This window comes from Streptomyces sp. NPDC047042, assembly GCF_040644035.1.
Taxonomy (GTDB): domain Bacteria; phylum Actinomycetota; class Actinomycetes; order Streptomycetales; family Streptomycetaceae; genus Streptomyces.
On sequence record NZ_JBEYVP010000045.1, the window covers coordinates 1 to 56,437 of the forward strand.

Sequence of the window (56,437 nt, forward strand, 5' to 3'; positions counted from 1 at the left end):
CGGCAGCGACAACCTCGCCCACATCGGGCCGGTGTGGTGGCAGACGGGCGCGGCGACGCTGGCCTGGACGACGGTGGTGCGTACGCACCCACCCCGCCGCCTTTTTCATGAGCTACGCCAGGCCGCCGCTGATCGCGTTCACCAGCTCCCCGTTGCTCGTGTCGCCGCTGAACTCCCAGAAGAACGCGCCGCCCAGGGACTGGTTCTTCGCCCAGGACATCTTCCCGGCGATCGTCGCGGGAGTGTCGTACGACCACCAGTTGTTGCCGCAGTAGGCGTACGCGGTGCCGGCGATCGTGCCGGTGGCCGGGCAGGACGACTTCAGGATCTTGTAGTCCTCGATGCCGGCCTCGTATGTGCCCGGTGCCGCGCCGGACGCCGCTCCGCCGGGGGCGGACTGGGTGACGCCGGTCCAGCCGCGGCCGTAGAAGCCGATGCCCAGCAGGAGCTTCGACGCCGGGACGCCCTTCGCCTTCAGCTTGGCGATGGCGTCGGCGGAGTTGAAGCCGGCGGCCGGGATACCGGCGTACGAGGTGAGCGGCGAGTGCGGGGCGGTCGGGCCGTCCGCGTCGAAGGCGCCGAAGTAGTCGTACGTCATCACGTTGTACCAGTCGGCGTACGCGGAGGCGCCGCCGTAGTCGGCCGCGTCGATCTTGCCGCCGGAGGAGCCGTCGGCGGTGATGGCCGCGGTGACCAGGTAGTTCGCCCCGAAGGTCGTACGCAGCGCCGACATCAGGTTCTTGAAGGCCGCCGCGCCCGACGCGTCACAGGTCAGGCCGCAGGCGTTCGGGTACTCCCAGTCGATGTCGATACCGTCGAAGACGTCCGCCCAGCGCGGGTCCTCGACGACCGACTTGCAGGAGGCGGCGAAGGCGGCCGGGTTGGCGGCGGCCTGGGTGAAGCCGCCCGAGTAGGTCCAGCCGCCGAAGGAGTACAGCACCTTGATGTTCGGATACTTGGCCTTCAGCTGGCGGAGCTGGTTGAAGTTGCCGCGCAGCGGCTGGTCCCAGGTGTCGGCCACGCCGGACACGGACTGGTCGGCGGTGTAGGCCTTGTCGTAGGCGGCGTAGGTGTCGTCGACGACGCACTTGCCGTCCTTGACGTTGCCGAACGCGTAGTTGATGTGGGTGATCTTCGACGCCGAGCCCGAGGTGACAAGGTTCTTCACGTGGTAGTTGCGGCCGTAGACGCCCCACTCGGTGAAGTAGCCGAGCTTGACCTTGTTCCCGGTGGGCGGGTTGGTCCCCCCGGTGGTGTGCACGGCGACCGCGCCGCTTGCCGGTCCGGTCTGGTCGGCGGTGTCCCGGGCCACGACGGTGTACGAGTAGTCCGTGCCGGCGGTCAGACCCGAGTCCGTGTACGAGGTGGCCGTGACCGTCGCGACCTTGGCGCCGTCGCGCAGGACGTCGTAGTTCTTGATGCCCTTGTCGTCAGTGGCGGCGCCCCAACTCAGCTTGACCGAGGTGTTGGTGATGCCGGACGCGGTCGGAGTGCCGGGCGCGGAGGGGGCGTTGTCGCCGGGCAGCGTTCCGCCGCTGCAACTGCCGCCGTTCAGCTTGCAGTTGGCGGGGGAGCCGGGGCCGGCGCCGTTGAAGCCGAAGGAGACGGCGGCGCCGGGGGCGAGGGTGCCGTTCCAGGACTTGTTCTTGGCGGTCCAGTGGGTGCCGCTGGAGGTGACGTCGGCGTCCCAGGCCGAGGTGACGGACGTACCGGAGGGGAAGTCCCACTCGACCGTCCATGAACTGATCGACGTGGTGCCGGTGTTGGTGACCGTCCACTTGCCCTCGAAGCCGGTGCCCCAGTCCTGGGTCTTCGCGTAGGTCGCGGTGGCCGAGGCGGCCGCTTCGGCCGGGCCCGCGAGGCCCACCAGGGCGGCGAGGGGGAGCAGCAGGGTCGTCAGGCCTGCCGTACATCTTTGTGCGAAGCGCATGCCGCGCCTCCTTGGAGGTGTGAGGGGGGCGCGACTGAGCCTTCGCACCCACAGTGCCGCGAGAATAGGAAGGTCTGGACCACGGGTCAATAGGTCTGGACCACTTCGCGTGCATACTCGCCTGATCCCGCTAAACCCCCAACTCCTGTGCCAGTACGGCCGCTTGGACGCGACTGCGCAGCTCCAGCTTGCCCAGCAACCGGCTGACGTGCGTCTTCACCGTCGCCTCGGCCATGTCGAGACGGACCGCGATGTCCGCGTTGGACAGCCCCTCGCCGAGGCACGACAGCACCTCGCGTTCCCGCCGGGTGAGCGCGTCCAGGACAGCGGGATCGGCCCCGGGTTCCCGTACCGGCCCGGACGCGAACTCGGCGATCAGGCGCCGGGTGACCGCCGGGGCGATCAGACCCTCGCCGCGCGCCACCGTCCGTACCGCCTCGATCAGTTCGCGCGCCTCCGTGTTCTTCAGGAGGAACCCGGAGGCTCCCGCGCGCAGCGCCCCGAAGACGTACTCGTCGAGGTCGAACGTGGTCAGGACGAGCACGTCGGCCAGCTGCTCCGCGACCACCTGCCGGGTCGCCGACACCCCGTCCAGGCGCGGCATCTGAATGTCCATCAGCACCAGATCCGGCCGCAGTTCACGGGCCAGGGCCACCGCCTGCTCACCGTCCGACGCCTCCCCGACCACCTCGATCCCGGGCGCGCTGCCCAGAATGAGGACCAGCCCGGCCCGGACGGCCGACTGGTCCTCGGCGACGAGAACCCGGACGGTCCCTGCCGGTTGCGTCATGCGTCTTCTCCTTCGGTGAGGGGCAGCGTGGCGCGCACGGTCCAGTGGGCGTCGACCGGTCCCGCCGAGAAGGTGCCGCCCAGCAGCGCGACCCGCTCCCGCATCCCGACCAGTCCGGCGCCGGACCCGGGTGCGCGCGGGCTGCCGTGATCGTCGTAGGGGCTGCGCACGGCGACGCTCAGCGAGCCGTCGAGCCGGGCGAGCGTCACCGTGACCCGGCCGGGGGAGGCGTGCTTGAGGGCGTTGGTCAGGGACTCCTGGACGATGCGGTACGCGGCCAGCTCGACCGGCGCGGGCAGGGCAGCCCGGACGGCGTCGGCGTCCGCACGGGAGCCGGTGTCCGTGTCGAGGGTGACGTCGAGGCCGTTGACGCGGGCACCGTCTACCAGCGCGCCGAGGCCGTCCAGGGTCGGGGCCGCCGCCGGTTCCAGGTCGCCGCCGCTGTCGCGCAGGATGCCGATCAGACGGCGCATCTCGGCCAGTCCCGCCACGCTGTTCTCGCGGATGACACCGAGGGCCCGCTGCGAGGTGCCCGGGTCGTCGATGGAGAGCGCGGCCGTGGAGTGGATCGCGATCGCGGAGAGGTGGTTGGCGACCATGTCGTGCAACTCCCGTGCCATCCGCGCCCGTTCCGAGGTCACCGCCTGGGTGCGGTCCAACTCGGCGAGCAGCGCGGTCTGTTCGGCACGCAGCCGGGCGGAGTCGGCGGCGTCACGGTGGTTGCGCACGATCAGACCGGTGGCGGCCGGGGTGAACGCCACGATCCCGACGACCACACCGACGAGCAGCGCCTGGGGGACCCGCCAGACGGCGAGCGGCACGATCGCGGCGGCCACCGAGAGCAGCCCGGTGATCCAGGGAACGCGGCGGGCGGTGGCGGGCGGACCGTACAGCACAGCCGCGTACACGAGGTCTGTGAACATCACGACGGTGGCCAGGTTGCCCTGCGTGACGACGTCCACGGTCAGCGCCGCCGTACCGATCAGCAGCCCCGTACGCGGACGGACCCGCCGGAGCAGTTCGCAGCAGGCGGTCACCACCAGCGGCAGCAGGATCGGCCAGCGCCCGTCCAGCAGCACGAGCGCGTCACCGGCCGTACGGGTGCCGAGACCGACGCCCCAGACCAGCAGTCCGCCGATCAGCCCCGCGAGCGCGATGCGCACGTCGTCGCGGTGCGGGCGGGGGAGTCGCGGGGCCATGACTCCATCCAACACGGCCGGGGCGACGCCCGCCTGATCCCGGAGAAGGGTCCCCAACTGCATCTTTCGATGTACCGGGACTTCCTCACCGCCGACGACGCGTCCGGCGCGCCCCGCCGGAAGCCTGGAAGGAGAACGGATTACCCGGACTCAGCTGTGAGGAGCGAGTCGTGATCGTCGCGTTGATCATCGCCTGCGAGGTCGGCTTCTGGGTGCTGCTGGCGCTCGGACTGACAGTCCGCTATCTGCTGAAGTGGCGCCGCACGAGCGTGGTGCTGCTGCTGTGCGAGCCCGTGCTGGAACTCGTGCTGTTCGTCGCCACCGCGATCGACCTGAGGAACGGCGCCGAACCGAGCTGGGAGCACGGCCTGGCCGCGCTCTACATCGGCTTCACCGTGGGATACGGCCACTACACGATCCGCTGGCTCGACGGCCATGCCGCCCACCGTCTGGCCGGCGCCCCGCCCCCGCCGAAGCCGCCGCGCCACGGCATGGCCCGCGCCCGCCACGAGGGCCGCCTCTGGCTGCGCACGGTCGTCATGGTGGCGGTCGCGTGCGCGCTGCTCCAGGCGGCCATCTGGTACGTGGGCGACGGGGACACATCGTCCCTGCGGTCCTTCCAGTGGACGGCGCTCAGGGTGGCCGGCATCCACGGCCTGATCGCACTGACGTACGCGATCTGGCCGAAGAAGGCACCGGCCGGGTACGAGGAGAGGTCAGCGCTCCCCGCCCGGGACCCAGAGCACGTCCCCGACCTCCTTGTTGGCCGTACGCGCAAGGATGAAGAGCAGGTCTGACAGCCGGTTGAGGTAGGTCGCCGTGAGCGGGTTCATCACCTCGGCGTGGACCTCCAGCGCCGCCCACGTAGAGCGCTCGGCCCGGCGTACGACCGTGCACGCCTGGTGCAGCAGGGCCGCGCCGGGGGTGCCGCCGGGCAGGATGAACGAGCGCAGCTTCTCCAGGTCTTCGAGGAACCGGTCGCAGTCCGCCTCCAACTTGTCGATGTACGACTGCTCGACCCGCAGCGGCGGGAACTCCGGGTTCTCGACCACCGGTGTCGCCAGGTCCGCGCCCACGTCGAACAAGTCGTTCTGCACCCGCGTCAGCACCTTGACGACCGCCGTCTCCAGGCCGCCCAGCGCGACGGCGGTCCCGATCACCGCGTTCGCCTCGTTGGCGTCGGCGTACGCCGAGATCCTGAGATCCGTCTTGGCGACCCTGCTCATGTCACCGAGGGCGGTGGTGCCCTGGTCGCCGGTCCTGGTGTAGATACGCGTCAGATTGACCATGGGGTCACAGTAGTGACGACCCGGGACCGTCGCTCAACTAGGCCGTACGAGGAGTCGAATGAGCCATGGCGGTGTGATGTCCGTCATTTGAGACGTGACGCGCATTACTTACCGGTCACACAGCACCCTGACGACCGCTAGGGTCCGCCGAAGAGGCCCAGTACACGAGGCATACGTAAACAGCGCGTCAGGGGAGTCGCACAGTGGCACGGAAGCTTGCCGTCATCGGAGCCGGCCTGATGGGTTCCGGCATCGCCCAGGTGTCCGCACAGGCGGGCTGGGACGTCGTACTGCGCGATGTCACCGACGAAGCGCTCACTCGTGGCACCGACGGCATCAAGTCCTCGTACGACAGGTTCGTGGGCAAGGGCAAACTGGCCGCGGCCGACGCCGAGGCCGCCCTCGCCCGCATCACCGCGACGACCGATCTCGACGCGGTCGGTGACGCGGACGTCGTCGTCGAGGCAGTCTTCGAGAAGCTGGAGGTCAAGCACGAGATCTTCCGCGCGCTCGACAAGATCGCGCGCGAGGACGCCGTGCTCGCCTCCAACACCTCCGCCATCCCGATCACCAAGATCGCCGCGGTGACCGACCGCCCGGACCGGGTCGTCGGTGTGCACTTCTTCTCGCCGGTGCCGATGATGCAGCTCTGCGAGCTGGTCCGCGGCTACAAGACGAGCGACGAAACCCTCGCCGCCGCACGGGAGTTCGCCGAGTCCGTCGGCAAGACCTGCATCGTCGTCAACCGGGACGTCGCCGGCTTCGTGACGACCCGGCTGATCTCGGCGCTCGTCGTCGAGGCGGCCAAGCTGTACGAGTCCGGTGTCGCCACCGCGGAGGACATCGACCTCGCCTGCAAGCTCGGCTTCGGGCACGCGATGGGCCCGCTGGCCACCGCCGACCTCACCGGGGTCGACATCCTGCTGCACGCGACCAGCAACATCTACACCGAGTCCCAGGACGAGAAGTTCGCTCCTCCGGAGCTGATGCGCCGGATGGTTGACGCCGGTGACATCGGCCGTAAGAGCGGGCAGGGCTTCTACAAGCACTGATACGCGCAGAGCAGTACCGCACGTAGTCAACAGGCACGGAAACCGCACGAACCCCTGGGGTATCACCCCGTGGGGTGAATTGAGTATCGGTTCGCTCACAGACGGCAACCTGACAGCCTCTCAGGCAGTCAGAGGATGCATCACCTACCGACGCGGAGCACGACACGCACTCACGGGAGCGCATATGTACATCAGGGGCGACCACGCCGAGCTGGTCGTCGGGGGCCGCCTCGACGTCCGCAGCGCGGCGGACGCCCGTACGGTCCTGCACACGGCCGTCGACACAGGCGTCGGCGACCTCGTGCTGGATCTGTCCGAGCTGGAGTCATGGGACGCCACCGGCCTCGGGGTGATCATGGGGGCCCACCGGCGATGCGGGCGCTGCGGCAGACGGCTTGTGCTGCGGGACGTCCCGCCGCAGATGCAACGCCTGCTGGTGGCCACCAAATTGCACCGGATTCTGGCGATCGAGGGCGGTATCGGGGTGGAATCACTGCCCAGAGTGTGAACCTGAGTCCGAAAGCGCGCTTCACGCACAATCCTCACGAGACTGTGACGTCTCGGACGGCGCGGTACCCCGGCCTGTCATAGATACTGTGCGAAGGTTTAGGGTTCGGTCGCCCGCTGCCATGACATCCCACAAGCGGGCCCGGACCAGAAGCGACAGCGCAGTGTGCAGCAAGGCCGGGAGGGCCCTGGGTCCCGTCGACCCGCACTTGACGCTTTTGGGGGGCTTGAACCTTATGGACCCGAACAACCAGGGCTCCGAGGAGTACGGCCACGACGCCGACGGCAACACGCCGCGTCAGCGCCCGCCTCGGGACGCCCTCACATCCGACTTCGGCCAGCACACGCCCGCGCTCGCCCGCACGGCGCAGCTCGTCTCGGGCGACTACCTGCTCACCGTCAACCCGGTCGACGGCAGCGAGATAGAGGTCTGCCCGCCCGGCGAACGGCCCGGCCGGCCCGTCAAGCTCACGGCGGCCGAACGCGCCGAGATCACCCGCGCCGCCAGGCCACCCGTACCGCCCGGGCCCGCGCGGCCCGAACTGCCGCTCGTCGAACGCGATGGCGAACGCGAACGGCTGGTGCGGCTGCTGGCCCGCGGCCGTTCCGTACGCCTCACCGGCCCGCCCGGATCCGGCCGCACCACACTCCTCGACGCCGTCGCCGCGGACTGCGCGGATCTCGCGCCCGACGGCGTGGTCCGCCTCACCGGCTTCCACCGCAACCAGACCGACCTCCTCTACGACCTCTTCTACGCCGTCTACAGCGCACCTCTGTACCGGCCGGAACCGGACGAACTGCACGCGCTCGTCCGCGAGGTCGGCGCGGTCGTCGTCCTGGACGACGTGGAGTTCGGCGGCGCCGCGCTCGACGAACTCCTCGACGCGACACCCGAGTGCGCCTTCCTGATCGGCGCCACCCCCGACGTACCCGCCCCGTCCGCCGACTCGATGATCGAGGAACTCTTCCTCGACGGCCTCGACCGGGCCGGCGGCCTGGAGCTTCTCGAGCGCGCGGTCGGCCGCGTCCTGACCGAGGACGAGGCCAACTGGGCCGGCGACCTCTGGTTCGAGTCCGAGGGCCTGCCCCTGCGGTTCGTGCAGGCCGGCGCCCTGCTCAGGCAGCGCGACAAACTGCGCGCCCGCGCCGACGCCTTCGACGACTTCGGCGTCTTCGAGGACATCCCGGACGACGCCCCGATCGACACGCCCATCGAGGCCGGCGTCGAGGACGACGTACCGCTGCCCTCGCTCGCCGAGGGTGCCGCGCCCGCGCCACTGCTCGCGTCCCGGCTCAGCGCGTCCGCCCGGGACACCCTGCGGTTCGCCGTCGCGCTCGGCGGTGAGGTGCCCCACCAGGCCCATCTGCCCGCACTGGTCGGCGACACCCACGCGGACGCCGCCCTCGGCGAGCTGCTCGGCTGCGCACTGGTCTCCCCGATCGGCTCCCACTACCGGCTCGCGGCCGGGGTCCAGACCCAGCTGGAGGCCGCCGGGTACGGCGACGGCGCCCTCGACCGGGCGTCCACCGCCGCTCAGCACTACGCCTGGTGGGCCGGACACCCGTCCGTGACCCCCGAGCGGGTCTGCGCCGAGGCCGACGCCCTGCTCGCCGCCCTCGCCGTCCTGGTCCCCGAGACGATTCCGCCGGAGGAGGACGAGGAGACCACGGCCGTACGGCTGGCCCGCACAGCGGCGCCCGCCTTCGCGTCCGGCCTGTACTGGAGCGCCTGGGAACAGGTCCTGCTCTTCGGCGCCGAGGCCGCCCAGCTGTCCGGCGAGGTCTCGGAACAGGCCTATTTCCACCACGAGTTGGGCATCCTCGCCCTCTGCGGCGAACAGCTCGACCTGGCCCGTACGGAGCTGGAGGCCGCCCTCGCCCTGCGCAATGCCGTCGCCGACAAGCGCGGCACGGTCGCGGGCCGGCGCGCCCTCACCCTGGTCGCCGACCGGGCGGGCGACACCCCCGGTCTCGGCTCCGGCCCGGTCTCCACGGCGGGCGAGGAGGTGCCGGACGCACGGTACGAGGAGTCCGCGTCGCCGGCCGGCGGGGTCCCGGCGGTCTTCGGCGCGGCGGGTTACTCGCCGCTGCAGGCGTCGCCCGCCGGTTCCGCTTCGGCTTCCGGTTCCGGCTCCGGGGCCGGTGACTTCGCGCCGACCGTGATCACGTCCCGGAGCGGGGGCGGCGGGGCGCACAAGGTCTCAGGCATCCAGCGGCTCGTGGGCGGCGCCCGGCGCAACCTCGTGGCGGTGGGCGCGGGCGCCCTGCTCGCGGCCGTACTCGGCACGGTGGTGACCCTGGGGGCGACCTCGAACCCGGGGGACGTGCCGTCCGACCAGGTCGGCGTAAACCCGTCCGCCAGTCCGGGCAACGACGACGACAGCCTGGGCGCCGACAAGGCGGACAACGGGGGCACCGGCGGCAGCGACAGCAACGGCGACACGGGCACGGCCACGAGCCGCCCGACCGACCCGGGCCCCGACGGCACCATGGGCACCTCGGACGACCCGACCCCGCCTCCGGCGTCGGGCGGCGAGACGCCTACGGACGAGCCCACGGGGACGCGGACGCCGGGTGGCGGCAGCAGCACGGGGACGGGCGGGAGCAGCGGCAGTTCGTCGCCCAAGCCCACGCCGACTCCGACTCCGTCAGGGACACCCACCTCGGGGACAACGCCCCCCGAGACGCCAGGCACTCCTACGAGCCCCGCGCCCGGCTCGCCGTCGCCGGGCCCGTCTCAGCCGACCGACTCGCCGACGGCGCCGACCACTCCGGACACCACCGTCACGGCCAGCGGCCCGGCCTCCAGCCCGGTCGAGACGGCGAGCGAACCGGCGAGCGCTCCGGCCGCCGACACCAGTGCACCCGCGACGACGACAACCAGTGACCCGCCGGTGATCTGACAGCACGACGAAGGGGCGGGCCCGTGACAACGGACCCGCCCCCTTCTCGTGCGAACCGGCGTCAGAACAGCCGGAGTTTGTCGTCCTCGATGCCGCGCAGCGCGTCGTAGTCGAGGACCGCGCAGCCGATGCCCCGGTCCGTGGCGAGGACGCGGGCCTGGGGCTTGATCTCCTGGGCGGCGAAGATGCCGCGCACCGGAGCGAGGTGCGGGTCGCGGTTCAACAGTTCCAGATAGCGCGTGAGTTGTTCCACGCCGTCGATCTCGCCCCGCCGCTTGATCTCCACCGCGACCGTCGCGCCGTCGGCGTCCCGGCACAGGATGTCGACGGGGCCGATGGCCGTCATGTACTCGCGGCGGATGAGGGTGTAGCCGTCGCCGAGGGTCTCGATGCGGTCGGCGAGGAGTTCCTGGAGGTGCGCTTCCACGCCGTCCTTGATCAGGCCCGGATCGACGCCCAGTTCGTGCGAGGAGTCGTGAAGAATCTCCTCCATCGTGATGATGAGCTTCTCGCCCGCCTTGTTGATGACGGTCCAGATTCCCTCGTCGTCCCCGGCCCCCTCTTTCAACGTGCAGGGCGGAGACATCCAGTTGAGAGGCTTGTAGGCGCGGTCGTCCGCGTGGATCGAGACGCTGCCGTCAGCCTTGACCAGGATGAGACGGGGGGCCGACGGGAGATGAGCGGTGAGCCGGCCCGCGTAGTCCACGGAACAGCGCGCAATGACGAGACGCATGGTCGGCAACGCTACTCGACGCGCGGTGGTCCACGCGATTCGCCCACCTCACAGTGGTGACATGTACTTGGTGGGCCGAAGGAACATGCCAGTGGCAACTGTTCGTTGTTGGCTGATTGTGTGCCTACGAGCACGCTTCTGACTGGTCCTGTATCCGCGTTTTCCTGGTGCCGTCACGGTCCGTTGCTTACGGTAGTAACCGGGAGGTCGCGATGCGTGTACGGAGCGTGCTCGGTGTCGTGGGCTCCCTTTCCCTGTCAGGCAACCCCTGTCATCCGGGGGTGCGAGAGGAGAACTCATGTCGCTCGACGTCTCACCGGCCCTACTCGAACAGGCCGAGCGAGGCGAGGTCGACGAAGCTGAATTCGTCGACTGCGTCCGGACCTCCCTGCCCTACGCATGGGAGATGATCAGCTCCCTGGTGGCCCAGCTGAAGGTGGACGGCGGAGACTTCGCCGACAACCAGACGCCGCCGCCGGACGAGCAGGCACGTGGCCAGTTGCTGCGTGCGCTGGCGAGTGACGCGATACGCGGCGCGCTGCAGCGGCACTTCGGTGTGCGGCTGGCCTTCCAGAACTGCCACCGGGTGGCGGTGTTCCCGCTGGACTCCTCTGTGGACGTCAAGCTGGCCCGCTTCACCTCGGTACGCAGTCAGTTGCTGAACCAGTCACCGGAATTCAGGGACTGCTGACGCGAGGGGCAACGGCTTGCCGCTCCGTACGCGGGAGGTGTTTCTGTACGGGGCGGCAAGCTCCCTGTGGCAGGCCGGTGTTCAGTGGTTCAGCGCAGCTGCGTGAGCACCTCGGTGCCCAGCCGCCGTACGTTCTCCTCCGTGGCCGCCAGGTCGCCGGAGCCCTCGACGAGCAGGGCGAAGCGCGAGATGCCCGTCCGTTCCGAGGTCGCCGCGAGACGGTCGGCGCACAGCCGGGGTGTGCCCACCGGGTGCAGTCCGCAGAGGAGTTCGGTGTAGGCCACCGGGTCCCGCATCGACCGCTGCCGGCCGTCCACCGTGACATGCGCCTCCAGTCCCTGTCGCAGCCAGCCCGGCATCGCCTTCGTCAGCGTCTCCACCGCGTCCGTACGCCGGTCCGCGATCTGGCAGACGCCGGCCGACACATGGGCGGCGCCCCGGATCTCGTCCCCGGAGCGGCCCGCCGCGCGCGCGAACTGCCGCCACAGGGCGACCATCTCGGCCTTCTCCTCGTCCCCGACGTGCATCCCGAGGAGCATCGGCAGCCCGCGCTCGGCGGCCAGCCGTACGCTCGAGGGGGAGGTGCATGCGACGACGACCTCCGGTCCCGAGGTGTCCGTCAGTGACTCCGACGGGCTGGGTACGACGGGCACTTCACGGAACCGGAACCGCTCGCCGTCGGCCGACACGGAGGGTTCGCGCAGCCAGCGCAGCAGCAGATCGAGTGATTCCGGGAACGCCTTCTCGTACGCCTCCAGGCCCGTCCCGAACACCTCCAGGTCGACCCACGGCCCGCCGCGCCCCACGCCCAGCGTGAACCGCCCGCCGGACGTCAGATGCAGCAGCGCGGCCTGTTCGCCGAGCGCCACGGGGTGGGTGGTGGGCAGCACGCTCACCGCCGTACCGACCCGGATGCGCCGGGTGCGGCCCAGCAGCAGCGCGGCCAGGGTCGTCGCGGACGGGCAGGCGCCGTACGGGACGAAGTGGTGCTCCGCCAGCCAGACCGTGTCGAGACCCGCCTCGTCGGCGACCTCGGCGGACCGGACCGCCCGGTGCAGCGCCTCCCCCTGGCCCTGGCCCGGGAACTGGGCCGCCAGCACAAAACTTCCTACGCGCATCGCTCTTTCCTGCTTCCTAGGCCCCGACAAGGAGCTCCCCCGCACGGCATAACCGCTCGACACGTGCCGAAGTCACGGCTTGGCGGAGAGATTGGCGGATTGTCTGCAGAATCAATCGGGCAGCCGGGTGGGGGGCTTCGTTTGCGAGAAGGGTGGGGGTGCGTGCGGAGGTGGTGATTTACCTCTACCCCGGATGCCGCCGCGTAGGCTGGAGTGGCCCCATGCTCCCTGAACCGCTCCGTGAGGTGTTCTGTGTCCCCGCGTCGTAACCGCCCCCAAGACTCCGGCGGCTCGTCCGGCCGGAGCGCCGACGGGGACGACTCCGGCCGTTACGGCGGCTTCCAGTCCTCGGAGAGCTGGCAGGGCGAGAACTGGAACGTCCGGCATGTCGCGGGGGCCAGTGCCCAGGGCAAGACGTACCGCTGCCCGGGCTGCGACCAGCTGATCCCCTCAGGCGTCCCGCACGTCGTCGCGTGGGCCGAGCACGCGGGTGTGGACGACCGCCGGCACTGGCACAAGGCCTGCTGGAACGCGAAGGACCGCCGCACCACGCGGGTGCAGCGGTCCCGTAACTCGCCGAAATTCTGACCGAATCACACGTCCCGGCGGTCGAGCAGGACGAAGGCGCCGGCGATCGCCGCGGCCGTCAGCCCGGCGAGTAGACCGAGCTGTGCGCCGCCGCCGCTGCCGTCGGCCTCGTCGATCCCGAAGATCTTGGCGAGGGAGTTGGGGGCGTTGTACTCCAGCATCTTCTCGCCGATCGTCTGCATGCTCTCGGACAGCAGCAGGAACGCGGGCAGGATCGCCGGTACGAGGACGAGCCCCAGCATCGCGGTGATCGCGCCCGCCGAGTGACGCAGCATCGAGCCGACCGCGAGGGCGAGCACACCGAGCAGCGAGACGTACAGCGCGCCCATGACGACCGTGCCGCCCCACGCCTTGCCCGCGACGCCGGTGTGCATCGACTCGGTCACCAGTCCGACGAAACCGATCGCGAACGCGGACACGACGAACGCGACCGCGAAGAAGATGATCAGCTTGGCGGCGAGCACCCGGTGGCGCTGCGGCGAGGCGGTGAACGTCGTACGGATCATGCCCGTGCCGTACTCCGACGAGATGACCAGCACGCCCAGCGTGATCAGGCAGATCTGCCCGAGGACCAGCCCGAAGAACGCGGGGATGGTGTAGGGCACGTCCCCGAAGTCCTCGCCGGTCGTCTGCGCGGCGACCAGCAGGCCGATGCCGATGACGAGGACCAGGAAGACCCCGAGCGTCCAGATCGTGGAGCGCACCGACTTGATCTTCGTCCACTCGGAGGCGAGGGCATGACCGAGGTGCGTGCGCGTGATCGGGATGGGCGAGGTGTAGGGAGCGTACGAAGTGCCGGGCGCCGCCTGCCAGTTGGGCGCGGTCTGCGGCGCCGGCTGCTGAGTCGGGGACTGGTGGGGCGTGCTCATCGGGCGTCCTCGGGCTTGGTCAGGGCGGGGGCTGCGGCGGCGGCGGAATCGGCGGGCGCCTGCTGAGGGGCGGCCACGGGCTGCGCGTACGGGTTCGGGGCGCCGCCGACGGGAGCGCCGGGGCCGCCAGGTACGCCGTACGGCCCGGCAGGCCCGCCGGCCTGCCCGGGCGCCGCGAACGGCGGTTGGCCGCCCTGCTGGGGCGGCGGAGGGGCGTACCAGCCCGGCTGGCCCTGTCCCGGCACCGGCATCTGCACGGGCGGCTGCGCGCCCGGCGGCAGCGGCTGCTGGAGACCGGCCTTCTGGTCGACGGTCGAGCGGTAGTCGACGGCGCCCTGCGTCATCCGCATGTACGCCTCCTCCAGCGACGCCTGGTGCGGCGACAGCTCCCACAGGCGTACGTCGGACGCGTGCGCGAGGTCGCTGATCCGGGGCAGCGCCAGCCCGGTGACCCTGAGCGCGCCGTCCGGTTCGGGCAGCACCTGGCCGCCCGCCTCGGTCAGCGCGGCGGTCAGCTTCTCGCGCTGCTGCGGCTCGGTCTCCGGTGTGCGCACGCGCGCGAAGTCGGCCGAGTTGGTGGAGATGAAGTCCTTCACGCTCATGTCGGACAGCAGCTGTCCGCGCCCGATCACGATCAGGTGGTCGGCGGTCAGCGCCATCTCGCTCATCAGGTGGGAGGAGACGAACACCGTCCGCCCCTCCGCCGCGAGCGCCTTCATCAGGTTGCGCACCCAGAGGATGCCCTCGGGGTCGAGGCCGTTGACCGGCTCGTCGAAGAGCAGCACCTGGGGGTCGCCGAGCAGCGCGGCGGCGATGCCGAGCCGCTGTCCCATACCGAGCGAGAACCCCTTGGAGCGCTTGCGCGCCACGTCCTGGAGTCCGACGACGCCCAGCACCTCGTCCACCCGCCGTGCCGGGATGCCCGACAGCTGGGCCAGGCACAGCAGGTGGCTGCGGGCGGACCGGCCGCCGTGCACGGCCTTGGCGTCGAGCAGCGCGCCCACCTGGCGGGGGGCGTTGGGCAGCTTGCGGTAGGGGAAGCCGCCGATCGTCACCCGGCCCGAGGTGGGCTGGTCCAGGCCGAGAATCATCCTCATCGTCGTCGACTTGCCCGACCCGTTGGGGCCCAGGAAGCCGGTGACGGCCCCCGGCCGCACCTGGAAGGAAAGGTCGTACACGGCCGTCTTGTCGCCATAGCGCTTCGTCAGGCCGACTGCCTCGATCATGCTCCGCACCCACCGAAAAATTCAGACAGCAGGGCACACGCCCCCGTAAGGGTTAGGAGCTTATCCGGACGCTGACGGTTCCCTTCAAAGAGCGGTAAAAATGTCGGGGCCATGACCGTGTGCCGCGGCTCAGGCATCCCGCTTCTTGAGCAGCACATACCCGCCGAGCAGGGCCACCGCGACCCACGCCACCATGATCGCGAGCCCGCCCCAGGGACCGTACGGGGTGTCGTTGTCGACCGGGGTGACCACCTGCATGATCTTGCTGCCGGCCTGGTCGGGCAGATAGCGGGCGATCTTCTTCGTCGCCGAGACGGCGCCCAGGATGTTCGAGATCAGGAAGAAGAACGGCATCAGGATGCCGAGCGACAGCATCGGACTGCGCAGCATCGCGGCCACGCCCATGGAGAACAGCGCGATGAGCGTCATGTAGAGCGCCCCGCCGAGCACCGCGCGCAGGACGCCCGGATCACCGATGGACGTCGAGTGACCGCCCAGCATCGCCTGCCCCAGGAAGAACGCCGTGAAGCTGGTGATCACCCCGACCACGAAGGCCAGCCCGGCGGCCACCGTGAGCTTGCCGGCGAGGAACGCGCCGCGCTGCGGTACGGCGGCCAGCGAGGTGCGGATCATGCCGGTGCTGTACTCGTTCGACACGACGAGCACCCCGAACACGATCATCGCGAGCTGACCGAGACTCATCCCCGCGAAGCTCGTGTACGTCGGGTCGAAGGAGAGCCGGTCCTTCTCGCTCAGGTCGCTCCACTGGTTCTTGAACAGCAGCGAGATCAGCGCGCCGAGCGCGATCGTCACCACGGCCGCGAGACCGAGCGTCCACACCGTGGACGCCACCGACCGGATCTTGGTCCACTCGGACCGGATGACCTGCGCGGCCGTCATGACCGGCCCTCCTTCCAGCCCTCGCCCCACCCCGCCGCCGTGGCGGACCCGGACGGGATCGGGGTGTCGCTGTGCGCGTGGTACTCGACCGACTCGGCGGTCAACTGCATGAACGCCTCCTCCAGGGAGGCCTGCTGGGGGCTCAGCTCGTGCAGCACCAGATTGTGCTGCGCGGCCAGTTCACCGATCAGCTCGGCCTTCCCGCCGTCCACTTCGAGCGTCTCGCCACCGGCCTCCACGACGGTGATCCCGGCCGCGTGCAGGACGTCGAGCAGGCGTTCGCGCTGGGGGGAGCGGATACGGACGTACGAACGCGAGTTCTGCTCGATGAAGTCCGCCATGGACGTGTCGGCGAGCAGCCGGCCCTGCCCGATGACCACGAGGTGGTCGGCGGTCAGCGCCATCTCGCTCATGAGGTGCGAGGAGACGAAGACCGTCCGGCCCTGGCCGGCCAGCGATTTCATCAGGTTGCGGATCCAGTGGATGCCCTCGGGGTCGAGGCCGTTGACCGGCTCGTCGAACATCAGGATCCGGGGATCGCCGAGCAGCGCGCCCGCGATCCCGAGCCGCTGGCCCATGCCGAGCGAGAACCCCTTCGCCTTCTTCCGGGCGACCGCGGTGAGCCCGACGGTGTCGAGGACCTCGTGCACGCGCGCGCGTGGGATGCCGTTGCTCTGGGCGAGACAGAGGAGGTGGTTGAAGGCGCTGCGGCCGCCGTGCATGGCCTTGGCGTCGAGCAGGGCGCCGATGTACTTGAGGGGGTCCTTGAGCCGGTCGTAGTGCTGACCGTCGATCCGGACGTCACCGGCGGTGGGGCGGTCTAGGCCGAGCATCATGCGCATCGTGGTGGACTTGCCGGCGCCGTTGGGGCCGAGGAAGCCGGTGACGATGCCGGGTCTGACGGTGAACGTCAGATGGTTGACCGCGACTTTGTCGCCGAAGCGTTTGGTCAGCCCCTCTAGCTCGATCATGCGGCCACGCTAGTTCGGGGGGGTTGGCGCTGCCAGTTGGCTTTGCCGGGCGGGGGGTCAAGGGTGCGGCAACTTTTGGTGAACGCGGGTTCGTTTTTCGGGTGGTGGTCGTTGGCGGGGCTGGTGCTGCGCCGTCGTGGCTTGTCGCGCAGTTCCCCGCGCCCCTGAGCGGAGATGCCCGCACCCCCTGTTGGGAGGTGCGGGCATCCGTCGTGCTGTTTAGCGGGACTGCTGGGCCGGAACCCCGCGGCTGATCGGCTCGTCGTCCGTGACGGGGGCGCCGGCGGCGGCGACCGCGGCTCCTGTCAGGGTGGCGAGCATCTCGCGGACGTTCGTCAGCTGGGCGTTGATCGAGTCGCGGCGGTTGGTGAGAGCCGCCAGCTCGCGCTCCGATTCCGAACGGATCCGGTCGGCCTTGGCGTTCGCGTCGGCCACGATGTCCTCGGCCTGGCGCTGGGCCGTCTCGACGGTCTGACGGGCGCGGCGCTCGGCGTCCGTACGCAGCTTCTCGGCCTCCAGGCGGAGCTGCTCCGCGCGGTGCTCGATCTCCGCGAGGCGCTTCTCGGCCTTGGCCTGACGGGACGCGAGGTCGCGCTCCGACTGCTCGCGGCGCTTGGCGAGGTTCGTCTCGAAGTCCGCGGCGGCCTGGGCGGCCTTGGCGCGGGTCTCCTCGAAGAGGGCGTCCGCCTCCTCACGCTTGGACTGCGCGTCCTTCTGCGCCTCCTGGCGCAGCTGGGAGGCGTCGCTCTTGGCCTTCTCGACGATCCGGACGCCCTCGTCCTCCGCCTTGGACTTGCGGTCCGCCGCGAACGATTCCGCGTCGTTGCGCACCTGCTGGGCCGCCGACTCGGCGAGCTCACGGTGCTGCTCGGCCGCGCGACGGGCCTCCTCGCGCAGGTCCTTCGCCTCCTCCTCGGCAAGACGGAGGATCTTCTCGACGCGCGCGCCGAGACCCGCGTACGACGGCTCTGCGTCGCTGACCTGGGCCTGGGCGTTCTGCGTCTCGAGGTGGAGCTCCTCGATGCGCTTTTCCAGAGCAGTGATACGAGCCAGAGCGCTGTCACGGTCGGAGACGAGCTTCGAGATGCGTTCGTCCACCTGAGCGCGGTCGTACCCACGCCGCACAAGCTCGAAGCCGTAGGGGGAAGTGTCGCTCATGGGGTTCCTGTCGAATGAGACCGGTGAGGTGATAGGGGAATCCTAGGGGGCCAAGCGGCGTGTCATCGAGCAGTCACCCGATTGATATGGAGAATGAGACCCCTTTTGAGTGGCTAACCGGCGGGCCGCTTGCCAAAAAGTTGGTCAAAGACCCCAGAAAGCCCCACAGGGTGCACACAGCGCGCCCTCCGCGTCAGCCCCCAACGCACCCTTCGCGCTAGCTCTCTGACGACTTGCCACCCGAACGAGGCACGCCGACGGCTGCGCCCGCCTTGACGCCGCCGTCCTTGCCGGCCGACGGGGCCTCAAAGGACTCCAACGCCTCCAGGACGTCCTGGACACGGGAGATCTCCGCCTGGATGTCCTCACGACGCCGGACGAGGATCTCCAGCTCCCGCTTGCCCTCCTCGACCGTGGCCTTCGCCTCGCGGATCGCCTCGGCCCGCAGCTCCTCGGCCTCGCGGATGAGGGAGGTCTTCTTCTGCTCGGCCTCCTTCAGTAGCCCCTCGGCCTTCTTGACGGCGGCGATACGGACCTTGCCCGCCTCGGAGTTGGCCTCCGAGACCAGGTCCTTGGCCTTCGCCTCCGCCTTGGCGAGCTGCTCCTCGGCGGCCGTGATCAGCGCGTCGCAGCGGTCACCGGTCGACCTCATGGTCTCGGCGGCCTCACGGCGGGCCCGCTCGTGCAGGCTTTCGATCTCGGCCGTGATGCGGTCGCGCAGCTCCTCCGCGCGCTCCCTTATGGCGGTGGCGTCCCGGCGCGCGCCGACGAGCAGCTCGTCCGCGTCCGTACGGGCCTTCTCCACCGTCGCGTTGCCCCGGGCCGTCGCCTGCGCCAGCAACCGGTCGGCCTCGGTGCGGGCCGCGCCCACCATCGAGTCGGCCTGCGCCTCCGCCTCCGCGGTCGTCTTCTGCGCGGCCTGCTGCGACTCCGACAGCAGCTTGTCCGCCTCGGCCGCCGTCTCCGTGATGAGCGTGTCGACCTGCTCGGCCGCCTCGGAGCGCCGCTTGTTGGCCTCCTTGCGGGCCTCGTCCAGCGTCGTGTCGGCCTCGTCGCGCGCGGTCGACATGAGCCGGTCGGCCTCCGCCGCCGCCTCGGCCTTGAACCGCTCCGCCTCGGCACGGACCCGCTCCGCGTGCTGCTGCGCCGAACCGACCGTCTCGGCGGCCTCGGCCCGCAGCCGCTCCGCCTCCCCGGTCGCCTCGGAGATCAGCTGGTCCGCCTTGGCCGTGGACTCGGCGCGAACGCGTTCCGCCTCGGCGTTGGTCTCCTCGGTGAGCCGCTCCGCCTCCGCCGTCACCTCGGTGATCAGCGTGTCGGCCTGCGTCGCCGCGTCCGAACGGATCCGGTTCGCGTCCTCACGCGCCTCCGCACGGCTGCGCGCCGCGTCCTGCTCGGCGTTCGCGATGGTGTCCGACGCCTCGGTACGCACCCGCTGGGCGTGCGCGGAGGCGTCCTGGCGCAGCCGCTCCGCCTCGGCGATCGCCTCGCCCACCGTGCGCTCGGCGAGCGCCTTGGCGTGCTCCGACGCCTCCGCCGCCTCACGCCGGACCCGGCTCGCGTCCTCCGAGGCCCGCTCCCGCTCCGAGTAGGCGTCCGCACGGACCCGGTCCGACTCCTCCTGCGCCTCGCGCCGCATCCGGTCGGCGACGTGCTCGGCGGCGGAGCGCAGCCCCTGGATCTCCTCCTGGGCCTGCTCGTGCAGCCCGGACACCGACTCCCGCACCTGCTGGGCGTGCTGCTCGGCCGCCGACACCATCTCGTTGGCGCGCCGGTCCGCCTCCTCGACCAGCCGTACGGCCTCGGCCTGGGCGTCCTCCACGCGCCTGCGCGCCGACGCCAGCAGCTCCTCGCTCTGCTCGCGGGCCCGCTCGCGCTCCTGGTCGGCCTCCTGGCGGGCGGAACCGAGGGTCTCCTCGGCCTCGCGCCGGCGCCGGGTGGCTTCCTCCTGAGCTGCGGCCAGCGTCTCCGACGCCTCCGCGGCCAGCCGCTCGGCAGCGGCCTGCGCCTCCGCCCGTACCCGGTCGGCGGTGTCCTGGGCCTCCGTCTTCAGCCGCTCGGCCTCCGCCGCCGCCTCGGACCGCAGACGTACGGCGATGGCCTCACCCTCGGCCCGCGACGCGGACGCGTCCGCCGCCGCCTCGTCGCGCAGCCGCTGGATCTCCGCGTCGGCCTGCGCCTGCAGACTCCGGATGCGCTCGGCGGCCTCGGAACGCAGCCGCTCCGACTCCTCGGAACCCTCGCGGCGGATCCGGTCGGCCTCCGCGCGGGCGTCGGTGAGCGCCTGCTCGGCGGCCGTGAGCCGGTCCTCGGCCTCGGACTGCAGCCGGGTCAGTTCGGCGGCGGCCTCCTCGCGGCGCGCCTCTATGGCCCGCTCGGTCTCCTCACGCAGCTCACGCGCGCCCTGCTCGGCGTCCGCCGTGATGCCCTCGGCCTGCTCGACCGCCTCCGCGCGGGCCCGCTCGGCCTCCTTGCGGGTGCGCTCCAGCGTCTCCTCGGCCTGCCGGCGCAGCGCCGTCGCCCGCTCGATGGCCTCCGTACGGACCTTCTCGCTGTCCGTCTGGGCGGTCTGGCGCAGCTCGTCCGCGTCCGCCTTCGCCTTCGCCAGCAGCTCCTCGGCGGTCCTGGCCGCCTCCTCGATCTGCTGGACGGCCTCACGGCGCGCCTCCGCGCGGATGCGCTCGCCCTCGGCGACCGCGTCGGCACGCAACTGCTCGGCCTCGCCGCGCAGCCGCCGGGCCTCCTCCTGGAGCTCGACCGTCTTGGCCCGGTACTCCTTGGTGTCGTCCTTCGCCGTGCCCTTGAGCTGCTCGGCGATGTCGTGCGCCTCGGCACGCAGCCGGTCCGCCTCCGCCTCGGCCTCGGCGCGGATGCGCTCGGCCTCCTCGGTGGCCGCCCTGGTGGTCGACTTGGCGTCCTCGGACGCCTTGTTCAGGACCTCCTCGGCGGTGCGGGCCGCCTTGGAGAGCTGGGAGGCGGTCTCCTCGGCGGTGAGACTGCGAGCGGTCTCCTCGGCCTCCGCGACGATCTTCTCGGCCTTGGCCTTGGCATCGGCGACGACCTCCTCGGCCGCCGCCTTGGTGGCCTCCGCCTCCTGGCTGGCCTCGGTGACCAGCCGGGCGACCTGCTCCTTCGCCGTACGCGTGCGCTGCTCGTTGGCCGACTCGGCGCTCGAGGTCGCCTTGGCGGCGGTCTCCTTCGCCTCGGCGACGACCTTCTCCGCCTCGGCGCGCGCCTCGCGCAGGGCGGCCTCGGCCTCCTGCATCCGCTGCTCGGCGGCGCGGCTCAGCTCGGTGGCCTGACGGCGGGCGCTGTCCGACTCGGTCGCCGTGGAACTGCGCAGCTGCTCGGCGTGGTCGGCGGCCTCGCGGGCCTCGGAGGTCGCGCTGTTCAGGAGGCGCTCGGCCTCCGCGCGGGCCCGGCGCAGCAGCTGGTCGGCCTCCGCGCGGGCGGACTCGCCCTCGCTCTGCAGCCGCTGCCTGGCCTCGTTCGCGACCCGCTCGGCCTCGGCGCGCGCGGCGGCCAGCGCCTGCTCGGCCTCGGCCCGCGACTCGTCGACGAGCCGCCGCGCCTGGGACTCGCTGCGGGCCCGCAGCTGCTCGGCCCACGCCACGTTCTCGTTGACGTGCGACTCGACGGTCTGCCGGCGCTCGGCCAGCTCCTGGTCGAGCTGCTGGCGCCTGGTCACCGCCTCCTGGTGCAGCTCGGCCTGCAGCCGGGCCGCCTGCTCGGCGTGCTCCTGCAGGATGCGCTGCGTCTGCGCGCGCGCCTGCGACATCTCCCGCTCGGCGTCCTGGCGGAGCTGGTCCGCCTGGATCTGCGCGTTGCGCAGCAACTGCTCGGCCTGATAGCCGAGGTCACCGCCGTCATAGGCGGGCCGGGACATGAGGGTGCGGCGCGCCTCGTGAAGCTTGGCGCGCAGCACCTCGACCTGGTAGCCGAGGTCCTCGGCGTGCTGAATCGCCTTTTCCCGCTCGGTCTTCAGCCGCTCCATCTCGGCCTCGAACCGAGAGAGGTGGTCGACGTCAGCCGCCGGCTCTCGCTCCTGGCGTTCGTAGCCCCGCACTGCGCGGTCCCATCCGTCCCTGGTCGCAACCTTCTCCGAACGAGCCACGTCCGTCCGCCGAACGGGGCCCCCGGGGAATGGTGTCAGATCAACGCCGAGGCACGGTCTCCCGCCCTCACCCTCGGCCCCCGAAACCTGTACCCCGGCCCTCGGATCCCGCACCTCGACACACCGGGACCCGGGCCGCTCCCCGACAACACGGCAGCGGCCGTCCCCAACCCTACCGGCCCATATGTACGAGGGTCAGTGCTCAGGTGACTCAACAGCCGCCGAAGTGACCAGTTCTGTCAGTACTCCGTGGCAATCCTTCGGGTGCAGGAAGGTGATCCGCGACCCCATGGAGCCGATCCGTGGCTCCTCGTACAGAACGCGTACGCCCTTGCTGCGGACGTCACCGGCCACTCCGTCTACATCTGCCGTACCGAAAGCGATGTGGTGCACCCCCTCCCCGTTCTTGGCCAGCCACTTCCCCACGGCGGAGTCCTCGCGGGTGGGCTCCAGGAGCTGGAGGTAGGAGGCGCCGCCGTCGTCCGTGTTGTTGATCTTCAACATGGCCTCGCGTACGCCCTGCTCCTCGTTGACCTCGGAGTGGAACACCTCGAAGCCGTACGTGGCCCGGTAGAACTCGACAGTCGTGTCGAGGTCGAAACAGGCGATCCCGATGTGGTCGATTCGCGTCAGCATGGTGTTAGTGCAGCGCTCCGGAGGTGGTTACGCAACGTGCGCGCGATCACACCGACAGCCGGATGACGGAGGGACTACCGCTCAGTACATTCAAGTAAACCCTCGTTCACACACTCCTCAGCTCTTCAGCTGAAAGGGGATCCCACCTCATGTCAGGAACGAACAGCACCACCTCGGTGATCGTCGCGGGCGCTCGTACGCCCATGGGACGACTGCTGGGCTCCCTGAAGACCTTCTCCGGAGCCGACCTCGGCGGTTTCGCGATCAAGGCCGCCCTCGACCGTGCGGGAATCGGTGGCGACCAGGTGCAGTACGTGATCATGGGCCAGGTCCTCCAGGCCGGCGCGGGCCAGATCCCGGCCCGCCAGGCCGCGGTCAAGGCCGGCATCCCGATGAGCGTCCCGGCGCTGACCATCAACAAGGTGTGTCTGTCGGGCCTGGACGCCATCGCCCTCGCCGACCAGCTGATCCGCGCCGGCGAGTTCGACGTGATCGTGGCCGGTGGCCAGGAATCGATGACCAACGCCCCCCACCTGCTCCCCAAGTCCCGTGAGGGCTACAAGTACGGCGCGATCGAAATGCTCGACGCGATGGCGCACGACGGCCTGACCGACGCCTTCGAGAACATCGCCATGGGCCTGTCCACCGAGAACCACAACACCCGCCTGGGCATCCTCCGCCCCGAGCAGGACGAGCTCGGCGCCCTCTCCCACCAGCGTGCGGCGGCGGCCCAGAAGAACGGCGTCTTCGAGGCGGAGATCACCCCGGTCGAGATCCCGCAGCGCAAGGGCGACCCGATCGTTTTCAGCCAGGACGAGGGCATCCGGGCCGAGACGACCACGGAGACCCTGAGCAAGCTGCGCCCGGCGTTCACCAAGGACGGCACGATCACCGCCGGCTCGTCCTCACCCATCTCGGACGGTGCGGCGGCCGTGGTGGTCATGAGCAAGGCCAAGGCCGAGGAGCTCGGCCTGGAGTGGATCGCGGAGATCGGCGCCCACGGCAACGTGGCCGGCCCGGACAACTCCCTCCAGTCCCAGCCCTCCAACGCCATCCAGCACGCCCTCAAGAAGGAGGGCCTGGGCGTCGAGGATCTTGACCTGATCGAGATCAACGAGGCCTTCGCGGCGGTCCTGGTCCAGTCGATGAAGGACCTCGGCGTGTCAACGGAAAGGGTGAACGTCAACGGCGGTGCGATCGCTCTCGGTCACCCGATCGGGATGTCCGGCGCACGGCTCGTACTGCACCTGGCCCTGGAACTGAAGCGGCGCGGCGGCGGCGTCGGCGCGGCGGCCCTGTGCGGGGGCGGCGGCCAGGGTGACGCGCTGATCGTGCGGGTACCCAAGGCGTAAGCGGTCGCGAGAGGGCCGGCCGTACGGCTGTGATCGGAACGGAGCTGTGATGCAGGACGTCCCCACGCTGGTGGCCCAGGCCAGGGAAGGCCGGCCTCGGGCCGTGGCCCGGCTGATCTCCCTGGTGGAGGGGGCGTCCGGACAACTCCGCGAGGTCATGGCCGCGCTGGCCCCCCTGGCGGGCAACGCGTACGTGGTCGGCCTGACGGGATCACCGGGTGTCGGCAAGTCGACGTCGACCTCGGCGCTGGTCACCGCTTACCGGCGGCAGGGCAGGCGGGTCGGCGTCCTCGCCGTCGACCCCTCGTCGCCCTTCTCCGGCGGCGCGCTGCTCGGCGACCGGGTGCGGATGTCGGACCATGTGTCGGACCCCGGCGTCTACATCCGCTCCATGGCGACCCGGGGTCACCTCGGCGGCCTGGCCTGGGCGGCCCCCCAGGCGATCCGCGTCCTGGACGCGGCGGGCTGCGACGTGATCCTGGTCGAGACGGTCGGCGTGGGCCAGTCGGAGGTGGAGATCGCCGCGCAGGCGGACACCAGCGTGGTGCTCCTCGCGCCCGGCATGGGCGACGGCATCCAGGCGGCCAAGGCGGGAATCCTCGAGATCGGCGATGTGTACGTCGTCAACAAGGCGGACCGGGACGGCGCGGACTCCACGGCCCGCGAACTGAACCACATGCTGGGCCTGGGCGAGTCCCGGTCCCCCGGCGACTGGCGCCCCCCGATCGTGAAGACGGTCGCGTCCCGGGAAGAGGGCATCGACGAGCTGGTGGAGGCCCTGGAGAAACACCGCGCGTGGATGGATGAGCGCGGAGTCCTCACCGAACGCCGACGGGCCCGCGCCGCCCACGAGGTCGAGACGATCGCCGTCACCGCCCTGCGCGAACGCATCGGCGACCTGCACGGCGACCGACGCGTGAGCGCCCTGGCCGAGCGGATCGTGGCGGGCGAGCTGGACCCGTACCGGGCGGCGGACGAACTGGTCGCGGGCCTGACGGAGATGTGACGTGAGAGGGCGGCAGGGCGGGTTGGCGTGGTGGTCGGCTCCGGACCGCGCTGATACCTTGACCGGCATGTTCCTCCTCTTGGCATAGGTGCCGCCCCACACCACCGCGACCGGCCCGCACACGCGGCGCGGTCGACGCGGTGATCCGGCGTCCCTTCCTGCCACGGCGCTCGCTCGACGCGCCGCCTCCAAGAGGAACTTCGTATGCCCGCGACCTCGACGCGGCCTTCCTATGCCGCCGTCCTGCGTATCCCGCACGCCCGCCGCACCTTCGCCACCGCCCTGCTCGGCAGGCTGTCCTACGGCATCGTCCCGCTGTCCGTGATGCTCGCCGTGACCCGGGCCTCCGGCTCCTACGCCGTGGCCGGCGCCGCGATGGCGCTCTTCGGCGCCACCGTCGTCCTCCTGGCGCCCGCCAGGGCCGCCCTCATCGACCGGTACGGGCCGCGCCGGGCGCTCGTCCCCCTGCTGCTCACCCACCTCACCGCGCTCGGGCTGCTGACCGTGGCCGTCTGGCGCCCCGGTACCCCCGCGGTCGTCCTGGGCTCCCTCACCGCCCTCGCGGGTGCCTGTGCGCCGCCGCTCGGGCCGACTATGCGGGCCGTGTGGAGCGCCATCGCCGAGGACCGCCAGCTGCTGCAGCGGGCGTACAGCCTCGACGGTGTCGCCGAGGAACTGCTCTTCGTCTCGGGGCCGTTGCTGGTGGGTGTCCTCGCCGGGTTCACCGTGCCGGCCGTCGGCATCGTCGTCGGGGCGGCCCTGATGGCGACGGGCACCGCCGGTTTCGTGACCTCGCCCGCGCTACGGGGGATGAGTCCCGCGGCGCGCGAGGCCGGCCGGGGGACAGGCGGCGACCAGCACGTACTTCGCCGCATCCGGGGTCCGGTCGGCGCCGTCGCCGGTGTCGGACTCGGGCTCGGCTCCCTCGACCTCCTGGTCGTGGTGTTCGCCGGGCAGCACGGCCACGGCGCGGCGAGCGCGGCCTGGGTCCTGGCCGCGTTGTCCGCCGGAAGCGCCGTCGGGGGGCTGCTCAACGGGGCCGTGACGTGGCGCTGGCCGGCCCGGCTCCGGCTCACCCTGCTGGCGTTCGGCCTGGGCCTGGCGCTCCTCGGCGCGGGACTCGCCCCCGGCCTCGGCACCCTCGCCGTCACCATGACACTGGCCGGGGTCTTCGTGTCCCCGGCCATCACCACCGCGTATCTCATCGCCGACGAGACGGTGGCACCCGAGGCGCGTGTCCGGGCCGGGGCGTGGGTCAACACGGCGACCAACGCGGGCAGCACGATCGGCTCCGCCGGGGTGGGGGCCCTCGCCGGGCATCTGCCGGTGGGCGTCTGCTTCGCGCTGACCGGGGTGGTGGTGCTGGTCGCGGGACTGTTTCCCACCCACCCAACCGTTTCCAGCCCGATTTCCGAGTGATCCTCGAACGCCGGCCGACTATCCGCAGGTCGCACCCCTTTGGCGAGCTCAGTCCTCGTCCGACTGGACCCGCGTGATCTTCCCCGTGTCGACTGCCACGCTCCACTCGCTCGTCGTACCGGCCTTCACCGTCGCCACGTTCCAGGCCACGGCACCGCTGTCGTCGTCCGCGTCGATCTCGGTGACCGTGCCCTTGGCGGCGGCGGTGAGGGCGGCCTTGTGGGCGTCGAACTTCGCGCCCTTCAGGGCCGCCGACTCGGCGCGGTCCTCGCTGTCGTTGTCGTCGTCACCCTCGTCGTTGTCGCGGTACGCGCCCAGCACCTTCCCGGCGCCGGAGACGTTCACGTCGTACTCGGCGCCGTCGCTCCGCACGACGTCCACGTTCCAGGTGCCGGCGTCGGCGCCGTCGTCCTCCAGTTCGGCGGAGACGGCGGTGCCCGGGGTGTGCCGCAGCGCGGCGGCGATGGCCTCGGCGGCCGAGACACCGCTGCCGCGAACGGTCGTACGGTCCTCGGTGTCGTCGCTCCGGTCGTCCGTGTCGTCGTCCCGGTCGGAGACCACCCGCACGTTGGTGCCCGTCGCAGGCCGTGCCGCCGACTCGTCGTCGCCCGCCGCGAAGGCCACGACGGTGCCTCCGGCCAGCGCGGCGGCGGTGAGGGTGGCGATGACGATGTTCCGCTTCATGGTGTTCCTGCCTCTTCTCTCGGGCTCGGCGATCCGCTCGCCTCGATCTCGATGACGAGAACCAAGCTGCCCGAGGCCTCCTGAAGCTGACCTGAAGGCAGCTGAAGGCGCCTTCAGGTTCGTTTTGCGAGGCTGTACCCATGCGTCTGTTGATCGTCGAGGATGAGAAGCGGCTGGCCCTGTCGCTCGCCAAGGGCCTGACCGCCGAGGGATACGCCGTGGACGTCGTCCACGACGGCCGTGAGGGCCTGCACCGGGCCACCGAGACGCCGTACGACCTGGTGATCCTCGACATCATGCTGCCCGGCCTCAACGGCTACCGCGTCTGCGCGGCCCTGCGCGCCGCCGGACACGACGTACCGATCCTCATGCTCACCGCGAAGGACGGCGAGTACGACGAGGCGGAGGGCCTCGACACGGGCGCCGACGACTATCTGACCAAGCCGTTCTCCTACGTCGTCCTGGTCGCCCGCGTGAAGGCGCTGCTGCGCCGGCGCGGGTCGGCGGGGTCCTCGCCCGTGCACGTGGTCGGCGAGCTGAGGGTCGACACCGCCGCCCACCGCGTCCACCTCGGGGAGGACGAAGTCGTCCTCACGGCAAAGGAGTTCGCCGTGCTGGAGCAGCTCGTCGTGCGGGCAGGCGAGGTGGTGTCGAAGGCGCAGATCCTGGAGCACGTCTGGGACTTCGCGTACGACGGCGACCCGAACATCGTCGAGGTGTACGTCAGCACGCTGCGCCGCAAGCTCGGCGCCCCGCTGATCCGGACCGTGCGCGGCGCCGGGTACCGGCTGGAGGCGTCGCGGTGAGACGCGCCCTCGGCTCCGTGCGGGCCCGCGCGACCCTCGGGGCCACCCTTGTCGTGGCCATCGCGCTGGTCGCCGCCGGGACCGCCGTACTGCTCTCCCTGTGGTCCAACCTGAGCGGTCAGGCCGGCACGCAGGCGGAGCGGACCGCGCGGACGGTCGCCGCCGACCTGGCGGCAGGCACGGCCTACGACCAGCTGTCGCTCGATCACGACGACCGGCCCGTCCAGGTCGTCGACGAGTCCGGGCGGCTGGTCGCGGTGAGTGAGGACCTGGAGCGGATCAGCGGTACAGGTGTCACGGCGGTGCGTCCGCAGGCACCGGCGGGCGGCGACCCGGACGACAGCGCGGCCCGGGAGGACGACGACCACGACTCCCTCTCGCCCGGTGAGATCGACGACGACGTCTCTTTCACCGACGGATCCGCGACCGTCGAGGGCGACGAGGCCGACTACCGGTTCGCGGCCGTACGGGTCGAGGTCGACGGCAAGGGCACGCTCACCGTCCACGCGGGCGCGCCGCTCTCCGCCGAACAGAGTGCCGTCAGCACCGCGTTGACCGTCATGCTGATCGGCTTCCCGCTGCTCCTCGGCGTCGTCGGGGGTGTCACCTGGCTGGTCACCCGGCGGGCGCTGCGCCCCGTCGAGGGCATCCGCGCCGAGATGGCCGCGATCACCGCCTCCCAGGACCTCGCCCGGCGTGTTCCGGTGCCGGACACGCACGACGAGGTCGCCCGCCTCGCCCGGACCACCAACGAGACGCTGGCCGCCCTGGAGACCTCCGTGGAACGCCAGCGCCGGTTCGTCGCCGACGCCTCCCACGAGCTGCGCAGCCCCATCGCGTCCCTGCGCACCCAGCTCGAAGTCGGCGCCGCGCACCCGGAGTTGTTGGATGTCGACGGCGCCGTGGAGGACACCGTACGGCTGCAGCGCCTTGCCGCCGACCTGCTGCTGCTGGCCCGGCTGGACGCGGGGGAGCGGCCCGGGGACGCGCGCTTCGACCTCGCGGAACTGGTCCGGGAAGAGGCGGAGGGCCGGGCGGGCGTGACGCCGGAAACGGGGGTGGCTGTGGAAGTCACCGGGTCCCGGACCCAGTTGGGGCGGCTGGTCGCCAATCTGCTGGACAACGCGCAGCGGCACGCCCGGTCGGCGGTCACCGTGTCCGTGCGGCGAGAGGACGGGGGTCAGGAGGGCGGGGGACAGGAGGGCGGGTACGCCCTGGTCGAGGTCGCCGACGACGGTGACGGGGTGCCCGTGGCCGACCGGGAGCGGGTCTTCGAGCGGTTCGTACGGCTCGACGCCGCCCGCAGCCGTGACGACGGCGGCGCCGGGCTCGGCCTCGCCATCGCCCGGGACGTCGCCGTACGGCACGGCGGAACGCTCACCGTGGGTGAGGCGGCGGCAGGCGGAGCCCTGTTCGAGCTCCGCCTGCCGGTCGCCTGATCCCTGATCCCTGGGGGAGGTCCCTACGGCCTGCCCCGGTGGCCGCGCAGGTGCTCCGCGACCGGCTTCAGCGACGCGCTGAGTTCGGCCAGCGCCTCCGGGGACAGCAGGTCGATGAAGTGCCGCCGCACCGACGCCACATGGTGGGGCGCGACCTTGTTCATCGTGTCCATGCCCTGCTGGGTGAGCACCGCGTACAGCCCTCGCCGGTCGGACTCGCAGTTCTCGCGGCGGACCAGGTTCGCGTTCTCCATGCGGGTGATCTGGTGCGAGAGCCGGCTCTTGGACTGGAGGGTGGCGGACGCGAGGTCACTCATCCGCATGCGGACGCCCTCGGACTCGGAAAGGTTCACGAGGATCTCGTAGTCGTTCATCGTCAGGCCGAACGGTTGCAGGTCCTTCTCGAGCTGGTAGGTCAACAGCCTGTTGACCTCCAGGTGGGTGCGCCAGGCGCACTGCTCCGCGTCGGTCAGCCAGCTTGTGGCCGTCTCGGTCTCCATGAATGAAGTCTACCTAAAAGGTTGAAAGGCGAACTAGTGAGGGTGGTGTGACGGCGTGCACATGTTCGACGTCACACTCCGCAGACTACCGCTCACAGCCCGAAGCGGCGCTGGAGGTCGCCGAGCTGTCCGGGAAGGCGTGGTGTGCCCGGCTGCTGCGGATGGCCCGCCGGGGTCCCGCCGCCACCCGGCACCCCGGGCTCGTGCGGAACCACGCCTGTGGCCTGCTCGGCCATGAGCGTCTCGGAGGACTGGAGCAGTACCGTGCCGGCCCCGACGAACTCGAACTGGTGCTCCTCGCCGGAGGCCCCGCCGAGGCCCGTCATCGCACGTAGACCGCCCATCAGGCCCGTCATGTACTGGTGGTCGTAGTGATGGCAGGGCGAGGGGCAGTCGGCCCAGCCGACCAGGGCCTGCGGGTCGACCCGGATCGGGGGTTCCATGAACACCACCGGGCCGTTCGACGCGGCCACGAACTTGCCCGTTCCGATGAGGGTCAGAAAGCCCGGCACGATCGACTGCTTGAGCGCGAGACTTGGCTGAAATGCGAGGAGATTGCCCGAGCGAATGGTCAGGTTGCCGTCCTCCAGATCGTACGAATTCACGTCGAAGGCCCGGTCGGCGAGCAGCATCTTGCCCGAGCCCTCGGCCACGACCCAGTCGCTCGCGTGCAGAGGCGAATGGAAGGACGTACGGACGAGACGGTCCAGTCGGCCGTGTCCGATGCCGTTGAAGTCGATCGAGCCGTAGTAGGCGATCATCTTCCCCTTCTGCAGGAACCACTGGCTCCCCTTGAGCTCCACGCAGAAGGTGTAGTTGTTGACGTTGTCGTCGGACGGCAGCGTCATCGGGTCGTGGACGACGGGCCCGGCGCCCGGGTAGGTGGTCACCGGGGGCCTCCGGGGATGCCTCGGTCTTCAGACGGTCGGGGATACGCCAACGCGGTCGGGTAGGCTGACGGCCGTGCGTTGCGAGAACCAAGCGCGTACGCCGTGCTGATCGAGAACCAAGACAGCACATGCACCTCCAAGCTTTGCGGTACAGACCGGGCTGGTTTCAACCCGGCTGGTGTTGATCGTGGAAGACCTGTTGGGTCGCTGACCCGCAGGCGGCGTGAGCCAGGAATCCCTCTGCTTCGGCTGGGGGAGGATTCAAAGCTTTTCCTCCGACGCCTGGACGTACACCGCACCGCTGCCGCTGAGCTCGAGCTGGAAGGCCTCGCCCGAGCCGCGGCCCACCATGTCGCGCCAGCCCAGCGCGGTGGACAGCTTGTTGCGGACGTCGCCGTGGTGCGCGACGTACGCCTGCGGGTCGACGTGGACCGGGCGCTGGGGCGTGATCGGCACCTCGATCACCCCGCCGTGGGCCATCACGGCGACCGCGCCGTGCCCCTTGAGGGTGGTCGTGAAGAGCCCCTGGCCCGTCACCTGCCCCCGGACCATGCCCATGACGCCGCCCTGCGAGCCCATGAACATGGTGCCCTGCTGGAGGGTGCCGTCGAAGGCGAGGAGGCGGTCCGCCTCGACGCACAGCGTGTCCCCGGTGAGGTTGATGACCTGGATGTGGTGGCCGCCGTGCCCGAACAGGACCGTGCCGCTGCCCTCGACCGTCATCAGCGGGGTGGCCTCATTGGCGACCCGGCGGCCGATCATCGACATGATCCCGCCCTGGCCGCCCTGCATGTTGGGCGTGAAGGACACCTCGCCCTTGTAGGCGAGCATCGCCCCGCGCTGACTGAACAGGCGCTGACCGGGCATGACGGTCGCCTCGATCATCTTGGAGTTGATCTCACGGAAGGGCATGTCACACGTCCCCGGCGATCGTGTTGCGCTCACTGGGCTGGACGTACACCAGGCCGTCGCCCTCGAAGCGGATCTGGAAGGCCTCGCCGCCGCCCTCACCCATGAACGTGCGGAACGACACGCCGGACTGGAAGGACTGCCGCACGTTGCCCTGGTGCGCGATGTACGCACCCGGGTCGACCGTCAGCGGGAACTGGGGGCTCACCCGGAGCACCACCGCCGGGCCGTCCGACATGATCGCCGCCTGGCCGTGCCCCTCGACGGTCGTCGTGAACAGCCCGTTGCCCTGTGAGGCGCCGCGCAGGCCGGTGAACGACGTGCCCGTGCGCAGGCCCCCGTCGGTGGCCAGGAGGTTGCTCGACTCGACGTACAGCTTGTCCCCCTGGAGGCCGACAAGGTTGATCTCGGAGGCGCGGTCGGCGAACCAGCAGGTCCCGTGCCCTTTCACCTCCATCAGTGTCATCTGCTCACCGGTGATCCGCCTGGTGACCATCCCCCGGATGCCCTCACCGCCCCCGCTGAGCTTCTTGAAGTCCATCTGGCCGTCGTACGCCACCATCGAGCCGTTCTTCGCCTTCACGGCGTCCCCGGTCATGTCGATGGCCAGCACCTTGCTGCCTTGAAGTCGAAACATCGCCACGGGGCGAAGGTAGCCCGCCGGGGACCTCCGGCAACAGATCCCGAAGGTGGAGATCGCCCCCCAATCTCCCCCTAGGGGGACGGGCGCCGGGGCCGGACCCCCGCCCCGGTCGTCCCAGCCGCGAATGCCACAATGGGTGAACGTTTGTGCATCCATTCACAAAGCAGGGCCCCCAGTACCCCCTGGGCAACCCCCGAGCGACCCACCGAAGGTGACCCGTGGACATCAAGACCGCCTCCGCCCTCCGCCGACTGCGGCTGGTCTCGGCCCCCGAGGCCGTTTCCTTCCTTCTCCTGCTGGTCTGCTCGGTGCTGAAGCGGACCACGGACTTCAACGCGGTGCCCGTCATGGGCATGGTCCACGGCATCCTCTTCGTCCTCTACGTGATCTTCTGGGCTGACGCCTGGAACCGCGCCAAGTGGCCCCTGAAGACCGCTGCCCTCTACTTCGTCCTCTCCGTCCTCCCGACCGGCGGCTTCTTCGCCGAGCGCAAGCTGCGCCGCGAGGCCGAGCAGGCCGTCGACGCGGCCATCGCCACCCGGGTCCGCCAGGAAGAGGCCTCCAAGTCATGATCGTCGCCTTCTCCGTGACGCCCCTCGGTGTCGGCGAGGACGTGGGGGAGTACGTCGCCGACGCCGTCCGCGTCGTCCGTGAATCCGGGCTCCCCAACCGCACCGACGCGATGTTCACCTCCATCGAGGGCGACTGGGACGAGGTCATGGACGTCGTCAGACGGGCCGTCGCCGCCGTCGAGGAACGCGCACCGCGTGTCTCCCTCGTCCTCAAGGCCGACATCCGCCCCGGAGTGACCGACGGTCTGACCTCCAAGGTGGAAACCGTGGAGCGCCACCTCTCCCGGTAAACCAGCCGCGCGCTCCACTCACCCATCCGCACTCACCCGTACGGACGCATCCAGTTCGACCAGCCGTCATATCTCCACTTTCGTAGGGATATCAGCTCGTTCGATCCCTGGAGGCGCTGTGCGGCCGGACGGCTACGACTACGACACCCACAGCCGGCTGGCCGGGCCCCTCACCGAGGCACCGGCCGGATCCCCCTACCGCGTCCGGTACACCTCGCTCCTCTCCCGCGAACCGCGCCGCATCCGGGCCGTCCTGCTGATGACCCTCGCGCCGCTGCTCACCGGCACCCTGCTCGTCTACCTCGTCTGGCCCACCCACTGGGCGGAACGCGAGGGCGGCAGGGCGTGGATGGTCCACCTCGACATCGTGATGCTCGTCGCCATCGGGCTGATCGAGCTGTTCATGCTCGTCAACGTGGTGTCCATCGCCCACGCCACCATGGTCGCCCGCGACCCCGTGCCCGTCGTCCCCGAGCCCGGCACCCGCGTCGCCTTCCTCACCACGTACGTCCCCGGCCGGGAACCCCTCGAGATGGTCCGCGCCACCCTCGAGGGCGCGACCCGCGTCCACCACACCGGCCCGCTGGACGTCTGGCTCCTCGACGAGGGCGACGACGAACAGGCCAGGGCGCTCTGCGCCGAACTGGGCGTACGGCACTTCACCCGGCACGGGATCCCCGAGTGGAACCGGGCCAGCGGCGTCCACCGGGCCCGCACCAAGCACGGCAACTACAACGCGTGGATCGCCCTGCACGGCGACGAGTACGACCTCTACGCCTCCGTCGACACCGACCACGTCCCGCTGCCCGACTTCCTCGAGCGGATGACGGGCTTCTTCCGTGACCCGGACGTCGCCTTCGTCGTCGGCCCCCAGGTGTACGGGAACTACACCCACCCCGTCACCAAGGCCGCCGAGTCCCAGCAGTTCCTCTTCCACGCGCTCATCCAGCGCGCCGGCAACCGCTACCGCGCCCCCATGTTCGTCGGCACCAACAACGTCGTACGCATAGCCGCCGTCAAACAGATCGGCGGGCTGTACGACTCCATCACCGAGGACATGGCCACCGGGTTCGAACTGCACCGCCGCCGCAATCCGGTGACCGGGCGCCACTGGCGGTCCGTCTACACGCCCGACGTGCTCGCCGTGGGCGAGGGGCCCGCCTCCTGGACCGACTTCTTCACCCAGCAGACCCGCTGGTCGCGCGGCACGTACGAGACGCTCTTCAAGCAGTACTGGAAGGCCCCCTTCACCATGCCCCCGGGCCGCCTCTTCTCGTACACGCTGATGCTCGTCTACTACCCGATGACCGCCGTCAACTGGTTCCTCGGCATCCTGAGCTGCTTCCTCTTCCTCTGGTTCGGGGCCTCCGGCACCCAGGTCGCCGCGTCCGTCTGGCTGATGCTCTACAGCGACGCCGCCGCCCTCCAGATCGGGCTCTACCTCTGGAACCGGCGGCACAACGTCTCGCCGCACGAGCCGGAGGGGTCCGGCGGGCTCGCCGGCATGGCGATGTCGGCGATCTCCGCGCCCATCTACCTGAAGTCGTTCGGCGCGGCCCTGCTCCGGCGCCCCTGCCGGTTCGTCGTCACACCCAAGGGCGGGGACGCCAGCCCCGACCGCCTCCTCACCTTCCGCATCCACCTCTTCTGGGCCGCCCTCCTCGCGGTCTCGCTCGCCGCCTCCGTCCACCTCGGGCACACCCATGCGGCCATGCGCACCTGGGCCGTCCTGGCGATGGTGATCTCCCTCGCCCCGGTCGCGGTGTGGATCGGCACCCGCCTGGGGGACCGCGCGCCGGCCGACGAACCGGCCGTCGCCACGAACACGGTCGCCCCGGTCTCGGGCACGTCGACGGGAGGCAACTAGGTCATGACCGCACAACTGTCGAAGAAGACCCCTGGGCCCCGTACATCCCAGAAGGCCAAGAAGACTTTCCTGGGTATCGGAGGTGTGGCCCTGCTCGCCGGGCTCAACGCACCCGCCGTGCTCGGCTTCGCGAGCGAGCGCTACCACGAGTACAAGATCGCCCAGCCCGGCTACCGGGCGAAGTACGGCTCCTGGAGCGCGGTCGACATCCCGAAGCAGTTCCGTACCAACGCCATCCACGCGGCCCTGCTGCACACCGGCAAGGTCCTGATCGTCGCGGGCTCGGGCAACGAACAGAAGAAGTTCGACAAGGGATCCTTCGACACGGTCCTCTGGGACCCGAGGACGGACACCTTCAAGAAGATCGCCACCCCGGACGACTTCTTCTGCGCCGGCCACGCCCAACTCCCCAGCGGACGCCTCCTGGTGGCCGGCGGCACCGCACGCTACGAGCTGCTCGACGGCGAGGTCGAGCGGGCCGGCGGCGGGATGCGCGTCAAGAACGAGAACCCCGACAAGGCGATGCGCCTGAAGAAGGGCACCCGGTTCCGTTCGCCCTCCGGGGTCGAGTACGTCAGCAGGTTCGACGTCACCGTCCCCAAGGCCCGGCGCACCCAGAAGATCACGTACGACGCCGCCGGGGTCATGCGGCCCTGGGTGACGAAGGTCGTCCCGAGCGAGGCGCGGGTCTTCGTCGAGGCGGCGAAGGCGGGGCCCATGGCAATCACCGCCAGGCAGGCGCAGTACGAGATCGTCGGCCTGAAGGGCAAGGACGCCGACAACACGTACGGCCTCTCCGAGAAGATCACCATGGACAAGCAGGACTTCCAGGGGATCCGGGCCGCCTACGAGTTCGACCCGAGGGCCGAGAAGTACATCCCGGTCGACCCGATGGACAAGGCGCGCTGGTACCCGACCCTCGTCGGCCTCGACGACGGACGGATACTGGCCGTCTCCGGTCTCGACGACGTCGGGGCGATCGACCCCGGCGACAACGAGATCTACGACCCGAGGACGAAGAAGTGGACCCCGGGCCCCAAGCGCTACTTCCCCACCTACCCCGCGCTCTTCCTCACCAAGGGCGGCAAGCTCTTCTACCCGGCCTCCAACGCCGGTTACGGGCCCGCCACCAAGGGCAGGGCGCCGGGCCTGTGGGACCCGGAGAAGAACACCTTCGAGAAGGTGCCGGGCCTCACGGACGCCGACGAGACCGAGACGTCCGCCTCCGTCCTCCTGCCGCCCGCGCAGGACCAGAAGGTGATGATCCTGGGCGGCGGAGGCGTCGGCGAGTCGAAGAAGGCGACGCGGCGCACGGCCGTCGTCGACCTGAAGAAGGACAACCCGGTCTTCGAGGCCGGCCCCGACCTCCCCCAGGGCACCCGCTACCTCAACAGCGTCCTGATGCCGGACGACACCGTGTTCACGTCCAACGGCTCCACCGACTACCGGGGCCGCAGCGGCAGCAACATCCTCAAGGCCCAGTTCTACGACCCCAAGGCCAACGTCTTCCGTGCCGCGGCCTCCCCGAAGGTGGGCCGCAACTACCACTCCGAGGCGCTGCTGCTGCCCGACGGCCGGGTGGCCACCTTCGGCTCCGACCCGCTCTACGACAACCAGCAGAACACCAAGCTCGGCCACTTCGAGCAGCGCATGGAGATCTTCACCCCGCCCGCGCTGCACAGGAACGGCAAGAACCGCCCCGTACTGGGCGACGGCCCCCAGGAGACCGACAAGTACGGCCGCGCGACCTTCGCCACCGCCCACCCCGAGCGGGTCGCGAAGGCCCGGCTGATGCGCCCCAGCGCGGTCACCCACACGACGGACGTCGAACAGCGCTCCATCGACCTCCCCCTCAGCAAGGACCGCACCTCGGTGACGATCGACGTACCGAAGGACCGCACCCTCGTGCCGCCCGGCTGGTACATGCTCTTCGTGACGGACGCGCAGGGGACGCCGTCGGAGGCGAAATGGATCCAGGTGAGGTGAAGGTGCTGTGCGGGGCCGGACCGAGGGGCGAGACGGGGCTGACCACGATATGACCGGCCGGTAAGGTCTCGTCCGTGCCGAAGCCGCTCAGTCTCCCCTTCGACCCCATCGCGCGTGCCGACGAACTGTGGAAGCAGCGCTGGGGAAACGTCCCGTCCATGGCCGCCATCACCTCGATCATGCGCGCACAGCAGATCCTGCTCGCCGAGGTCGACGCGGTGGTGAAACCGTACGGTCTGACGTTCGCGCGGTACGAGGCGCTGGTGCTGCTCACCTTCTCCAAGGCCGGTGAGCTCCCGATGTCCAAGATCGGCGAGCGCCTCATGGTCCACCCGACGTCGGTCACCAACACGGTCGACCGCCTGGTGAGGTCGGGCCTGGTCGCCAGACGCCCCAACCCGAACGACGGCCGCGGCACCCTCGCCACGATCACGGACAAGGGCCGCGAGACCGTCGACGCGGCCACCCGCGACCTGATGTCGATGGACTTCGGCCTCGGTGTCTACGACGCGGAGGAGTGCGCGGAGATCTTCGCGATGCTGCGGCCGCTGCGAATCGCCGCGAGCGACTTCGCCGAGGAGTAGGCGGGGCGGAAAAGGGCGCCGGGGCCGCCGGAAGATCGCCGGAAACCGGCGGTTACGCTCATACGCATGAAAAAGAGCGTGCTGACCCGCTACCGCGTCATGGCCTACGTCACCGGTGTGCTGCTGGTTCTGCTGACCCTCGGTGTGTTCGCCAAGTACGTCCTGGACGTCAGGGGCGCGGACGGTTTCACCAGCGTCGTCGGCATCGCGCACGGCTGGCTGTATGTCGTGTACCTGGTGTTCGCCTTCGACCTGGGCTCCAAGGCGAAGTGGCCGGTACGCAGGCAGCTGTGGGTCCTGCTGGCCGGTACCGTCCCCACCGCCGCGTTCTTCGTGGAGCGCAAGGTCAGCCATGAGCTGGCGGCGCAGTTCGCGGAACCGGCGCCGGTGGCAGCCAAGGCGTGACCGCTACGGGTGGCGGCTCAGCCCATGTAGCAGTACGCGGGTGAACGTCGCCGCCCATTCCCGGTCCACCGGCTCGGCGCTCACCAGAGTCCGGTGCACCACCGCGCCCGCCACCATGTCGAAGATCAGGTCCACCGTGCGGGCGGCCTCCACCGGGTCCGTCTCCGGGGGGAGTTCGCCGCGCTGTTGAGCGCGGGCGCGGCCTTCCAGGACCAGGCGTTTCTGCCGGTCCACGATCGACGCGCGGATGCGCTCCCGCAGGGCGTCGTCGCGCGTCGACTCCGCGACGACCGCCATCAGGCCGCTCTTCGTCTCCGGGCGCACCAGGATCGCCGCGAACTGGAGGACGACGCCCTCGATGTCGGCGGTGAGGCTGCCCCGGTCGGGGAGTTCCAGTTCGTCGAAGAGGGCGGCGACCGCGTCGACGACGAGTTCGTTCTTGCCGGGCCAGCGGCGGTAGAGGGTCGTCTTCGCGACCCCCGCGCGCGTGGCCACGTCCCCCAACGTCAGTTTGGACCAGCCCAGTTCGACCAGGGCGTCCCTGGTCGCCGCCAGGATCGCCGCGTCCGCGGTGGCGCTGCGGGGGCGTCCCGTACGGCCGGCGGGAGTGCGGCTCTGCATGGCATGACCATAACCGGCGGTTCCGGCCCAGTGTGGCCGTGAGGTAGGTCACTCGGGAGCGCCTCCCAGCGACCCGCCATTCCCGTTACGCTACGACTCGTAGCGTAAGCGGCGTCCATCGACCGGGACGCTTTTCACAGGGCCTTTCACATGTGCGCGCGGGACGGGGGAGGATAGACGCATGCAGCCACGGAACATGTCCATGAGCGGGGTCGTCGACCTCGCCGCGGTGAAGGCGGCCCAGGAGGCCAAGTCGAAGGCGGAGCAGGCTCGCGCCGAAGCCGCCCGGCAGGGCGGGGGAGGGGCCGTCTCCCCGGCCGACCTCGTCATCGACGTCGACGAGGCCGGGTTCGAACTCGACGTCCTGCAGCGGTCCACCGAGGTGCCCGTCGTCATCGACTTCTGGGCCGAGTGGTGCGAGCCGTGCAAGCAGCTGAGCCCCGTCCTCGAGCGGCTGGCCGTCGAGTACAACGGGCGCTTCGTGCTCGCCAAGGTCGATGTCGACGCCAACCAGATGCTGATGCAGCAGTTCGGCATCCAGGGGATCCCGGCCGTCTTCGCCGTCGTCGCCGGGCAGGCCCTCCCCCTCTTCCAGGGCGCGGCGGGCGAGGTGCAGATCCGGCAGACCCTCGACCAGCTGGTGCAGGTCGCCGAACAGCGCTTCGGCCTCACCGGTCTCGTGGTCGACGCGGACGCCGAGCCCGGTGCCCGGCAGGCCGCCGCTGCGCAGGAAATCCCGGCCGGGCCGTACGACGCGCTGCTGGAGGCCGCCGTACAGGCCCTGGACGCGGGGGACTTGGGCGGTGCGGTGCAGGCGTACAAGAACGTGCTGAGCGACGACCCCGGCAACACCGAGGCCAAACTCGGCCTCGTGCAGGCCGAGTTGCTCCAGCGGGTGCAGGGGATCGACCCGCAGCAGGTGCGCAGGGACGCCGCCGAGAAGCCGAAGGACGCGGGCGCGCAGATCGCCGCGGCCGACCTGGATCTGGTGGGCGGTCATGTCGAGGACGCGTTCGGCCGGCTGATCGAGACGGTGGGGCGTACGGCGGGGGACGACCGGGACGCCGTACGGCTGCGGCTGCTGGAGCTGTTCGAACTCGTCGGCGCGGACGATCCGCGGGTCGCGGCGGCCCGGCGGGCGCTGGCGCGGGCGTTGTTCTGACCGATGTTCCGGTCGGCCTGTCGGGTCGTCGGTCGCGTGCGCCGCACGTCGGCGATCGATCAGTGGTCTGACCTGTCGCTAAACATGCGGGCGGGTGTTGTCCGCGTGAAGAATTTGCTGATCGAGTGTCAATGCGGCCGCGCTTTACCAAATCTTGGTAATCGCGGCCGCTGTTACTTGGAGTAAGTCGGAGGCGTCCCGCTGTCGGGATTGCGGTGAGAAGCGGGCGGTTTGTCACCCCCCTTGAGGCCACCCAGCGTTGTCGAACGGCACCTGCGGGTCGCCATGCGGTTATCTGCCCGTTACTAGCCAGTAACGAACCCCCTTGTGCGGGCGGCGAGAATGCACCACGATCGGCGACGCTCGGTCCTATCCCGTACGCCGACAGCCAGTCGGCCGGACGGGAGTTGTTGGGTCCCCACCGGGCAGAGCCGGCGGCAGTGGCGCCGGCTCTCGGACAGGGGGGTCTTCGCCTTCTGGCGGAGCCTGTCCGGCAAGGTTGTGCGTGATGTGCGTCAGGCGCGACCAGTGGTTGTCACTCGGGGGTGATCGCCGGTGATTCGGGCGCTGTTCGCGCCGTCGGGCGCAGGCGCTCTCCTTACCGAGGACGTAGCACTTCTCCCATCCCTGCCCGGCTGAGCCGCCGTATTGGGGCAGTCAGGGGCCAGGGGATGTACGTCCGAGAAGGAGGAAATATGGAGTCCCAGGTGCGTGGCGGGACCAGATGGAAGCGCTTCGCTGTGGTCATGGTGCCCAGCGTTGCCGCTACGGCATGTATAGGTGTTGCCCTCGCGCAGGGTGCTCTCGCTGCTTCGTTCAGTGTGTCCGGGCAGTCCTTCAAGGTGAAGGCGAGCCAGCTCGAAGGTACGGGCTTCTCTCAGTACGGGGCGATCGACAGCGGTTACACCCTGTCCGGTGAGAAGACCATTCACCCGGTGGCGGTCTCGGCGTTCAACTCCGCCGAGATCACCAACATGTGCCAGTCCGTGGTCACGCCGAACATTCCGATCCTCGGATCGGTCACCCTCCGGCTCGAGGCCGGCGGCGGCGGTACCCCGGTCAAGGCCGAGAACCTGTTCATCGACGTCGAGGACCTGGAAGCGAACGCTACCTTCCGGGGCATCGACATCGGTGTGGCCGCCGGTTCCTTCACCAAGGGACCGAAGGTCAAGGCGGATGAGATCAACCAGAAGCAGGCGAACCCGTACGGATTCGGCCAGCAGGCGGAGTCCGCGTCGCTCACCGACGTGAAGCAGACGGCGTGGGCCACCACTGCCGGAACCTTCAAGCTCAGTGGCCTCTCGATGAAGCTGTCGAAGGGCACAGGCGCCGAGTGCTTCTAGGCGCTCAGTGACGGGCGGGGCCCGATGGTGCCCCGCCCGTTCGCTCCTAACACCGCAGTAACACTCATCACGGCAACACCGCTCCAGGGAGCTGTTTTCCATGAACGCCGAGTCGCCCGCGCAGGACGAGCACTATCTCCACGTCTTCAAGCGGAAGTTCCGCGACTGGCGGGGCACCCGCCCCTTCTGGGCAGGCCTTCTGGTTCTGCTCGCCGGGTTCCCGATCATGTACTTCCCGTACTACAGCCTCCAGATCGGCCATCTCACGATGGCGATGTCGACGACGGCGGGCGCGGGATCCCTGATCATCGGTGTGCTGCTCGTCGTACTCGGTATCAACCTCTGGTTCCAGAAGCACGTACGAACCTTCGCCGGCACCGCCGCGATCCTGCTGGGACTGGTGTCCCTCCCGGTCTCCAACTTCGGCGGGTTCATCATCGGCTTCCTGCTGGCCCTGATCGGTGGCGCGCTGGCCATCGCCTGGGCGCCCGGGGTGCCGGAATCGAAGTACGGGGAGCCTGTGGGCCAGGGGGCGGACACCGTCCCCGCCGCCGCGACGCCCGAGGCCCCTGTGGCCGTCGAGGCGACCGCGACCACCGAGACCGCCGGTGCAACGGACCCGGTGGCGGAGCCGAGCGGGCTGAACATGAGCAAGTCGGACGAGCCGTACGAGCCGAACGATCTGTCAGGAACGAGCCCGGTGAACGGGGCGAACGGGAGGCACAGTGCCGGCTGACGAGGTGACCCACGGGACTGACGTGGACACGTCCCGCGGGAGAACCGGGCCGCGGCATGCGGCTCCGAGGAAGCCGCTGTTCACCAGGTTCCATGTGCCGGCCGGCAAGGCGATAGCCCTGGCGGCGATGCCCACCGCAGTGCTCATGGGCATGGGATTCACACCGACGCTCGCCAACGCCGACGACCAGCCGGCGTCGAACAGCCAGCAGGCCGAGGAGTACAAGGCCTGCGTGGCGGCGATGGAGGACGACGCCTCGACGTCGACCGACAAGACTCCGTCCGCCTCGGACAACACGAACACGTCCGACGAGAACTCCGACGAGGCGAAGCCGACCCCGTCGGCCACCGCCGGGGACTCCGCGTCGGGCGACGACGACTCGGCCTCGGGTTCTGGCTCGGACGGCTCCTCTTCGTCGGATTCAGGTTCCGACGACGAGGTCACGCCGGCTCCGGCGCCGTCCGCGAGCACACCCGTGTCCAGCGGTGCCACCGGCGGCGACAGCGCCGGTGACAGCGACAAGGCCACGCCCACTCCGTCGGCGAGCGAGAGCGCGTCCGAGGAGAAGAGCCCCAACCTGCTGGAGACCATCGGCGACGCGATAACGGGCATCTTCACGGGCGGCGACGACGACACGTCGGCCGAGAAGACGGCCGCGGAGTCGGAGGAGTCGAAGGCGGCGGACGATTCGGCCGCGGCCGCAACCCCGGCGCCGACCGCGTCGCCGACGCCGAGCCCGAAGGCGGCCGACAAGGACACGACCGCCAAGGACACGGCCAAGACCACCACACCGGTCAAGAACTCGGCCGCGAAGGTTACCGAGGTCCTCAAGGACACCACCGAGAAGGCGTCCAAGGCGGCCGAGGACACCACCAAGGCCACCGACGACACGTCGGCGGCCAAGGACGCCACGAAGGCGGCAGAGGCCGTCACAGCGTCCCCGAGCGCCTCGGCGAGTGCCACGCCGGACCCTGAGGACTGCCCGGCCGCCACCGACGATCAGGGCGGGGTCGACAACACGATTCGGCTGCCCGACGACCCGTGGACCCTGAACGCCAGTTCGCTGCTGCTCAAGGGCGCGGACTACCAGGGCATCGTCAAGGTGCGCACGGCCGGCGGGACGGTCAAGGAGGTCCTGAAGTACGTGATCTCCGACGGCACGGACATCGGCGACCTGCACCAGACCGTCAAGGACAGCCTGGCCGGCAAGACCTACCACGTGCAGGCGGCCAAGGGATCGACGTCGACGATCACCGACGGCAAGACGATCATGTACACGGAGAGCATATCCGGCAACCTGTTCGGCCTGATCCCGATCACGTTCGACCCGAAGAACCCGCCGCCGTTGAACATCCCGCTGATCTACTTCACCAACGTGAAGGTCACCCAGGCCGGCCAGTTCGGCGGCACGCTGACGGTCCCGGGCCTGCACCAGTACACGACCTGAGCTTCACCACCCTGTTCGGGAGCCGCACCGAGGACTGTGGCCCGACCCGTCGCTGTTGGCGAGGGCCGGGCCACAGGCCTGTGCGGGGGGCGGGGGGAGAGAGGCTGGATGAGCGTGATGTGGGCGGCGACATCGCCGGAGTCCGGCCATGGAAAGGCGTGAAGCGCGTGTCCGCTGATCCTTCTCCAGTCCTGGGCGAGGTGCTGCGCCGGCTCGCCCAGGTTGTCGGCCGGTACGAGGACAATGCCGCGTTCGACGACGGTCACGACCGCTGGTCCCTCTACCGTGTGGCGATGGACAACCCCGCCGCGCTGCCGGTGTTGTTCGAGGCGGTGTCCCTGGAGCGGGACGGTTCGCTGGCATCCGGAGTCGTCGGTGGGGTATTGGAACGCGTTCCGGCCGACGAGCGTGAGCGATGGGTACGGATCCTCCCGACGGCGGTACGTGAATTCTCTGCGCGGCGGGCACGGGAACTCGGGGTCCTGGAATCGCTCGCGCGGGGCGCCATGTCCGCAGTGGACGTCGACGATCTCATCGACGGCTGGTCCGACTGGCTTCAATTGAGAGCGGTCCGTGTTATCGCCGACGAGGACGTCCTGCGTGTTGTTTCTCAACGGGGCCGAACCAACAGAATCAGGCGTGCTGCCGCGGATTCCCTCCGTCCACGCTGATTCCCGACTCGCCCAGTACCGCGCTCACATGGACTGGTGACCCGCGAAGAACCGAGGGCGCCCCCTGCAACCTTCCACAGGGAACGCCCTCAAAGCCGTACCAGAGCCCGATCAGGCGTGTTCGCCCTCGCCCAAGTGGTGCACACGGACCATGTTCGTCGTGCCCGGGACGCCGGGCGGGGAGCCGGCCGTCATGACGACGATCTCGCCGACCTTGAAGCGGTTCAGCTTCAGCATCTCCTGGTCGACCAGGGAGACCATCTCGTCCGTGCTGTTGACGAACGGGACGACGTACGAGTCGACGCCCCAGCTCAGGGCGAGCTGGTTGCGGGTGCCCTCGTCCGTCGTGAAGGCGACGATCGGCTGGGCCGCGCGGTAGCGGGACAGGCGGCGGGCCGTGTCGCCGGACTTGGTGAAGGCGACCAGGCCCGTACCGCCGAGGAAGTCGGCGATCTCGCAGGCGGCGCGGGCGACCGAGCCGCCCTGCGTCTTCGGCTTCTTGCCGGGGACCAGGGGCTGGAGGCCCTTGGAGAGGAGTTCCTCCTCGGCTGCCGCGACGATCTTCGACATCGTGCGGACCGTCTCGAGCGGGTACGCGCCGACCGAGGACTCGGCGGACAGCATGACCGCGTCCGCGCCGTCCAGGATCGCGTTCGCCACGTCGGACGCCTCGGCACGCGTCGGGCGGGAGTTGGTGATCATCGACTCCATCATCTGGGTCGCGACGATCACCGGCTTGGCGTTGCGCCGGCACAGCTCCACCAGGCGCTTCTGCACCATCGGGACCTTCTCGAGCGGGTACTCGACGGCGAGGTCACCGCGGGCCACCATCACACCGTCGAAGGCCGCGACGACGGCGTCCATGTTGTCGACCGCCTGCGGCTTCTCCACCTTGGCGATGACCGGGACGCGGCGGCCCTCCTCGTCCATGATCTTGTGGACGTCGTCCACGTCGGCGGCGTCGCGGACGAAGGACAGGGCGACCAGGTCGCAGCCCATGCGCAAGGCGAAGCGCAGGTCGTCGATGTCCTTCTCGGAGAGGGCCGGGACGTTCACGGCCGCACCGGGCAGGTTGATGCCCTTGTGGTCCGAGATGACGCCGCCCTCGATGACGATCGACCGCACCCGCGGGCCCTCGACGTCCAGGACCTTCAGCTCGACGTTGCCGTCGTTGATCAGGATCTGGTCGCCGCGCGACACATCACCCGGAAGGCCCTTGTACGTCGTACCGCAGATGGTCTTGTCACCGGGGACGTCCTCGGTGGTGATGACGAACTCGTCCCCGCGGACCAGCTCGACGGGGCCTTCGGCGAAGGTCTCCAGGCGGATCTTCGGGCCCTGCAGGTCGGCGAGGACACCGATGGCCCGGCCGGTCTCCTTGGCGGCGGCCCTGACCCGGTCGTAGCGGCCCTGGTGCTCGGCGTGCGACCCGTGGCTGAAGTTGAACCGGGCCACGTTCATTCCGGCCTCGATCAGCGACACGAGCATTTCATGGGAGTCGACCGCGGGGCCGAGAGTACAAACGATTTTCGAACGGCGCATGGGGCGATCCTATCGGTTTGTTTCGCTTCGGAATATTCCGCCTGGTGGACGACGTAGAAGCACCTACTGGACACAAAGGGGCGGGATAGCGCTCAGGTGAGGCTCTTCCGTCGGAGTCGGCCGAGTCGGCCGATCTCAGCCGATCTCTTCCCAATGTCTTCCCCTTGTTCGTCCAATATCCGTTAAGTGTCTTCAGTTGTCCCTTCTCACCAGCGCGTACGTCTGTGTTGAGATCTCCAGCTCCTCGTCGGTCGGGACGACCGCCACCGCGACCCGGGAGCCGGCGGGCGAGATCAGCCGGGCCTCCTGGCTCCGTACGGCGTTCAGGGCGCCGTCCACGGCCACGCCGAGGCCCTCCAGGCCGGCCACCGCCGCCTCGCGCACCGGCGCCGCGTTCTCGCCCACACCGGCCGTGAACGCGATGGCGTCCACCCGGCCGAGTACCGCGTAATAGGCGCCGATGTACTTCTTCAGTCGGTGGATGTAGATGTCGAAGGCCAGCCGGGCCGCCGGGGCGTCCGCGCCGTCCTCGTCGATACGGCGGCGGATTTCCCGCATGTCGTTGTCTCCGCACAGGCCGACCAAGCCGCTCTTCTTGTTGAGAAGAGTGTCGATCTCGTCCGTGGACATTCCGCCAACTCGCGCCAAATGGAAGATGACGGCCGGGTCCAAGTCGCCGGAGCGGGTCCCCATGACCAGTCCCTCCAGTGGCGTCAGACCCATCGAGGTGTCCACGCACCGCCCGCCCCGTACGGCCGACGCGGAAGCCCCGTTGCCCAGGTGCAGCACGATCACGTTCACGTCCTCGGGTGCCCGGCCGAGCAGCCTCGCCGTCTCCCGGGACACGTACGCGTGGGACGTGCCGTGGAACCCGTACCGCCGGATGCGGTGCTCGTCGGCCGTCGCCACGTCGATCGCGTAGCGGGCCGCCGACTCCGGCATCGTCGTGTGGAAGGCCGTGTCGAAGACCGCCACCTGGGGGAGGTCGGGGCGCAGGGCCCGGGCGGTACGGATGCCGGTGAGGTTCGCCGGGTTGTGCAGCGGCGCCACCGGGATCAGGCGCTCGATCTCCGCGAGGACCGTGTCGTCGATGACCGTCGGCTGGGTGAACAACTGGCCGCCGTGCACGACCCGGTGGCCGATGGCCGCCAACTCCGGTGAGTCCAGGCCGAGTCCGTCCTGCGCCAGCTCCTCCGCGACCGCCTTGAGGGCCGCCTCGTGGTCGGCGATCGGGCCCGTGCGTTCGCGGGAGGCGCCGCCCGTCGTCAGCGGGGTGTGCTTCAGACGGGAGGTCTCCTCGCCGATGCGTTCCACCAGGCCCACGGCGAGGCGGCTGCTGTCGCGCATGTCGAGCAGCTGGTACTTCAGCGAGGACGAGCCGGAGTTGAGGACGAGGACGCGGGTCGCGGTCACTGCGCGCCTGCCTTTTCGGTAGCGGTGGTGGTATCGGTGGTTGCCGTCGTCGCGGTCTGGGCCTGGATCGCCGTGATCGCGACCGTCGTGACGATGTCCGGGACCAGAGCGCCCCTGGACAGGTCGTTGACCGGCTTGCGCAGGCCCTGGAGGACCGGGCCGACGGCGATCGCGCCGGCCGAACGCTGCACGGCCTTGTAGGTGTTGTTGCCGGTGTTGAGGTCGGGGAAGATCAACACGCTTGCCTGGCCCGCGACTTCGGAGCCGGGCAGCTTGGTGGCGGCCACGGTCGGCTCCACGGCCGCGTCGTACTGGATCGGGCCCTCGATACGCAGGTCCGGGCGCCGGGAGCGCACCAGTTCCGTCGCCTCCCGCACCTTGTCGACATCCGCGCCGGAACCGGACGTACCCGTCGAGTACGACAGCATCGCGATCCTCGGCTCGACACCGAACTGCTCGGCCGTGGCCGCCGACTGTATGGCGATGTCGGCCAACTGCTCGGCGTTCGGGTCGGGGTTGACCGCGCAGTCGCCGTAGACGAGGACCTTGTCGGCCAGGCACATGAAGAAGACGGACGAGACGATGTCGGCGTCCGGCTTCGTCTTGATGATCTCGAAGGCCGGGCGGATCGTCGCCGCCGTGGAGTGGACCGAGCCCGACACCATGCCGTCGGCCAGGCCCTCCTGGACCATCAGGGTGCCGAAGTAGTTGACGTCCGAGACGACGTCGTAGGCCAGCTCGACCGTGACGCCCCGGTGCGCGCGGAACTGGGCGTACTTCTCGGCGAACCGGTCCCGCAGTTCGGAGGTCTGCGGGTCGATCAGCTGGCAGTCGCCCAGGTCTATGCCCAGGTCGGCGGCCTTCTTGCGGATGCCGTCGACCGGGCCGAGCAGCGTCAGGTCGCACACGCCCCGGCGCAGCAGCACCTCGGCGGCGTGCAGGACGCGTTCCTCAGTGCCCTCGGGCAGGACGACCCGGCGCCTGTCGGCGCGGGCGCGTTCGAGGAGCTTGTGCTCGAACATCATGGGCGTGACGCGGTCGCTGCTGGGCGCGGAGACGCGTGACAGGAGTTCCGTGGTGTCCACATGTCGTTCGAAGAGACCGAGGGCCGTCTCCGCCTTGCGCGGGGTGGCCGCGTTCAACTTCCCCTCCAGGGAGAAGAGTTGGGCGGCGGTGGGGAAGCTCGTGCCGGCCACGGAGACGACCGGGGTGCCCGGGGCGAGGCGGGCGGCGAGGGTGAGGACCTCGTCGCTGGGGCGCTCGTTCAGGGTCAGCAGGAGGCCCGCGATGGGCGGCGTACCTGCGCTGTGCGCGGCGAGGGCGCCCACCACCAGGTCGGCGCGGTCGCCGGGGGTGACGACCAGGCAGCCGGGGGTCAGCGCGGTCAGGAAGTTGGGCAGCATCGCGCCGCCGAAGACGAAGTCCAGCGCGTCACGGGCGAGGCCCGAGTCGTCGCCGAGGAGCACCTTGCCGCCGAGCGCGTGGGTGATCTGGGCGACCGTCGGGGCGGAGAGGGCGGGCTCGTCGGGCAGGACGTAACAGGGCACGGGCAGGCGGGAGTCGAGGCCCTCGGCGATGGCGGTGCGGTCCTCGCGGGCGACGCGGTTGGCGACCATCGCGAGGACGTCGCAGCCCAGCGCCTCGTACGCGCGGTACGCGTTGCGGGTCTCGGCGAGCACCGACTCGGCGGTCTGGTCGCGTCCGCCGACGACCGCCACGACGGACGCGCCGAACTCGTTGGCGAGGCGGGCGTTGAGGGCCAGCTCGTCCGGGAACTGGGTGTCGGCGAAGTCGGTGCCGAGGACGAGGACCACGTCGTACTCGCGGGCGACCCGCAGGAACCGGTCGACGAGGGTCGAGACGAGCTCGTCGGTGCCCTGCTCGGCCTGGAGCGCGGACGCCTCCGGGTAGTCCATGCCGTACACGGTCGCCGGGTCCTGCGAGAGGCGGTAGCGGGCGCGCAGCAGCTCGAAGAGGCGGTCCGGGTTGTCGTGCACCAGGGGGCGGAAGACGCCCACGCGGTCGACCTGCCGGGTCAGGAGTTCCATGACTCCCAGCTCGACGACCTGGCGGCCGTCGCCCCGGTCGATCCCGGTCACGTACACGCTGCGGGTCGTCACGCGTGCTCTCCGTTTCAGCTGGATTGTTCGGGCCTCTTGACAGTACCCGCGTCGCTGGTTACGGCCCCGGCCAGGCTGGTGGGGGCCGGTCGGGGCCGGTCGGGGCCGGTCAGGATCGAGGGTCCGGGCGGGGCGTGAAACAATTGGAGTGGCTCACAGGTATCAAAAGCGCCCAGAACGATCGATCACAGCGAGCAGGAGACACAGCACGATGCGTATCGGAGTTCTCACCGCAGGCGGCGACTGCCCCGGCCTGAACGCAGTGATCCGGTCGGTCGTCCACCGGGCGGTCACGCAGTACGACGACGAGGTCATCGGCTTCGAGGACGGCTACGCGGGCCTGCTCGACGGCCGCTACCGCACCCTCGATCTCGACGCGGTCAGCGGCATCCTCGCCCGTGGCGGCACGATCCTCGGGTCGTCCCGGCTCCAGCGCGACCGGCTGCGCGAGGCCTGCGAGAACGCCTCCGACATGATCCATGAATTCGGCATCGACGCGCTGATCCCGATCGGCGGCGAGGGCACGCTGACGGCGGCGAGGATGCTGAGCGACGCGGGCCTGCCGGTCGTCGGCGTCCCCAAGACCATCGACAACGACATCTCGTCGACCGACCGCACGTTCGGCTTCGACACGGCGGTGGGTGTCGCCACCGAGGCGATGGACCGTCTGAAGACCACCGCCGAGTCGCATCAGCGTGTGATGGTCGTCGAGGTCATGGGCCGGCACGCCGGCTGGATCGCCCTCGAGTCCGGCATGGCGGCCGGCGCCCACGGCATCTGCCTCCCCGAGCGCCCCTTCGACCCCGCCCACCTGGTGAAAATGGTCGAGGAGCGGTTCGCGCGCGGCAAGAAGTTCGCCGTCATCTGCGTCGCCGAGGGCGCGCATCCCGCCGAGGGCAGCATGGACTACGGTCACGGCGAGATCGACCAGTTCGGCCACGAGCGCTTCCAGGGCATCGGTACGGCACTGGCGTACGAGCTGGAGCGGCGGCTGGGCAAGGAGGCCAAGCCGGTCATCCTCGGCCACATCCAGCGCGGCGGCACGCCCACCGCGTACGACCGCGTCCTCGCGACCCGGTTCGGCTGGCACGCGGTGGAGGCCGCGCACCAGGGCCGGTTCGGGCGGATGACGGCACTGCGCGGGACGGATGTGGTGATGGTGCCGCTCGCGGAGGCGGTCACCGAGCTGAAGACGGTCCCGAAGGACCGGATGGACGAGGCGGAGTCGGTGTTCTAGGTCCCGTTGGCCGGTCCTGTTGGCCGTCGGTCAGAGGGTGTTGTCGGGGTTGCCGGAGCCGAGCCTCGCCCAGAAGTGCTCGACGATCCGGTCCAGGAAGTCGCGTCCGGCGCGGCTCGCCTCGACCGTCGCGGAACCGCCCGCTCCCCAGGTCCGGGTGGCGGCCAGCTGCCTCTGGTAGTAACGGTGCAGCTCCTGGAGGGTGCTCTCCAGGAGGCGCCGGTTCAGCGGCACCATCTTGTTGACCGGGCGGACGTATGCCTGCCAGCGCGTGGTGACCGCGCCGCGCAACAGGCCGGCGAGCCTGCCGTCGAGGCCGGTGAGGGTCGTCAGGTCGGCGAGCGAGAGTTCGAGCACCTCGGCGAGAACCGCCGACTGGCGCTCGGTGCCGCGCCATTCGCCGCTCTCCTCCATCCGTACGTAGACGAGGAGTTCGAGCCCGACGGCCCGGGCGACGTCCTCGGCGCTGAGCCCACGTGCGGCACGGTGTTCGCGCAAGGTGCGGGGGCGGCCGATGAGTTCGTAGGGCGCGCACCACAACACGCCCGCGAGAGCGGTGAGTTCGTTCTTGCCGGGGGCCGTGATGCCGCGTTCCCAGGCGATCACATGGTCGGACGTGATGTACGGCAGCCCGTACGAGACCTGCATCCCGTACGCGACGTGCTCGGGGCCCATTTGCAGGGCGAGACGGAGTCTGCGGGCGGCGGGGGCGTCGAAAGGGGGAGTCGGCGGCGTGGACGGTGGGGGAGGAACTGAAGGTCGGCGCACGCGCCACAAGCTAGGGGTGCGGGGCGACGGTGACTACGTTCTGTTCGGCCACAAACACGGATTGTAGGAATCTACGGCTGCGGTGGGCGGTCTGGGCTGATTGGCCGCCGACTGGAGAGCGTCGGCGAAGGCCGGCGAGCAGCGCACGGAAGGCATTCTCCGGCCCTTCATGGGTGACCGATCATGCGAACGGCAAGGTGGCGGGGCATATGCGCACACGTTCGTCGATCGCGGGTGCCTGCGCGCCCCGAATCGCCGGGTCGACCGCGAGTGCATGAGTCGAAGGTTCGTACGGCATGCATGGGGCCCGGAGGGGTGGGTGACTGGCAAGTAGCGGCGGCGCGATCTGTGCGGTCGGTAGGGACTGTCGTATGGACTGCCGTATGGACTGCCGTATGGACTGTCGGCGTGGCGCTCCTGTCGTACGATCGGTTTTGTTTCGCGCGGTAGCAGATCCGGACGGGGGCCGCCTCATTCATGGCCAGTTCATCCGCGCCTCCCGACGCCACCGGACTCTCCGCGGAGAACCGGCGAAAGATCCGGTACGGAGCGGCAGTTGGGCTCGCGCTGGCCGGGGTCGGCCAGCTGCTCTGTGCCAACCTCCTCGTCACGAGTGGCTGGTTGCGCATGGCGCTGATCGTGGGTGCCGTCTGTACCGCCGTCGGAGTCGTGCCCCTGCTCCCGGAGACCTGGCGCACCCGGCTGGGTACCCTCGCGGTCACCTTCGCCACCGTCGCGGGAATCGTGCCGCTCTTCCTGGTCGAACCCGAGGACGATTCCCCGAAGATCGACCCCGTGGTGCTTGCCGCGCTCGTCGAAAGGGGGCCGTTCGACCAGAAGCTGCCCGCTCCCCTTGTGGCGGAGGGGCTGGCCTCGGCGAATTCCGGGAAGGACGCGGGCCCGACCAAGCTGGCGGCCGTTCAGTTGAGGATCGGCGTCGATCCCGAAGTCGGGGTGCTTCTCCCGGGTGACAGCGGAGAGGAGACCTTTCAGACCTTCGCCTTTCTGGAGATCTATCCGAAGGACGGGGACGCGAGGAAACGCGCGCTGGCGCACATGAAGGATCTCGCCGTGTGGAACAAGGCGCTCGACGGCGGCACCCCGGATGCCGGCGGCTACTGCTATCAGGGGACGACCCTCGACGTGTACTGGGAGTGCGCCGGGACACGGGGTCCGGTGTTCGCCTCGGTGACACTGGCACCGGGCGACAACGCGCATCTGGGCACGGCCCGCGACACCGTCACGGCGCTGCTCAACTACGCGGACAGCATGGCCAGGAAGGCGACTCCGCCGTAGCGCCCCTACGAGCGTCAAATGCCCTTACGGTTGGGCGTTGTTGGAAGTCCCGGAGGGTTCGAAGAGTGCCGGGTGGCGTCGGAAGGCAGTGGTCCTGTGAGCGGTAGGACGGAGAAGATCGAGGGGCACATACGGGAGCGGCTGCTCGCCCCGAACTTCTGGCACCTCGCGACGGTCGGCGCGGACGGCATGCCGCAGGTGTCGCCGATGTGGGTCGACATCGAGGGCGACCATGTCATGGTCAACACGGCCATCGGCCGCGTGAAGGAGGAGAACCTCCGCCTCAACCCGAACGTCTCGCTCTCCCACCACGACCCCGAGAACCCGTACGACCGTGCGGAGATCCGGGGGCGCGTGGTGCGGTTCGTGGAGGGCGAGGAGGCGGAACGGTCCATGGACCGGCTCACGCGGAAGTACATCGGCGAGGACCGTTACCCGTGGCTGCTGCCGGGGGAGCGGCGCGTGATGCTGCTCATCGAGGTGACGCGGGTACGGCGGGTCGTGGGGGTGGAGCCGTTCCGGCCGGGGGTGTTGCCCGAGGTGTGAGCGGGGTGCGTCACGGGGGGTGTGGGGCGGGGCGGTTACGGTCGACGCGGACTCGGGGCAACCGGTCAGCAGGCCTTCAACAGGAGGTCGGTCAGCCGGCCTTCAACAGGAGGTCGGTCAGCCGGCCTTCAACAGGAGGTCGGTGAGTGCGTCCGGCACGATGACCATGCAGTCATGGCCGCTCCGCAGCTCCCACACCTGCGACGCGGCGCCGCCTGGCTGCACCGCCGGAACCGGGCGGCGCGTGACGTCCTCCGGCGCACCGCTGGCACAGTGGATGTGCGTCCGGGGAATCGCGTCGGCGGCCGGGTTGTCCAGCCGGACCGGCTGCAGGAAGCAGCCCACCGATTCGTCCGCCAACAGCGTGCGCAGCCACGCCGTGTCCGCCGGGTCGGTCACCCCGAACAGGCCTACGGGGGCGGGCATTTCCGGCACGGGCGGGATGCGCCAGGGGGCGTCGGAGGCGGCGGCCGCGTCGATCAGTCGCCGGGTCTTTCCCGGTATGACGTCCAGCGCGCTCTCACCGTCGGTCGGGACCATCGCGTCGACGTAGACCAGCTGCGCGATGCGGTCCGGGACCTTGGCGGCCACGCCGGAGATGACCATCCCCGCGTAACTGTGCCCGACCAGGACCACGTCGGTGAGATCCCATTCTTCGAGGAGCGCGACGACGTCGCCGACATGGGTGTCCAGGTCGACGTCCGGAGTGAGCAGGTGTTCCTTCTCGCCGTGGCCGGTCAGCGAAGGGGCGAACACCTGGTGCCCGGCCCGGGCCAGCAGGGGAACGACCCGGTCCCAGACGCGCCCGCTGTGCCAGGCGCCATGGACGAGGACATAGGTTTTCGTGTGCGACGTACTCATGTGAAGGACGTTACGCAAGCCGATAGGTACCTCCTGGTAACCTTCGGCGCGTGCACGACTCAGCCGGAAGTGTCTTCCTCGCGGACTGTCCCGCCCGGCTCGCCGTCGACATCATCACCAACAAGTGGGCCGTCGTCGTGCTGTTCGCCCTCAGTCGCAGGCCCCGCCGGCACGGTGAACTCGTCGACCTCGTCGGTGGTATCTCCCGCAAGGTCCTCACCCAGACTCTGCGCAGACTTCAGAGTTACGGCCTGATCGAACGCCGTGCCTATGCCGAGGCGCCCCCACGGGTCGAGTACAGCCTCACCGACCTCGGCCAGACCCTCACCGGCCCCATCGCCGCCCTGACCGACTGGGCGACGACGTACGGTGCCGCCGTCGCCGACTTCCAGGAAGCGGCCGAGGAGGGGCAGCAGGACGCCCCGACCTCCGACAGCTGACCGTGGCCTGTCGAGCCCCCGCCGCTAGCCCTTCACCCACCGGTACTGCAACTCCGGTCGCCCCACCTGTCCGTACTGCGGGCTCCGTGCCGCGCGGCCGGCGTCCACCAGGTGTTCCAGGTAGCGCCGGGCCGTGATGCGGGAGATGCCGACCTCCTCGGCGACCCCGGCCGCGGTGAGTCCCTCCGTGCCGGCCCGCAGGGCCTGGGTGACCCGTTCCAGGGTGGGGGCGCTCAGGCCCTTGGGGAGCGCGGCGGGGCCCGGTGCGCGCAGGGTCGCCAGGGCGCGGTCGACCTCGTCCTGGCCGCTCGCCTCGCCGACCGACGCGTGGAACTCGGCGTACCGCACCAGCCGGTCCCGCAGGGTCGCGAAGGTGAACGGCTTCAGTACGTACTGCACGACCCCCAGCGACACCCCCTCCCGCACGACCGCCAGGTCCCGTGCCGACGTCACCGCTATCACGTCGGCGTGGTAGCCGGCCGCGCGCAGTGAGCGGGCCAGTTGCAGCCCGTGGCCGTCGGGCAGATGCAGGTCGAGCAGGAGCAGGTCGACGGGCGTACGGTCCAGCGCGCGCCGCGCCTCCGCGCCCGTGTGTGCCTTGCCGACGGCCGTGAACCCGGGCACCCGGCCCACGTACATGACATGCGCGTCTGCTGCGACCGGGTCGTCCTCCACGACGAGCACCCGGATGGGGCCGGTCGTCGTGTTCCGGCGCGGCGTCGTGTCTCTCGGGTCGGTCATACGTCGCCTCCTGGCAAGGCGGATCCGGCGGGCTCAGTCGGCTCGGTCGACTCAGCCGGCTCGTGCGGCTCGTGCGGCTCGTTCTGCTCGGTGGACCCGGCGGGGGCGCTCCGCCCCGAAGCGCTCGCCGAGCCCGAAGTCATCATGGGCGCCGCCACCTTAGGCAACGGCAGCCGTACCTCGAACTCCGCCCCGCCGCCCGCCGCCTCCGCCACCGTCAGCGTGCCCTCGTGACGGGCCACCGCCTGCCGTACGAGCGCCAGCCCGAGACCCCGCCCGCCCGGTCCCGCCGGCTTGGTGGAGAAGCCCCGCTGGAAGACCGCCTCCGCGTGGGCCGGGTCGACGCCCGCGCCGGTGTCCGAGACCCGCAGCACCAGCAGGGAGTCCTCCGTCAGGGCCGTCACCGTCACCCGGGACGCCCCCATCCCGCTCTCCACGCTTCCCTGGGCCGCGTCCACCGCGTTGTCGATGAGGTTGCCCAGGATGGTGACCAGGTCGCGGGCGGGGAGCGTGTCGGGGAGGAGGCCGTCGTCGAGGCTGCTCTCCTCCGACACCACCAGTTCCACGCCCCGCTCGTTCGCCTGCGCCGTCTTGCCGAGCAGCAGGGCGGCCAGCACCGGCTCGCTGACCGCCGCGACCACCTGGTCGGTGAGCGCCTGGGCGAGTTCCAGTTCGGCGGTCGCGAAGTCGACGGCCTCCTCCGCCCGGCCCAGCTCGATCAGGGAGACCACGGTGTGGAGCCGGTTCGCCGCCTCGTGCGCCTGCGAGCGCAGCGCCTGCGTGAAACCGCGCTCGGAGTCCAACTCGCCCATCAGGGACTGGAGTTCCGTCACATCGCGCAGGGTGACGACCGTGCCCCGGCGCTCGCCGCTCGACACCGGGGAGGTGTTGACGACCAGGACCCGGTCGGCGGTCAGATGCACCTCGTCGACGCGCGGCTCGGCCGACAGCAGCGCGCCCGTCAGCGGTGCGGGCAGCCCCAGCTCCGCCACGGACCGGCCGACGACACTTCCCTCGCTCCCGCCGCCCCCCTCGTCGTGGACGCCCAGCAATTCGCGCCCGCCGTCGTTCATCAGCGCCACCCGGTACTGCCCGTCCAGCATCAGCAGCCCCTCGCGTACGGCGTGCAGGGCGGCCTGGTGGTAGTCGTGCATGCGGCTCAGCTCGGCCGCGTTCATCCCGTGCGTGTGGCGGCGCAGCCGCGCGTTGATGACGTACGTGCCGACCGCGCCCAGTACCAGCGCGCCCACCGCGACCCCGACCAGCGCGGTGACCTGGTCCTGGACCCGGGCGGTGATCTCCTCGACCCGGATACCGGCGCTGACCAGCCCGATGATCTCGCCGCGCGCGCCGTCGGCGTGGATCGGGGTGACCGCGCGTACGGAAGGGCCGAGCGTGCCGGAGAAGACCTCCGTGAACGACTCGCCGCGCAGCGCGCGTTCCCGGTGCCCGAGGAAGCGCTGACCG

52 protein-coding genes (1 of these 52 cut by a window edge) are annotated in these 56,437 nt (G+C 70.2%); 26 read left to right on the top strand and 26 right to left on the bottom strand.

Annotated elements, in window-relative coordinates; translation table 11 throughout:
- Positions 1–112: 112 nt before the first annotated feature.
- The 3 genes from ABZ855_RS39140 to ABZ855_RS39150 all read right to left on the bottom strand — a co-directional run bounded on the left by ABZ855_RS39140 (position 113) and on the right by ABZ855_RS39150 (position 3,919).
- Positions 113–1,930, bottom strand: coding sequence for a glycoside hydrolase family 18 chitinase (locus ABZ855_RS39140; protein ID WP_360815582.1), 1,818 nt, complete (start codon positions 1,928–1,930; stop codon positions 113–115).
- Between the two features lie 130 nt (positions 1,931–2,060).
- Entirely contained in the window at positions 2,061–2,720 is a 660-nt protein-coding gene (locus tag ABZ855_RS39145; RefSeq protein ID WP_360815585.1) for a response regulator transcription factor, read from the bottom strand.
- Positions 2,717–3,919, bottom strand: coding sequence for a histidine kinase (locus tag ABZ855_RS39150; protein WP_360815588.1), 1,203 nt, complete (start codon positions 3,917–3,919; stop codon positions 2,717–2,719). The genes ABZ855_RS39145 and ABZ855_RS39150 overlap by 4 nt, the downstream gene beginning before the upstream one ends.
- A 170-nt stretch (positions 3,920–4,089) precedes the next feature.
- Here ABZ855_RS39150 and ABZ855_RS39155 point away from each other — a divergent pair, with 170 nt between their 5' ends.
- The gene (locus tag ABZ855_RS39155; RefSeq protein ID WP_360815591.1) at positions 4,090–4,716 is read left to right on the top strand and encodes a hypothetical protein; all 627 of its coding nucleotides are present in this window, start codon (positions 4,090–4,092) and stop codon (positions 4,714–4,716) included.
- Here ABZ855_RS39155 and ABZ855_RS39160 read toward each other — a convergent pair.
- Positions 4,636–5,208: a cob(I)yrinic acid a,c-diamide adenosyltransferase gene (locus ABZ855_RS39160; protein WP_360815594.1), complete on the bottom strand. Its 573-nt coding sequence runs from the start codon at positions 5,206–5,208 to the stop codon at positions 4,636–4,638. The genes ABZ855_RS39155 and ABZ855_RS39160 overlap by 81 nt on opposite strands.
- Before the next feature lie 203 nt (positions 5,209–5,411).
- Between ABZ855_RS39160 and ABZ855_RS39165 the strand changes: the two genes are divergently transcribed.
- The 3 genes from ABZ855_RS39165 (at position 5,412) to ABZ855_RS39175 (ending at position 9,670) form a co-directional block, all read left to right on the top strand.
- Positions 5,412–6,260 carry a 3-hydroxyacyl-CoA dehydrogenase family protein gene (locus ABZ855_RS39165; protein WP_319211746.1) on the top strand — a complete coding sequence of 283 codons (849 nt, stop codon included), beginning with the start codon at positions 5,412–5,414 and terminating at the stop codon, positions 6,258–6,260.
- A gap of 184 nt (positions 6,261–6,444) precedes the next feature.
- Positions 6,445–6,768 carry an STAS domain-containing protein gene (locus ABZ855_RS39170; RefSeq protein ID WP_319211747.1) on the top strand — a complete coding sequence of 108 codons (324 nt, stop codon included), beginning with the start codon at positions 6,445–6,447 and terminating at the stop codon, positions 6,766–6,768.
- 235 nt (positions 6,769–7,003) lie between these two features.
- Entirely contained in the window at positions 7,004–9,670 is a 2,667-nt protein-coding gene (locus tag ABZ855_RS39175; protein ID WP_360815599.1) for an ATP-binding protein, read from the top strand.
- A gap of 61 nt (positions 9,671–9,731) precedes the next feature.
- On the opposite strand, the gene nucS is transcribed toward ABZ855_RS39175, so the two are convergent.
- The gene (gene nucS, locus ABZ855_RS39180) at positions 9,732–10,403 is read right to left on the bottom strand and encodes an endonuclease NucS (protein WP_360815602.1); all 672 of its coding nucleotides are present in this window, start codon (positions 10,401–10,403) and stop codon (positions 9,732–9,734) included.
- A gap of 298 nt (positions 10,404–10,701) precedes the next feature.
- Between nucS and ABZ855_RS39185 the strand changes: the two genes are divergently transcribed.
- Positions 10,702–11,094: an SCO5389 family protein gene (locus tag ABZ855_RS39185; RefSeq protein ID WP_006381684.1), complete on the top strand. Its 393-nt coding sequence runs from the start codon at positions 10,702–10,704 to the stop codon at positions 11,092–11,094.
- Between the two features lie 89 nt (positions 11,095–11,183).
- Here ABZ855_RS39185 and ABZ855_RS39190 read toward each other — a convergent pair whose 3' ends face one another.
- Positions 11,184–12,212, bottom strand: a complete 1,029-nt coding sequence (locus ABZ855_RS39190; protein WP_360815604.1) for an LLM class flavin-dependent oxidoreductase — start codon at positions 12,210–12,212, stop codon at positions 11,184–11,186.
- A 252-nt stretch (positions 12,213–12,464) separates the two neighbouring features.
- On the opposite strand from ABZ855_RS39190, the gene ABZ855_RS39195 reads away from it, so the two are divergent.
- On the top strand, positions 12,465–12,800 hold the full coding sequence (locus ABZ855_RS39195) for an ATP/GTP-binding protein (protein ID WP_360815607.1): 336 nt from the start codon (positions 12,465–12,467) through the stop codon (positions 12,798–12,800).
- A gap of 5 nt (positions 12,801–12,805) precedes the next feature.
- On the opposite strand, the gene ABZ855_RS39200 is transcribed toward ABZ855_RS39195, so the two are convergent.
- From ABZ855_RS39200 to mce, 7 genes are all read right to left on the bottom strand, one after another.
- Positions 12,806–13,669, bottom strand: coding sequence for an ABC transporter permease subunit (locus ABZ855_RS39200; protein WP_360815610.1), 864 nt, complete (start codon positions 13,667–13,669; stop codon positions 12,806–12,808).
- The gene (locus ABZ855_RS39205; protein WP_360815613.1) at positions 13,666–14,895 is read right to left on the bottom strand and encodes an ABC transporter ATP-binding protein; all 1,230 of its coding nucleotides are present in this window, start codon (positions 14,893–14,895) and stop codon (positions 13,666–13,668) included. The genes ABZ855_RS39200 and ABZ855_RS39205 overlap by 4 nt, the downstream gene beginning before the upstream one ends.
- A gap of 129 nt (positions 14,896–15,024) precedes the next feature.
- Positions 15,025–15,795, bottom strand: coding sequence for an ABC transporter permease (locus ABZ855_RS39210; protein ID WP_360815616.1), 771 nt, complete (start codon positions 15,793–15,795; stop codon positions 15,025–15,027).
- Positions 15,792–16,766, bottom strand: a complete 975-nt coding sequence (locus tag ABZ855_RS39215; RefSeq protein ID WP_360815619.1) for an ABC transporter ATP-binding protein — start codon at positions 16,764–16,766, stop codon at positions 15,792–15,794. The genes ABZ855_RS39210 and ABZ855_RS39215 overlap by 4 nt, the downstream gene beginning before the upstream one ends.
- Before the next feature lie 219 nt (positions 16,767–16,985).
- Complete coding sequence (locus tag ABZ855_RS39220; protein ID WP_360815622.1) at positions 16,986–17,924, bottom strand: cellulose-binding protein; 939 nt, start codon at positions 17,922–17,924, stop codon at positions 16,986–16,988.
- Between the two features lie 217 nt (positions 17,925–18,141).
- A complete protein-coding gene (gene scy / locus ABZ855_RS39225) occupies positions 18,142–21,990 on the bottom strand; it encodes a polarized growth protein Scy (RefSeq protein WP_360815625.1) in 3,849 nt (1,282 codons plus the stop codon).
- Between the two features lie 243 nt (positions 21,991–22,233).
- Positions 22,234–22,674 carry a methylmalonyl-CoA epimerase gene (mce, locus tag ABZ855_RS39230; RefSeq protein ID WP_360815628.1) on the bottom strand — a complete coding sequence of 147 codons (441 nt, stop codon included), beginning with the start codon at positions 22,672–22,674 and terminating at the stop codon, positions 22,234–22,236.
- A gap of 149 nt (positions 22,675–22,823) precedes the next feature.
- Here mce and ABZ855_RS39235 point away from each other — a divergent pair, with 149 nt between their 5' ends.
- The 3 genes from ABZ855_RS39235 to ABZ855_RS39245 all read left to right on the top strand — a co-directional run bounded on the left by ABZ855_RS39235 (position 22,824) and on the right by ABZ855_RS39245 (position 26,451).
- Positions 22,824–24,026 (top strand): acetyl-CoA C-acetyltransferase, encoded by a 1,203-nt coding sequence (locus tag ABZ855_RS39235; RefSeq protein ID WP_360815631.1) that lies wholly within the window; start codon positions 22,824–22,826, stop codon positions 24,024–24,026.
- Between the two features lie 49 nt (positions 24,027–24,075).
- Complete coding sequence (gene meaB / locus ABZ855_RS39240; RefSeq protein WP_360815634.1) at positions 24,076–25,032, top strand: methylmalonyl Co-A mutase-associated GTPase MeaB; 957 nt, start codon at positions 24,076–24,078, stop codon at positions 25,030–25,032.
- Positions 25,033–25,236: 204 nt separating this feature from the next.
- Positions 25,237–26,451 carry an MFS transporter gene (locus ABZ855_RS39245; RefSeq protein WP_360815637.1) on the top strand — a complete coding sequence of 405 codons (1,215 nt, stop codon included), beginning with the start codon at positions 25,237–25,239 and terminating at the stop codon, positions 26,449–26,451.
- Positions 26,452–26,499: 48 nt separating this feature from the next.
- On the opposite strand, the gene ABZ855_RS39250 is transcribed toward ABZ855_RS39245, so the two are convergent.
- Positions 26,500–27,135 carry a PepSY domain-containing protein gene (locus ABZ855_RS39250; protein ID WP_360815640.1) on the bottom strand — a complete coding sequence of 212 codons (636 nt, stop codon included), beginning with the start codon at positions 27,133–27,135 and terminating at the stop codon, positions 26,500–26,502.
- A 140-nt stretch (positions 27,136–27,275) separates the two neighbouring features.
- Here ABZ855_RS39250 and ABZ855_RS39255 point away from each other — a divergent pair, with 140 nt between their 5' ends.
- A complete protein-coding gene (locus ABZ855_RS39255; protein ID WP_360815643.1) occupies positions 27,276–27,941 on the top strand; it encodes a response regulator transcription factor in 666 nt (221 codons plus the stop codon).
- On the top strand, positions 27,938–29,380 hold the full coding sequence (locus tag ABZ855_RS39260; RefSeq protein WP_360815646.1) for an ATP-binding protein: 1,443 nt from the start codon (positions 27,938–27,940) through the stop codon (positions 29,378–29,380). The genes ABZ855_RS39255 and ABZ855_RS39260 overlap by 4 nt, the downstream gene beginning before the upstream one ends.
- Before the next feature lie 23 nt (positions 29,381–29,403).
- Here the strand turns inward: ABZ855_RS39260 and ABZ855_RS39265 are convergent, their stop codons facing one another.
- The 4 genes from ABZ855_RS39265 to ABZ855_RS39280 form a co-directional block, all read right to left on the bottom strand.
- Entirely contained in the window at positions 29,404–29,880 is a 477-nt protein-coding gene (locus tag ABZ855_RS39265) for a MarR family transcriptional regulator (RefSeq protein ID WP_360815649.1), read from the bottom strand.
- A gap of 92 nt (positions 29,881–29,972) precedes the next feature.
- Positions 29,973–30,770 (bottom strand): AIM24 family protein, encoded by a 798-nt coding sequence (locus tag ABZ855_RS39270; RefSeq protein ID WP_360815652.1) that lies wholly within the window; start codon positions 30,768–30,770, stop codon positions 29,973–29,975.
- A 261-nt stretch (positions 30,771–31,031) separates the two neighbouring features.
- Positions 31,032–31,682, bottom strand: a complete 651-nt coding sequence (locus tag ABZ855_RS39275; RefSeq protein WP_360815655.1) for an AIM24 family protein — start codon at positions 31,680–31,682, stop codon at positions 31,032–31,034.
- A gap of 1 nt (position 31,683) precedes the next feature.
- On the bottom strand, positions 31,684–32,316 hold the full coding sequence (locus ABZ855_RS39280; RefSeq protein WP_360815782.1) for an AIM24 family protein: 633 nt from the start codon (positions 32,314–32,316) through the stop codon (positions 31,684–31,686).
- 224 nt (positions 32,317–32,540) lie between these two features.
- Here ABZ855_RS39280 and ABZ855_RS39285 point away from each other — a divergent pair, with 224 nt between their 5' ends.
- From ABZ855_RS39285 to ABZ855_RS39310, 6 genes are all read left to right on the top strand, one after another.
- The gene (locus ABZ855_RS39285) at positions 32,541–32,894 is read left to right on the top strand and encodes a DUF3817 domain-containing protein (RefSeq protein WP_360815657.1); all 354 of its coding nucleotides are present in this window, start codon (positions 32,541–32,543) and stop codon (positions 32,892–32,894) included.
- Positions 32,891–33,184: an MTH1187 family thiamine-binding protein gene (locus ABZ855_RS39290; RefSeq protein ID WP_360815660.1), complete on the top strand. Its 294-nt coding sequence runs from the start codon at positions 32,891–32,893 to the stop codon at positions 33,182–33,184. Before ABZ855_RS39285 ends, ABZ855_RS39290 begins: the two co-directional genes overlap by 4 nt.
- Positions 33,185–33,302: 118 nt before the next feature.
- Positions 33,303–35,051 carry a cellulose synthase catalytic subunit gene (locus ABZ855_RS39295; protein WP_360815663.1) on the top strand — a complete coding sequence of 583 codons (1,749 nt, stop codon included), beginning with the start codon at positions 33,303–33,305 and terminating at the stop codon, positions 35,049–35,051.
- Positions 35,052–35,054: 3 nt separating this feature from the next.
- On the top strand, positions 35,055–37,037 hold the full coding sequence (locus ABZ855_RS39300) for a kelch motif-containing protein (RefSeq protein ID WP_360815666.1): 1,983 nt from the start codon (positions 35,055–35,057) through the stop codon (positions 37,035–37,037).
- 74 nt (positions 37,038–37,111) lie between these two features.
- Entirely contained in the window at positions 37,112–37,621 is a 510-nt protein-coding gene (locus tag ABZ855_RS39305; protein ID WP_360815669.1) for a MarR family transcriptional regulator, read from the top strand.
- A gap of 66 nt (positions 37,622–37,687) precedes the next feature.
- Complete coding sequence (locus ABZ855_RS39310) at positions 37,688–38,026, top strand: DUF3817 domain-containing protein (RefSeq protein WP_360815672.1); 339 nt, start codon at positions 37,688–37,690, stop codon at positions 38,024–38,026.
- A gap of 3 nt (positions 38,027–38,029) precedes the next feature.
- Here ABZ855_RS39310 and ABZ855_RS39315 read toward each other — a convergent pair whose 3' ends face one another.
- Positions 38,030–38,647 (bottom strand): TetR/AcrR family transcriptional regulator, encoded by a 618-nt coding sequence (locus tag ABZ855_RS39315; protein ID WP_360815675.1) that lies wholly within the window; start codon positions 38,645–38,647, stop codon positions 38,030–38,032.
- Between the two features lie 181 nt (positions 38,648–38,828).
- Between ABZ855_RS39315 and ABZ855_RS39320 the strand changes: the two genes are divergently transcribed.
- The 5 genes from ABZ855_RS39320 (at position 38,829) to ABZ855_RS39340 (ending at position 44,006) form a co-directional block, all read left to right on the top strand.
- On the top strand, positions 38,829–39,809 hold the full coding sequence (locus ABZ855_RS39320; protein WP_360815678.1) for a tetratricopeptide repeat protein: 981 nt from the start codon (positions 38,829–38,831) through the stop codon (positions 39,807–39,809).
- 695 nt (positions 39,810–40,504) lie between these two features.
- A complete protein-coding gene (locus ABZ855_RS39325) occupies positions 40,505–41,152 on the top strand; it encodes a DUF6230 family protein (RefSeq protein ID WP_360815681.1) in 648 nt (215 codons plus the stop codon).
- Between the two features lie 100 nt (positions 41,153–41,252).
- Positions 41,253–41,888, top strand: a complete 636-nt coding sequence (locus tag ABZ855_RS39330; protein WP_360815684.1) for a DUF6114 domain-containing protein — start codon at positions 41,253–41,255, stop codon at positions 41,886–41,888.
- Complete coding sequence (locus ABZ855_RS39335) at positions 41,878–43,335, top strand: hypothetical protein (protein WP_360815687.1); 1,458 nt, start codon at positions 41,878–41,880, stop codon at positions 43,333–43,335. The genes ABZ855_RS39330 and ABZ855_RS39335 overlap by 11 nt, the downstream gene beginning before the upstream one ends.
- Before the next feature lie 119 nt (positions 43,336–43,454).
- Positions 43,455–44,006 (top strand): hypothetical protein, encoded by a 552-nt coding sequence (locus ABZ855_RS39340; RefSeq protein WP_360815690.1) that lies wholly within the window; start codon positions 43,455–43,457, stop codon positions 44,004–44,006.
- A gap of 111 nt (positions 44,007–44,117) precedes the next feature.
- Here the strand turns inward: ABZ855_RS39340 and pyk are convergent, their stop codons facing one another.
- The 3 genes from pyk to pta all read right to left on the bottom strand — a co-directional run bounded on the left by pyk (position 44,118) and on the right by pta (position 49,081).
- Entirely contained in the window at positions 44,118–45,548 is a 1,431-nt protein-coding gene (gene pyk / locus ABZ855_RS39345) for a pyruvate kinase (protein WP_319211815.1), read from the bottom strand.
- Between the two features lie 192 nt (positions 45,549–45,740).
- On the bottom strand, positions 45,741–46,961 hold the full coding sequence (locus ABZ855_RS39350; RefSeq protein WP_360815693.1) for an acetate kinase: 1,221 nt from the start codon (positions 46,959–46,961) through the stop codon (positions 45,741–45,743).
- A complete protein-coding gene (gene pta, locus ABZ855_RS39355) occupies positions 46,958–49,081 on the bottom strand; it encodes a phosphate acetyltransferase (protein ID WP_360815696.1) in 2,124 nt (707 codons plus the stop codon). Before pta ends, ABZ855_RS39350 begins: the two co-directional genes overlap by 4 nt.
- A 211-nt stretch (positions 49,082–49,292) precedes the next feature.
- Here pta and ABZ855_RS39360 point away from each other — a divergent pair, with 211 nt between their 5' ends.
- Positions 49,293–50,318 carry an ATP-dependent 6-phosphofructokinase gene (locus ABZ855_RS39360; protein WP_319211820.1) on the top strand — a complete coding sequence of 342 codons (1,026 nt, stop codon included), beginning with the start codon at positions 49,293–49,295 and terminating at the stop codon, positions 50,316–50,318.
- Positions 50,319–50,348: 30 nt separating this feature from the next.
- Here ABZ855_RS39360 and ABZ855_RS39365 read toward each other — a convergent pair whose 3' ends face one another.
- Positions 50,349–51,086, bottom strand: a complete 738-nt coding sequence (locus ABZ855_RS39365; RefSeq protein WP_360815699.1) for a helix-turn-helix transcriptional regulator — start codon at positions 51,084–51,086, stop codon at positions 50,349–50,351.
- A gap of 477 nt (positions 51,087–51,563) precedes the next feature.
- Between ABZ855_RS39365 and ABZ855_RS39370 the strand changes: the two genes are divergently transcribed.
- On the top strand, positions 51,564–52,382 hold the full coding sequence (locus ABZ855_RS39370; protein WP_360815702.1) for a hypothetical protein: 819 nt from the start codon (positions 51,564–51,566) through the stop codon (positions 52,380–52,382).
- 96 nt (positions 52,383–52,478) lie between these two features.
- On the top strand, positions 52,479–52,928 hold the full coding sequence (locus ABZ855_RS39375) for a PPOX class F420-dependent oxidoreductase (RefSeq protein WP_360815705.1): 450 nt from the start codon (positions 52,479–52,481) through the stop codon (positions 52,926–52,928).
- 117 nt (positions 52,929–53,045) lie between these two features.
- On the opposite strand, the gene ABZ855_RS39380 is transcribed toward ABZ855_RS39375, so the two are convergent.
- Complete coding sequence (locus tag ABZ855_RS39380) at positions 53,046–53,789, bottom strand: alpha/beta fold hydrolase (protein ID WP_360815708.1); 744 nt, start codon at positions 53,787–53,789, stop codon at positions 53,046–53,048.
- Between the two features lie 50 nt (positions 53,790–53,839).
- Between ABZ855_RS39380 and ABZ855_RS39385 the strand changes: the two genes are divergently transcribed.
- Positions 53,840–54,229: a helix-turn-helix domain-containing protein gene (locus ABZ855_RS39385; RefSeq protein ID WP_360815711.1), complete on the top strand. Its 390-nt coding sequence runs from the start codon at positions 53,840–53,842 to the stop codon at positions 54,227–54,229.
- A gap of 24 nt (positions 54,230–54,253) precedes the next feature.
- Here ABZ855_RS39385 and ABZ855_RS39390 read toward each other — a convergent pair whose 3' ends face one another.
- Both ABZ855_RS39390 and ABZ855_RS39395 read right to left on the bottom strand, forming a co-directional pair.
- Entirely contained in the window at positions 54,254–54,970 is a 717-nt protein-coding gene (locus tag ABZ855_RS39390) for a response regulator (protein WP_360815714.1), read from the bottom strand.
- Positions 54,967–56,437: the 3' portion of a sensor histidine kinase gene (locus tag ABZ855_RS39395; RefSeq protein WP_360815717.1), read on the bottom strand. 335 nt of this gene lie beyond the right edge of the window; the window shows 1,471 of its 1,806 coding nt (coding positions 336–1,806); the start codon falls outside the window, past its right edge; its stop codon occupies positions 54,967–54,969. The genes ABZ855_RS39390 and ABZ855_RS39395 overlap by 4 nt, the downstream gene beginning before the upstream one ends.

What these genes read in the sequence shown, in the direction of transcription:
- ABZ855_RS39140 (WP_360815582.1), bottom strand. Translation starts at nt 1,930, where the DNA reads ATGCGCTTCGCACAAAGATGTACGGCAGGCCTGACGACCCTGCTGCTC.
- ABZ855_RS39145 (WP_360815585.1), bottom strand. Translation starts at nt 2,720, where the DNA reads ATGACGCAACCGGCAGGGACCGTCCGGGTTCTCGTCGCCGAGGACCAG.
- ABZ855_RS39150 (WP_360815588.1), bottom strand. Translation starts at nt 3,919, where the DNA reads ATGGCCCCGCGACTCCCCCGCCCGCACCGCGACGACGTGCGCATCGCG.
- ABZ855_RS39160 (WP_360815594.1), bottom strand. Translation starts at nt 5,208, where the DNA reads ATGGTCAATCTGACGCGTATCTACACCAGGACCGGCGACCAGGGCACC.
- ABZ855_RS39170 (WP_319211747.1), top strand. Translation starts at nt 6,445, where the DNA reads ATGTACATCAGGGGCGACCACGCCGAGCTGGTCGTCGGGGGCCGCCTC.
- ABZ855_RS39175 (WP_360815599.1), top strand. Translation starts at nt 7,004, where the DNA reads ATGGACCCGAACAACCAGGGCTCCGAGGAGTACGGCCACGACGCCGAC.
- nucS (WP_360815602.1), bottom strand. Translation starts at nt 10,403, where the DNA reads ATGCGTCTCGTCATTGCGCGCTGTTCCGTGGACTACGCGGGCCGGCTC.
- ABZ855_RS39185 (WP_006381684.1), top strand. Translation starts at nt 10,702, where the DNA reads ATGTCGCTCGACGTCTCACCGGCCCTACTCGAACAGGCCGAGCGAGGC.
- ABZ855_RS39190 (WP_360815604.1), bottom strand. Translation starts at nt 12,212, where the DNA reads ATGCGCGTAGGAAGTTTTGTGCTGGCGGCCCAGTTCCCGGGCCAGGGC.
- ABZ855_RS39200 (WP_360815610.1), bottom strand. Translation starts at nt 13,669, where the DNA reads ATGAGCACGCCCCACCAGTCCCCGACTCAGCAGCCGGCGCCGCAGACC.
- ABZ855_RS39205 (WP_360815613.1), bottom strand. Translation starts at nt 14,895, where the DNA reads ATGATCGAGGCAGTCGGCCTGACGAAGCGCTATGGCGACAAGACGGCC.
- ABZ855_RS39210 (WP_360815616.1), bottom strand. Translation starts at nt 15,795, where the DNA reads ATGACGGCCGCGCAGGTCATCCGGTCCGAGTGGACCAAGATCCGGTCG.
- ABZ855_RS39215 (WP_360815619.1), bottom strand. Translation starts at nt 16,766, where the DNA reads ATGATCGAGCTAGAGGGGCTGACCAAACGCTTCGGCGACAAAGTCGCG.
- ABZ855_RS39220 (WP_360815622.1), bottom strand. Translation starts at nt 17,924, where the DNA reads ATGAGCGACACTTCCCCCTACGGCTTCGAGCTTGTGCGGCGTGGGTAC.
- mce (WP_360815628.1), bottom strand. Translation starts at nt 22,674, where the DNA reads ATGCTGACGCGAATCGACCACATCGGGATCGCCTGTTTCGACCTCGAC.
- ABZ855_RS39235 (WP_360815631.1), top strand. Translation starts at nt 22,824, where the DNA reads ATGTCAGGAACGAACAGCACCACCTCGGTGATCGTCGCGGGCGCTCGT.
- meaB (WP_360815634.1), top strand. Translation starts at nt 24,076, where the DNA reads ATGCAGGACGTCCCCACGCTGGTGGCCCAGGCCAGGGAAGGCCGGCCT.
- ABZ855_RS39245 (WP_360815637.1), top strand. Translation starts at nt 25,237, where the DNA reads ATGCCCGCGACCTCGACGCGGCCTTCCTATGCCGCCGTCCTGCGTATC.
- ABZ855_RS39250 (WP_360815640.1), bottom strand. Translation starts at nt 27,135, where the DNA reads ATGAAGCGGAACATCGTCATCGCCACCCTCACCGCCGCCGCGCTGGCC.
- ABZ855_RS39255 (WP_360815643.1), top strand. Translation starts at nt 27,276, where the DNA reads ATGCGTCTGTTGATCGTCGAGGATGAGAAGCGGCTGGCCCTGTCGCTC.
- ABZ855_RS39265 (WP_360815649.1), bottom strand. Translation starts at nt 29,880, where the DNA reads ATGGAGACCGAGACGGCCACAAGCTGGCTGACCGACGCGGAGCAGTGC.
- ABZ855_RS39275 (WP_360815655.1), bottom strand. Translation starts at nt 31,682, where the DNA reads ATGCCCTTCCGTGAGATCAACTCCAAGATGATCGAGGCGACCGTCATG.
- ABZ855_RS39280 (WP_360815782.1), bottom strand. Translation starts at nt 32,316, where the DNA reads ATGTTTCGACTTCAAGGCAGCAAGGTGCTGGCCATCGACATGACCGGG.
- ABZ855_RS39290 (WP_360815660.1), top strand. Translation starts at nt 32,891, where the DNA reads ATGATCGTCGCCTTCTCCGTGACGCCCCTCGGTGTCGGCGAGGACGTG.
- ABZ855_RS39300 (WP_360815666.1), top strand. Translation starts at nt 35,055, where the DNA reads ATGACCGCACAACTGTCGAAGAAGACCCCTGGGCCCCGTACATCCCAG.
- ABZ855_RS39310 (WP_360815672.1), top strand. Translation starts at nt 37,688, where the DNA reads ATGAAAAAGAGCGTGCTGACCCGCTACCGCGTCATGGCCTACGTCACC.
- ABZ855_RS39315 (WP_360815675.1), bottom strand. Translation starts at nt 38,647, where the DNA reads ATGCAGAGCCGCACTCCCGCCGGCCGTACGGGACGCCCCCGCAGCGCC.
- ABZ855_RS39320 (WP_360815678.1), top strand. Translation starts at nt 38,829, where the DNA reads ATGCAGCCACGGAACATGTCCATGAGCGGGGTCGTCGACCTCGCCGCG.
- ABZ855_RS39325 (WP_360815681.1), top strand. Translation starts at nt 40,505, where the DNA reads ATGGAGTCCCAGGTGCGTGGCGGGACCAGATGGAAGCGCTTCGCTGTG.
- ABZ855_RS39330 (WP_360815684.1), top strand. Translation starts at nt 41,253, where the DNA reads ATGAACGCCGAGTCGCCCGCGCAGGACGAGCACTATCTCCACGTCTTC.
- pyk (WP_319211815.1), bottom strand. Translation starts at nt 45,548, where the DNA reads ATGCGCCGTTCGAAAATCGTTTGTACTCTCGGCCCCGCGGTCGACTCC.
- ABZ855_RS39360 (WP_319211820.1), top strand. Translation starts at nt 49,293, where the DNA reads ATGCGTATCGGAGTTCTCACCGCAGGCGGCGACTGCCCCGGCCTGAAC.
- ABZ855_RS39370 (WP_360815702.1), top strand. Translation starts at nt 51,564, where the DNA reads ATGGCCAGTTCATCCGCGCCTCCCGACGCCACCGGACTCTCCGCGGAG.
- ABZ855_RS39380 (WP_360815708.1), bottom strand. Translation starts at nt 53,789, where the DNA reads ATGAGTACGTCGCACACGAAAACCTATGTCCTCGTCCATGGCGCCTGG.
- ABZ855_RS39390 (WP_360815714.1), bottom strand. Translation starts at nt 54,970, where the DNA reads ATGACCGACCCGAGAGACACGACGCCGCGCCGGAACACGACGACCGGC.